The 57,495-nt window shown below is 58.8% G+C and carries 51 protein-coding genes and 1 pseudogene (2 of these 52 running past the window's edge); 29 read left to right on the top strand and 23 right to left on the bottom strand.

Annotated features, from left to right (window positions below; all coding sequences use genetic code 11):
• Window positions 1-291, top strand: the 3' end of a protein-coding gene (locus CVE23_RS04325; protein ID WP_100848974.1) for a LysR family transcriptional regulator. 633 nt of this gene lie to the left of the window's left edge; the window shows 291 of its 924 coding nt (coding positions 634-924); its start codon lies beyond the left edge, outside the window; it ends in the stop codon at window positions 289-291.
• Between the two features lie 101 nt (window positions 292-392).
• The gene (gene mltB, locus CVE23_RS04320; protein WP_049853649.1) at window positions 393-1,496 is read left to right on the top strand and encodes a lytic murein transglycosylase B; all 1,104 of its coding nucleotides are present in this window, start codon (window positions 393-395) and stop codon (window positions 1,494-1,496) included.
• A 372-nt stretch (window positions 1,497-1,868) separates the two neighbouring features.
• Here mltB and iolB read toward each other — a convergent pair whose 3' ends face one another.
• From iolB to iolG, 8 genes are all read right to left on the bottom strand, one after another.
• Complete coding sequence (gene iolB, locus CVE23_RS04310; protein WP_038917928.1) at window positions 1,869-2,696, bottom strand: 5-deoxy-glucuronate isomerase; 828 nt, start codon at window positions 2,694-2,696, stop codon at window positions 1,869-1,871.
• Between the two features lie 24 nt (window positions 2,697-2,720).
• Window positions 2,721-3,611: a myo-inosose-2 dehydratase gene (iolE, locus tag CVE23_RS04305; RefSeq protein ID WP_100848973.1), complete on the bottom strand. Its 891-nt coding sequence runs from the start codon at window positions 3,609-3,611 to the stop codon at window positions 2,721-2,723.
• Window positions 3,612-3,639: 28 nt separating this feature from the next.
• Window positions 3,640-5,562, bottom strand: coding sequence for a bifunctional 5-dehydro-2-deoxygluconokinase/5-dehydro-2-deoxyphosphogluconate aldolase (locus CVE23_RS04300; protein WP_100848972.1), 1,923 nt, complete (start codon window positions 5,560-5,562; stop codon window positions 3,640-3,642).
• 54 nt (window positions 5,563-5,616) lie between these two features.
• Complete coding sequence (locus tag CVE23_RS04295) at window positions 5,617-6,765, bottom strand: Gfo/Idh/MocA family protein (protein WP_100848971.1); 1,149 nt, start codon at window positions 6,763-6,765, stop codon at window positions 5,617-5,619.
• 17 nt (window positions 6,766-6,782) lie between these two features.
• Window positions 6,783-7,817 carry an ABC transporter permease gene (locus CVE23_RS04290; RefSeq protein ID WP_038668909.1) on the bottom strand — a complete coding sequence of 345 codons (1,035 nt, stop codon included), beginning with the start codon at window positions 7,815-7,817 and terminating at the stop codon, window positions 6,783-6,785.
• 16 nt (window positions 7,818-7,833) lie between these two features.
• Window positions 7,834-9,381, bottom strand: a complete 1,548-nt coding sequence (locus CVE23_RS04285; protein WP_049853600.1) for a sugar ABC transporter ATP-binding protein — start codon at window positions 9,379-9,381, stop codon at window positions 7,834-7,836.
• A gap of 56 nt (window positions 9,382-9,437) precedes the next feature.
• On the bottom strand, window positions 9,438-10,376 hold the full coding sequence (locus CVE23_RS04280) for a substrate-binding domain-containing protein (RefSeq protein ID WP_038662082.1): 939 nt from the start codon (window positions 10,374-10,376) through the stop codon (window positions 9,438-9,440).
• 288 nt (window positions 10,377-10,664) lie between these two features.
• Complete coding sequence (gene iolG, locus CVE23_RS04270; protein ID WP_100848970.1) at window positions 10,665-11,651, bottom strand: inositol 2-dehydrogenase; 987 nt, start codon at window positions 11,649-11,651, stop codon at window positions 10,665-10,667.
• A 738-nt stretch (window positions 11,652-12,389) separates the two neighbouring features.
• On the opposite strand from iolG, the gene CVE23_RS04265 reads away from it, so the two are divergent.
• The 7 genes and pseudogenes from CVE23_RS04265 to CVE23_RS23225 all read left to right on the top strand — a co-directional run bounded on the left by CVE23_RS04265 (window position 12,390) and on the right by CVE23_RS23225 (window position 16,935).
• Window positions 12,390-13,139, top strand: a complete 750-nt coding sequence (locus CVE23_RS04265) for an AAA family ATPase (protein ID WP_100848969.1) — start codon at window positions 12,390-12,392, stop codon at window positions 13,137-13,139.
• 190 nt (window positions 13,140-13,329) lie between these two features.
• Window positions 13,330-13,689: a hypothetical protein gene (locus CVE23_RS22650; protein WP_145958406.1), complete on the top strand. Its 360-nt coding sequence runs from the start codon at window positions 13,330-13,332 to the stop codon at window positions 13,687-13,689.
• Between the two features lie 35 nt (window positions 13,690-13,724).
• Window positions 13,725-13,976: a hypothetical protein gene (locus tag CVE23_RS04260; RefSeq protein ID WP_049854527.1), complete on the top strand. Its 252-nt coding sequence runs from the start codon at window positions 13,725-13,727 to the stop codon at window positions 13,974-13,976.
• Entirely contained in the window at window positions 13,976-14,269 is a 294-nt protein-coding gene (locus tag CVE23_RS04255; protein ID WP_071605154.1) for a 2Fe-2S iron-sulfur cluster-binding protein, read from the top strand. The genes CVE23_RS04260 and CVE23_RS04255 overlap by 1 nt, the downstream gene beginning before the upstream one ends.
• Window positions 14,270-14,277: 8 nt before the next feature.
• A complete protein-coding gene (locus CVE23_RS04250) occupies window positions 14,278-14,943 on the top strand; it encodes a hypothetical protein (RefSeq protein WP_127350772.1) in 666 nt (221 codons plus the stop codon).
• 687 nt (window positions 14,944-15,630) lie between these two features.
• Window positions 15,631-16,413 (top strand): annotated as a pseudogene (locus CVE23_RS23230) (PAS domain-containing protein); the annotation flags it as partial.
• Between the two features lie 78 nt (window positions 16,414-16,491).
• Window positions 16,492-16,935, top strand: a complete 444-nt coding sequence (locus CVE23_RS23225; RefSeq protein ID WP_225622676.1) for a methyl-accepting chemotaxis protein — start codon at window positions 16,492-16,494, stop codon at window positions 16,933-16,935.
• 209 nt (window positions 16,936-17,144) lie between these two features.
• Here CVE23_RS23225 and CVE23_RS04240 read toward each other — a convergent pair whose 3' ends face one another.
• Window positions 17,145-17,666, bottom strand: coding sequence for an NUDIX hydrolase (locus CVE23_RS04240; RefSeq protein WP_100850405.1), 522 nt, complete (start codon window positions 17,664-17,666; stop codon window positions 17,145-17,147).
• 130 nt (window positions 17,667-17,796) lie between these two features.
• Here CVE23_RS04240 and sbmC point away from each other — a divergent pair, with 130 nt between their 5' ends.
• Window positions 17,797-18,258: a DNA gyrase inhibitor SbmC gene (sbmC, locus tag CVE23_RS04235; RefSeq protein WP_100848968.1), complete on the top strand. Its 462-nt coding sequence runs from the start codon at window positions 17,797-17,799 to the stop codon at window positions 18,256-18,258.
• A gap of 194 nt (window positions 18,259-18,452) precedes the next feature.
• Here sbmC and iolD read toward each other — a convergent pair whose 3' ends face one another.
• Both iolD and CVE23_RS04225 read right to left on the bottom strand, forming a co-directional pair.
• Window positions 18,453-20,384 carry a 3D-(3,5/4)-trihydroxycyclohexane-1,2-dione acylhydrolase (decyclizing) gene (gene iolD / locus CVE23_RS04230; RefSeq protein ID WP_038917918.1) on the bottom strand — a complete coding sequence of 644 codons (1,932 nt, stop codon included), beginning with the start codon at window positions 20,382-20,384 and terminating at the stop codon, window positions 18,453-18,455.
• 26 nt (window positions 20,385-20,410) lie between these two features.
• Window positions 20,411-21,922 (bottom strand): CoA-acylating methylmalonate-semialdehyde dehydrogenase, encoded by a 1,512-nt coding sequence (locus CVE23_RS04225; protein ID WP_100848967.1) that lies wholly within the window; start codon window positions 21,920-21,922, stop codon window positions 20,411-20,413.
• Between the two features lie 312 nt (window positions 21,923-22,234).
• On the opposite strand from CVE23_RS04225, the gene CVE23_RS04220 reads away from it, so the two are divergent.
• Window positions 22,235-23,092, top strand: coding sequence for a MurR/RpiR family transcriptional regulator (locus tag CVE23_RS04220; protein ID WP_038917916.1), 858 nt, complete (start codon window positions 22,235-22,237; stop codon window positions 23,090-23,092).
• A gap of 223 nt (window positions 23,093-23,315) precedes the next feature.
• Window positions 23,316-24,122 carry a 2,5-didehydrogluconate reductase DkgB gene (gene dkgB, locus CVE23_RS04215; RefSeq protein WP_100848966.1) on the top strand — a complete coding sequence of 269 codons (807 nt, stop codon included), beginning with the start codon at window positions 23,316-23,318 and terminating at the stop codon, window positions 24,120-24,122.
• Window positions 24,123-24,188: 66 nt separating this feature from the next.
• On the opposite strand, the gene yafC is transcribed toward dkgB, so the two are convergent.
• Entirely contained in the window at window positions 24,189-25,076 is an 888-nt protein-coding gene (gene yafC, locus CVE23_RS04210) for a DNA-binding transcriptional regulator YafC (RefSeq protein ID WP_038662113.1), read from the bottom strand.
• 106 nt (window positions 25,077-25,182) lie between these two features.
• Here yafC and CVE23_RS04205 point away from each other — a divergent pair, with 106 nt between their 5' ends.
• Entirely contained in the window at window positions 25,183-26,358 is a 1,176-nt protein-coding gene (locus CVE23_RS04205; protein WP_100848965.1) for an MFS transporter, read from the top strand.
• A gap of 64 nt (window positions 26,359-26,422) precedes the next feature.
• Here the strand turns inward: CVE23_RS04205 and CVE23_RS04200 are convergent, their stop codons facing one another.
• From CVE23_RS04200 to CVE23_RS04185, 4 genes are all read right to left on the bottom strand, one after another.
• Window positions 26,423-27,847: an APC family permease gene (locus tag CVE23_RS04200; RefSeq protein WP_167389539.1), complete on the bottom strand. Its 1,425-nt coding sequence runs from the start codon at window positions 27,845-27,847 to the stop codon at window positions 26,423-26,425.
• 111 nt (window positions 27,848-27,958) lie between these two features.
• Window positions 27,959-29,113 carry an iron-containing alcohol dehydrogenase gene (locus CVE23_RS04195; protein ID WP_038917911.1) on the bottom strand — a complete coding sequence of 385 codons (1,155 nt, stop codon included), beginning with the start codon at window positions 29,111-29,113 and terminating at the stop codon, window positions 27,959-27,961.
• Window positions 29,114-29,124: 11 nt separating this feature from the next.
• On the bottom strand, window positions 29,125-30,495 hold the full coding sequence (locus CVE23_RS04190; RefSeq protein WP_038662126.1) for an aspartate aminotransferase family protein: 1,371 nt from the start codon (window positions 30,493-30,495) through the stop codon (window positions 29,125-29,127).
• Between the two features lie 167 nt (window positions 30,496-30,662).
• On the bottom strand, window positions 30,663-31,487 hold the full coding sequence (locus CVE23_RS04185) for a helix-turn-helix domain-containing protein (RefSeq protein WP_100848963.1): 825 nt from the start codon (window positions 31,485-31,487) through the stop codon (window positions 30,663-30,665).
• 182 nt (window positions 31,488-31,669) lie between these two features.
• On the opposite strand from CVE23_RS04185, the gene ddlA reads away from it, so the two are divergent.
• Entirely contained in the window at window positions 31,670-32,770 is a 1,101-nt protein-coding gene (gene ddlA, locus CVE23_RS04180) for a D-alanine--D-alanine ligase (protein ID WP_038917909.1), read from the top strand.
• A 45-nt stretch (window positions 32,771-32,815) separates the two neighbouring features.
• Here the strand turns inward: ddlA and CVE23_RS04175 are convergent, their stop codons facing one another.
• Together CVE23_RS04175 and CVE23_RS04170 are read right to left on the bottom strand one after the other, a co-directional pair.
• A complete protein-coding gene (locus tag CVE23_RS04175; protein ID WP_100848962.1) occupies window positions 32,816-33,100 on the bottom strand; it encodes a YciI family protein in 285 nt (94 codons plus the stop codon).
• 14 nt (window positions 33,101-33,114) lie between these two features.
• A complete protein-coding gene (locus CVE23_RS04170; RefSeq protein ID WP_038917908.1) occupies window positions 33,115-33,510 on the bottom strand; it encodes a VOC family protein in 396 nt (131 codons plus the stop codon).
• Here CVE23_RS04170 and CVE23_RS04165 point away from each other — a divergent pair.
• A complete protein-coding gene (locus CVE23_RS04165; protein ID WP_373287795.1) occupies window positions 33,509-33,766 on the top strand; it encodes a GNAT family N-acetyltransferase in 258 nt (85 codons plus the stop codon). The genes CVE23_RS04170 and CVE23_RS04165 overlap by 2 nt on opposite strands.
• A gap of 74 nt (window positions 33,767-33,840) precedes the next feature.
• On the top strand, window positions 33,841-34,080 hold the full coding sequence (locus tag CVE23_RS04160) for a DinI family protein (protein ID WP_013316433.1): 240 nt from the start codon (window positions 33,841-33,843) through the stop codon (window positions 34,078-34,080).
• On the opposite strand, the gene CVE23_RS04155 is transcribed toward CVE23_RS04160, so the two are convergent.
• Window positions 34,046-34,246 carry a hypothetical protein gene (locus tag CVE23_RS04155; RefSeq protein WP_100848961.1) on the bottom strand — a complete coding sequence of 67 codons (201 nt, stop codon included), beginning with the start codon at window positions 34,244-34,246 and terminating at the stop codon, window positions 34,046-34,048. The two genes, CVE23_RS04160 and CVE23_RS04155, sit on opposite strands and share 35 nt — an antisense overlap.
• 232 nt (window positions 34,247-34,478) lie before the next feature.
• Between CVE23_RS04155 and CVE23_RS04150 the strand changes: the two genes are divergently transcribed.
• Both CVE23_RS04150 and CVE23_RS04145 read left to right on the top strand, forming a co-directional pair.
• Window positions 34,479-35,915, top strand: a complete 1,437-nt coding sequence (locus CVE23_RS04150) for a glycoside-pentoside-hexuronide (GPH):cation symporter (protein WP_100848960.1) — start codon at window positions 34,479-34,481, stop codon at window positions 35,913-35,915.
• Window positions 35,916-35,950: 35 nt separating this feature from the next.
• Window positions 35,951-37,501, top strand: coding sequence for a glycoside hydrolase family 43 protein (locus CVE23_RS04145; protein WP_100848959.1), 1,551 nt, complete (start codon window positions 35,951-35,953; stop codon window positions 37,499-37,501).
• 192 nt (window positions 37,502-37,693) lie between these two features.
• Here the strand turns inward: CVE23_RS04145 and CVE23_RS04140 are convergent, their stop codons facing one another.
• A complete protein-coding gene (locus CVE23_RS04140; protein ID WP_038917905.1) occupies window positions 37,694-38,419 on the bottom strand; it encodes a YnfC family lipoprotein in 726 nt (241 codons plus the stop codon).
• A 96-nt stretch (window positions 38,420-38,515) separates the two neighbouring features.
• On the opposite strand from CVE23_RS04140, the gene CVE23_RS04135 reads away from it, so the two are divergent.
• On the top strand, window positions 38,516-39,139 hold the full coding sequence (locus CVE23_RS04135; RefSeq protein WP_038917903.1) for a LysE family translocator: 624 nt from the start codon (window positions 38,516-38,518) through the stop codon (window positions 39,137-39,139).
• A 9-nt stretch (window positions 39,140-39,148) separates the two neighbouring features.
• Here the strand turns inward: CVE23_RS04135 and CVE23_RS04130 are convergent, their stop codons facing one another.
• Both CVE23_RS04130 and CVE23_RS04125 read right to left on the bottom strand, forming a co-directional pair.
• Window positions 39,149-39,694: a GNAT family N-acetyltransferase gene (locus CVE23_RS04130; RefSeq protein ID WP_038917902.1), complete on the bottom strand. Its 546-nt coding sequence runs from the start codon at window positions 39,692-39,694 to the stop codon at window positions 39,149-39,151.
• A 138-nt stretch (window positions 39,695-39,832) separates the two neighbouring features.
• Window positions 39,833-40,255 carry a hypothetical protein gene (locus CVE23_RS04125; RefSeq protein WP_038917900.1) on the bottom strand — a complete coding sequence of 141 codons (423 nt, stop codon included), beginning with the start codon at window positions 40,253-40,255 and terminating at the stop codon, window positions 39,833-39,835.
• Window positions 40,256-40,806: 551 nt separating this feature from the next.
• Here CVE23_RS04125 and nifJ point away from each other — a divergent pair.
• The 6 genes from nifJ (at window position 40,807) to CVE23_RS04095 (ending at window position 50,739) form a co-directional block, all read left to right on the top strand.
• A complete protein-coding gene (gene nifJ, locus CVE23_RS04120; protein ID WP_100848958.1) occupies window positions 40,807-44,340 on the top strand; it encodes a pyruvate:ferredoxin (flavodoxin) oxidoreductase in 3,534 nt (1,177 codons plus the stop codon).
• Between the two features lie 249 nt (window positions 44,341-44,589).
• A complete protein-coding gene (locus tag CVE23_RS04115; RefSeq protein ID WP_100848957.1) occupies window positions 44,590-45,678 on the top strand; it encodes a L,D-transpeptidase family protein in 1,089 nt (362 codons plus the stop codon).
• Between the two features lie 298 nt (window positions 45,679-45,976).
• Complete coding sequence (locus CVE23_RS04110) at window positions 45,977-46,432, top strand: MarR family winged helix-turn-helix transcriptional regulator (RefSeq protein WP_049854538.1); 456 nt, start codon at window positions 45,977-45,979, stop codon at window positions 46,430-46,432.
• Complete coding sequence (locus tag CVE23_RS04105; protein WP_038917897.1) at window positions 46,429-47,550, top strand: HlyD family secretion protein; 1,122 nt, start codon at window positions 46,429-46,431, stop codon at window positions 47,548-47,550. Before CVE23_RS04110 ends, CVE23_RS04105 begins: the two co-directional genes overlap by 4 nt.
• Entirely contained in the window at window positions 47,537-49,141 is a 1,605-nt protein-coding gene (locus tag CVE23_RS04100; protein WP_100848956.1) for a DHA2 family efflux MFS transporter permease subunit, read from the top strand. The genes CVE23_RS04105 and CVE23_RS04100 overlap by 14 nt, the downstream gene beginning before the upstream one ends.
• Before the next feature lie 101 nt (window positions 49,142-49,242).
• On the top strand, window positions 49,243-50,739 hold the full coding sequence (locus tag CVE23_RS04095) for a mannitol dehydrogenase family protein (RefSeq protein WP_174213727.1): 1,497 nt from the start codon (window positions 49,243-49,245) through the stop codon (window positions 50,737-50,739).
• A gap of 155 nt (window positions 50,740-50,894) precedes the next feature.
• Here the strand turns inward: CVE23_RS04095 and CVE23_RS04090 are convergent, their stop codons facing one another.
• Window positions 50,895-51,104, bottom strand: coding sequence for a helix-turn-helix domain-containing protein (locus CVE23_RS04090; protein WP_038917895.1), 210 nt, complete (start codon window positions 51,102-51,104; stop codon window positions 50,895-50,897).
• A 453-nt stretch (window positions 51,105-51,557) separates the two neighbouring features.
• Here CVE23_RS04090 and CVE23_RS04085 point away from each other — a divergent pair, with 453 nt between their 5' ends.
• From CVE23_RS04085 to CVE23_RS04070, 4 genes are all read left to right on the top strand, one after another.
• Window positions 51,558-53,084, top strand: coding sequence for an MFS transporter (locus tag CVE23_RS04085; protein WP_038917894.1), 1,527 nt, complete (start codon window positions 51,558-51,560; stop codon window positions 53,082-53,084).
• A 258-nt stretch (window positions 53,085-53,342) separates the two neighbouring features.
• The gene (locus CVE23_RS04080; RefSeq protein ID WP_225622639.1) at window positions 53,343-55,211 is read left to right on the top strand and encodes a DUF1800 domain-containing protein; all 1,869 of its coding nucleotides are present in this window, start codon (window positions 53,343-53,345) and stop codon (window positions 55,209-55,211) included.
• A gap of 14 nt (window positions 55,212-55,225) precedes the next feature.
• The gene (locus CVE23_RS04075; RefSeq protein WP_100848954.1) at window positions 55,226-56,449 is read left to right on the top strand and encodes a DUF1501 domain-containing protein; all 1,224 of its coding nucleotides are present in this window, start codon (window positions 55,226-55,228) and stop codon (window positions 56,447-56,449) included.
• A 6-nt stretch (window positions 56,450-56,455) separates the two neighbouring features.
• Window positions 56,456-57,495, top strand: partial view of a glycosyltransferase family protein gene (locus CVE23_RS04070; RefSeq protein ID WP_100848953.1) — the 5' portion only. It continues 859 nt past the right edge of the window; the window shows 1,040 of its 1,899 coding nt (coding positions 1-1,040); the start codon lies at window positions 56,456-56,458; the stop codon falls past the right edge of the window.

Genomic DNA, 57,495 nt, shown 5'->3' with positions numbered 1-57,495 from the left:
TGCTGCAGCCGTCAGGGGTTGCTGATCGATCCGGCGTTTGAAACTACCTCCATCAGCGCCCTGCTGGCATTCGCCCGTTACTGCGACGGCGTAGTCATTTCCACCGAGCTGGTGGTGCGGCAATACCTGAAGGATCACGATATGGTGGCGGTGCCGATCACCGGCCAGGATCTAAACGGACTCAACATCGAACTGAACACGCTGGCAGGCCGCACGCTGCCGAAAGCGGTTTCCGCGTTTACCGACCACCTGATTCAGATCATGGAGCAGGAACAGCAGCCGGAAGCATAACCGCCGATGCCGTCAACGGACCCACAATTCGGTTTTTTCCCTATGGACGTTGCGCTACCATGACCGCCACGTTGTTTTTGACTGAATTATATGGATATCTGATGCGTCGCCTGGTTGCTGTTTTTCCGCTGTTGCTGGCGCTGTCCGCCTGCAGCAATAAATCCGCCGAGCCCACCGGGGCTGAAATTATCGGTACGCCCGCCGCCACTGCTCCCTCCGGCGGTTTTCTGCTATCCCCCGCCCACGCCGGCGGTCTGCTGACCAGCGGCGATTTCGCCAACAGCCCGGATGTGGACCGTTTCGTGGACAAAATGGTGCAGCAGTATGGCTTCGAACGGCAGCAACTGCACGACGTGCTGGCGCAGGCGCAGCGGCTGGACTGGGTGATCCGGCTAATGGACAAACAGGCGCCGTCGCCGTCAACGGCAACCCCCTCCAACATTCCCAACGGCGCCTGGCTGCGCTACCGCAAGCAGTTCATTACCCCGGATAACGTGCAGAACGGCGTGGCGTTCTGGAACCAGTATCAGGACGCGCTGGATCGCGCTCAACAGGTTTACGGCGTACCGCCGGAGATCATCGTCGGTATTATCGGGGTGGAAACCCGCTGGGGCCGGGTGATGGGTAAAACCCGCATTCTGGATGCGCTGGCGACGCTGGCCTTCGCCTACCCGCGCCGCGCCGAGTATTTCAAAAGCGAACTGGAGTATTTCCTGCTGATGGCGCGGGAAGACGGTTTTGACCCGCTGTCGCTGCGCGGCTCGTTTGCCGGCGCGATGGGCTACGGCCAGTTCATGCCGTCGGCATTCAAGAAATACGCGGTGGATTTCAACGGCGACGGTATTCCCAACCTGTGGGACCCGGTCGATGCCATCGGCAGCGTCGCCAACTACTTCAAATCGAACGGCTGGCAGCCTAACGGCCAGGTAGCGGTGACCGCCAGCGGTCAGACCTTCGCGCTGGAAACCGGCTTCAAGACTCGCTACTCCCTGTCGACGCTGGCGGCAGCGGGGCTGCGCCCGAGTGCCGCGCTGGGCGGCTATCAGGAAGCCAGCCTGCTGCGCCTCGACATGGGCAGCTACTACCAGTTCTGGTACGGCCTGCCGAACTTCTACGCCATCACCCGCTACAACCACAGCGTGCACTACGCGATGGCGGTGTGGCAGTTAGGGGAAGAAGTCAGAAAAGCGCGGCAGGGGTACTAAATCTGGACTGGCTGTTGAACAACAGCCGGGTTGTTTTATTACTGGAAAATTTATGTCAGGGCAGTGGAAAGTTTCGTGCGTGATAACGTCGGTTGTCCCTTTGCAACGTCACCGCACGCACGACAAGGAGAGGTTCAAAAGCCACCTCTCCTTGACCTCTGGCTAGGGGCTAAACTGTGCCGCTGCGCGGTTCCTTCGGCGTTCGCCTTCGCTGTTCGGACCGCTCGTGACGCGTTCCAAACGCGGCACGAGCTTGCGCGGCGTCCCTGCCGCGCATCCGGCGAAGTCGTCCACCTCAGCACAGTTTTTAACGCCGGAAAAACCTCTCACCTTGAACTCAAGAAGTTTGCACAATAAGCTTCATCCACCGCTCTATCCGCTGTGCTTTGCCGCGTATTCCGCACTATTCACCCACTGGTGGTCCTGCTCCCAGCTAAAACGCCACTGGCGCACCGGCCCGGCCATCACGTTGAGGTAGTAGCTGTCGTAGCCCGCCAGCGTCGCCACCGGATGATAACCGCGCGGCACCATCACCACGTCCCGGTCATACACCGCCATGCATTCGTCCAGCGAGCGATCCTCGGTGTAGACCCGTTGCAGGCAGAACCCCTGCGGCGGGTTGAGCCGGTGATAGTAGGTTTCTTCCAGATACGTTTCCTGCGGCGGGTTGTCCACATCGTGCTTGTGGCTGGGGTAAGAACTGGTGCAGCCCTCGTCGGTGTAGACCTCGACCACCAGCAGGCTATCCGCCACCTTGTCCTCCGGCAGGATGTTGTGCACGAAACGGCGGTTGCGCCCGCTGCCGCGCGCTTGCGCGCCGATATCCTGCGGGGCGATCAACCGGGTGGGATGATTGCTCCACCCCGGCGCGGCGCATACCGCCAGTTCCAGCGGCGTATCGGCGGTGACGGTCACCGTTTCTCCCGGCGCGACGTACACCGCCCAGGGTTTCTTGCGCTCGAACGGGTTCATGCGATCGCCGATATGCTCAAACCGCGCCTGCGGCGTCGCCACCGTCGCCCGACCGCCCACCAACACCAGACAGCGCTCCTCGACCACCGCCGGTAGCGCCAGCGTTGCGCCGGTCGACAACTGGTAAACCTCAAACCCGACATGACGCCAGCCCGCGCGAGCCGGGGTAATCTGCTGGATACGACCTTGCTTATCCGGCGCATGATAACGGGACAGTAATTCAGACATCGCCCACCTCCCTGCCTGCAACAGTCAGATCAGACCCGCGTCGCGGGCAAACCGCTGCAGATTGTTGAACCCCAGCGTGGCGTAAGTCAGCGGATGCGCCACCGCCGGGTCCTGTTCGGCTTCCACGACCAGCCAGCCCTGATAATCATGCGCTTTCAGCAGCCGGAACAGCGACGGATAATCGACGCAGCCGTCGCCCGGCACGGTGAACACGCCGCTCAACACCGCATCCAGAAAACTGGTTTTGCGGTTTTTCACCTCTTTCAACACCTCGGGGCGAATGTCTTTACAGTGCACATGGTTGATGCGTTGCATCCAGCGCTGCGCCACCGCCAGCGGGTCGGCGCCGGCAAAGGTCAGGTGACCGGTATCCAGCAGCAGGCCCACTTCCGGCCCGGTGTGGGTCATCAGTTGATCCACGTCGTCGGCGGTTTCAATCACGGTGCCCATATGGTGGTGATAGGCGATTTGCACGCCCTGCTGCTGGGTATAGCGGGCGAATTCGCTGAGCTTGTCGCCGTATTCCTGCCAGCGCGTCGCCGGAAAACGCGGGCGCAGATGCACCGGCGTACGCTGATCGCCATGCACCGCGCCGGTCACTTCGGCGAATACCAGTACGGTGGCGCCCAGCTCGCGCAGCAGGTTAAGGTGATCCTGCACCGCGGCAATCTCGTCTTTTACCGAACGGGTCAGCAACTGACCGGAATACCAGCCGGAAACCAGACTCAGCCCATGTTTTTTCAGAATCGGCCCCAGCACGCCGGACTGGCGCGGGAACTTGTTGCCCAGTTCGAACCCGGCGAAACCGGCCTGACGCCCTTCGCTCAGGCAGGTTTCCAGCGGAGTTTCCGCCCCCAGCGACGGCAGGTCATCATTGGTCCAGGTCAGCGGATTGATACCCAGTTGAACAGTCATTCTCGATTCCCTCTCATAATAAATGGATTTAGCCGCGTTGACGCCACAGGGCGATCAGCTGCAGGTAGTTATCTTTGACGTCGGCGATCAGTTGCCGATCGTCGATATCGCCGCGCAGCCACTGTTGCGCCGGCTGCGCAAACAGCGTGCGCCCCACCGCGAACCCTTTCACCACCGGTTGACCGGCGGCGGCGTTGAACCCCTGACGTAATATTTCGATCGGCGCGTCCAGCCCGAGGATCACCACGCCGCGGCAGTGGGGATCGCGCTCTGCCAGCAATCGCTCCAGCCGTTGCCAGCCGTCGGCGGACAGCGGCGGCAGTTTCCACCAGTCCGGCCGGACGCCGATGTTGTAGAAACGCTGGATCGCCCGCAGGTAAAGGTCATCGCTGCGCGGCATGTCGGCAGGCAGAATCACCTCCAGCAGCAGTTCGTGGCCGGACTGACAGCAGGCGCGATACACCTCGCTCACCTGCCGTTCCTGCGTCAGCCGCAACGGGCTGTCGTCTTCCGGGTGGAAAAACACCAGGCACTTCACCACATGCTCCAGCGGCCAGCTCACCAGTTGCGAGCCGATGTTGCCGTGCTCCAGCACCAGCGGGCGCGAACCCGGCAGTTCGATCGGGCGACCGATCCACCAGCCTTGCCCGGTAATGGTATTGAGCGCGTCCTGCCCGAAGGTGCCGTCGCATAATAATCCGGCTTTGCCGGGCGATAGTCCGGCGCTCTGTAGTCCGGCCTGCTGCGCCGCCTGCTGGCTGGCCTGCAAAATCAACTGTTTAAGCGCCGGGATCCGGCGGCGATCGGCGCCGCAGGCCAGCGCCATCTCCTCCAGTTGGCTGCGGTGATCAAAGGCGATCACGCACAGTTCTTCCCAGCGCTGACGCCGGGTGGTGACGCGATGTAAATGGTTCAGTTCCGGGTCCAGATCCGGCCGCGGCACCGCATGGGCGCGCGCCAGATAGTTATCCAGCTCGATGCGGCTCGGCATCGCCGGGGCGCAGCCGTGGCGAGACACCACCAGCGCGCCGCAGGCATTGGCGTAAGCGCAGGCTTTCTCCCAGCCCTCGCCGCTCAGGTAGCCACGCAGCAGGCCGGACATGAAAGCGTCGCCCGCCCCCAGCACGTTGAGCACTTCGACGCGCACGCCTTTGACGGTAATGCCCTCATCCAGCGACGCCGGAATGTCGCCGGTGAACACCGAACAGCCGAGCGGACCGCGCTTGCACACCAGCTCCGCCGCGGTATGCGCCCGCACCTGACGCAGCGCCTGTAGGGTGTCGGTACTGCCGCCGGCGATATGAAACTCCTCTTCGGTGCCGACGATCAGATCGAACAGGTTCAGCACCTGTTGCAGTTGCGCCGTTACCGCCGTTGATTCGATGAAACGGGTTTCGCCGTCGCCTAACGAAGTCAGCCCCCACAGCACCGGCCGGTAGTCGATATCCAGCACCGTTTTCACGCCGTGACGACGGGCGTAACGCAGCGCAGTCAGCACCGCCTCGCGGGTGTTCGGGTGCGACAGATGGGTGCCGGTGATCGCCAGACAGCGCGACGAGGCGATGTAATCCTCGCTGACGTCTTCCGGCGTGATCGCCATATCGGCGCAGTTATCGCGGTAGAAGATCAGCGGGAAGGTTTCCCGATCCTTGATGCCGAGCAGCACCAGCGCGGTCAGGCGCGTCGGATCGGTTATCAGATGACTGGTGTCGCAGCCGACCTGCTGCAACTCTTCGCGCAGAAAGCGCCCCATGTGCTCGTCACCCACCCGCGCCAGCATTGAGGAACGCAGGCCCTGCCGGGCGGTACCGTAGGCCACGTTACCGGAAGAGCCGCCCAGGTATTTGGCGAAACAGCCCATGTCTTCCAGACGCGCGCCGATCTGCTGACCGTACAGGTCCACCGCCACGCGCCCCATGCAAATCACATCAAACTGCTTTTCCGTACTCATAACGCCCATTCCTGTCAGTCAAAAAAGGAAATCGACAACACGTCGGCACGACCGTTATCCCGCTTCATGCACTGTCACCTCATGTACCGCCACCCAGCGCGCGGCCTGATGCGACAGCACGATGGCGTCCAGCACCCGGGAGACGCGCCAACCTTCGTCAAAATCGGGCCACAGCGGACTCCCGGCGGCGATGCCGTCGATCAGGTCGCGCACCTCGACGGTTTTCTGATCGTTAAAACCGATGCCGTGCCCGGCGCTGGCGCAGAATGCGGCGTACTCCGGGTGCTGCGGCCCGATCAGCAAGGTCTGAAACCCCTGTCGGTTGACCGGGTCGTCATGCCGGTACAGTTTTAGTTCCGCCATACGTTCCTGGGTAAAACTGATGGCGCCGCGGGTGCCGGTGATGACATAACTCAGCCCCATCTTGCGTCCGCACGCCACTCTTGACGCCTCGATCACCCCGCGCGCGCCGCTGGCGAAACGCACCATCGCGTGCGCCTGATCCTCGTTTTCCACCGCCACCCGGTCGTCGCTGCCCGCGCTCACCGGCCGCTGCGGCACCACCGTCTGCAGATCGCCGCACACCTCGGTGATGTCGCCCACCAGGTAGTGCGCCATATTGACGATGTGCGCGCCCACGTCGCCCAGCGCGCCCAGCCCGGCGGTGTGCCGGAAGCAATGCCAGTCCGCCGGTTTCAGCGGGTCGGCCAGATAGTCTTCGTTATGGGTGCCGTAGAAATGGGTGATGTCGCCAATCTCGCCGCGCGCGATGATCTCTTTCGCCAGTTGCGCCGCCGGGTTCTTCATGTAGTTGAACCCCACCAGCGTTTTTACTCCGGCCTGACGGGCGGCGTCCGCCATCGCACGCGCGTCGGCGGCGTTGAGCGCCAGCGGCTTTTCCGAATAGACGTGTTTGCCGTGGCGAATCGCCGCCATCGCCATTTCCTGATGCAGAAAATTAGGCGCGCAGATATCCACCACGTCGATAGCCGGGTCGGCCACCAGTTGATGCCAGTCGCTGGTAAAACGGGCGAAGCCCAGTTCCCGCGCCCGCTGCTTTGCCAGCTCCGGCGAGACTTCCGCCAGCATCTCGCACACCAGTTGCCCCTTGAGCGGGTACACCACCGGCGCCTGCGCATAGGCGATGGCGTGGGCGCGGCCGATGTAGCCGGTGCCGATCAAACCGATTCGAACCTGTTTCATGCCTGTCGCTCCCTGTGTCAGATGGCGCCGCGTCGGCTCTTGGCGTAGGTATCGAAGGCTACCGCCAGCACGATGATGAGCCCGGTGATGATCTGCTGGTAGTAGGCCGAAACGTTCATCAGCACCAGCCCGTTAATCAGGATCCCCATAATGACGGAGCCGATGATGGTGCCGCTGATGCGCCCGTAACCGCCCATCAGCGAGGTGCCGCCAATCACCACCGAGGCGATCACCCGCAGTTCGAACGAGATGCCCGCCACCGCTTCGGCGCTACCCAGCCGGGCGCTGAGGATGAACCCCGCCAGACCGGCCAGCGCGCCGATCACCACGTAGACGCTGACCAGTACCCGCTGTACGTTGACCCCGGCCAACCGCGCCGCCTCGGTGTTGCCGCCGATGGCGTAGACGAAACGCCCCCAGCGGGTTTTATGCAGCGCCAGCCAGCCTACCAGCGCCACCAGCGCGAAGATCCAGATCGGGATGGAGATGCCGAGCAAATCACCCCGCCCCCACCAGCGGTAACCGGGGTCAAACCCGGCGATGGGCGCGCCGTCGTTGACAACCAGCGTCAGGCCACGCCAGATGGTCATGCCGCCCAGCGTGACGATGAACGGCGACAACCGCAGACGGGTAACGCCCAGTCCGTGCAGGAAACCGATAACGGTGCCCATCGCCAGACAGATGCCAAGCCCTACCAGCCAGCTCATGCCGCCCCAGGCCTGAGCATCGACGGTGGTGAAGTTATCGCCTTTGATCACGTAGGCGGCGGTCATGGCGCACACCGCCAGAATCGACCCGACCGACAGGTCGATGCCCGCGGTCAGGATCACGAAGGTCATCCCCACCGCCATGATGCCGTAGATGGACACCTCGGTGAGGATGTTGGTGATGTTGCGTTCGGTCAGGAAGTTGCTGTTCTGCGACTGGAAAAAGATCAGCAGCAGGATCATGAAAATGAACACCCCGAAACGCTCGAAGAAGGCGATCGGGTCGATGCGTCCCCGGCCGTTAGCCGGCGCCGGCAGTTTGGTACGGGATAAGGGTTGCTGCATGCTCATGGTATCTCCGTTATGCGGCCTGTGGTGCGTCATGGCAGATGGCCATCAGGGTCATCAGCCGCTCTTCCGTGGCGTCATCGCCGTGCAGTTCGCCGGTGATCCGGCCTTCGCTAAGGGTGATGATGCGATCGGAAATCGCCATCACCTCCGGCAGATCGGAGGAAATCACGATCACCGCCACGCCCCGTTTCGCCATATCGAACAGCACCTGATGCACTTCGGACTTGGTGCCGACGTCGATACCGCGCGTCGGCTCATCGACGATCAGCACCCGGGGGTTGAGCGCCATACAGCGCGCCAGAATCACTTTCTGCTGGTTGCCGCCGGAGAGCTTGCGCACCTCCTGCTCGCTGTCCACCATCTTGATGCGCAACGCCTGCCGGTAGGATTCGATCAGGTCGTCCTCGCGGCGGGTGTCGACGAAGTAGCGCCAGCGCAGCAGCGACGACAGGCTGGAAAGCGACAGGTTGTTGCGGATCGACAAGCCCAGCACCGCGCCCTCTTTCTTGCGATCTTCCGGCACCAGCGCAATGCCCTGATCGAGCGCGTGCAGCGGATCGACCGGGTGATAGGCCTGGCCGTCAAGCCAGAATTCGCCGGAGGTAAACGGGTCGGCGCCGAACAGGCAGCGCGCCACCTCGGTACGGCCGGCGCCTACCAGCCCGGCGATGCCGAGGATCTCGCCCGCGTGCACCTGAAAACCGATGTTGTCGAGCGCGATGCCGTGCGGATCGAGCGGCGGTTTTTCCCGGCACAGCCCTTTCACTGCCAGCCGCACCGGTTTGTCCTGATGATGGGTTTCCGACGGCGGGCGACGGCTGAACACCACGTCGCGCCCGACCATCATGCGGATGATGCCCGCCACGTCGATGTCGGCCACGTTGCCGGAGCCGGTGTAACGGCCGTCCTGCAATACGGTGAAGCGGTCGCACAGTTGGAACACTTCGTGCAGCCGGTGCGTCACATAAATCACGCTGACGCCGCGCGCTTTCAGCTCACGCACCACCCGGTGCAGGCTCTCCACCTCGCTATCGCTCAGCGCGGCGGACGGTTCATCCATCACGATCAACCGGGCGTTGAGGGTCAATGCGCGGGCGATTTCCACCATCTGCTGCTGCGCCACGCTCAGCCGCGCCACCTGCGTGGTCGGTGATATGTTCAGTTGCAGGTACTCCAGCACCGTGCGGGCTTCCTGATTGACCGCCTGCGCATCGACAAACAGCCGGCTGCGTTGCTGTTCGCGGCCGAGAAACATGTTTTCCGCCACCGTCATGTTGGGCAGCAGGTTGAATTCCTGATAGATGGTGACGATGCCGCGGTTCTGCCGTTCTACCGGCGAGTCCTGCGGCGACAGCAGTTCGCCGTTGAAGCGGATATCGCCGCTGGTCTGGGGTTGCGCACCGGCCAGCGCCTTGAGCAAGGTGGACTTGCCGGCGCCGTTCTCGCCCAGCAGGGCGTGGATCTCTCCCGGTAGTACCGTCAGTTGCACCTTATTGAGCGCCCAGACGCCGGAGAAATTCTTGGCCAGATCGGTAATGTTCAGTAAGGGTTCAGTCATGGGATGGCCCTCGTTGCGCACCGGCCGCCGGGCCGGTGCGTGAGTGGTATGTCCGCTTATTTGCCCGCTTCGCCGATACGTTCCGCGTCGTTCAGGTTGTCTTTGGTGATCATGGTCGGCGGGTAATCCGCGCCGGTGATCGGCGACTTGGTGCGAATATTGTTGGTGAGCTGGGTCATCGCCTGCGTCACCGCGTAGCCGGGACGTTGATCGGCGGTCACCGACAGCCAGCCGTCACGCACGCGGGCCAGCGCTTCCGGCACCGCGTCAAACCCCGTCACCATCACGTCGCCCGGTTTCAGCCCCTGACTTTGCAGTGCTTCGATCGCCCCCAGCGCCATGTCGTCGTTGGCCGACAGAATCACCTGCGGACGCTTGGGCAGCGACGGCAACACGCTTTCCACGATGCGCATCCCTTCGGAACGCATCCAGTTGCCGGTCTGATCCGCCACCAGGCGATACTTACTGCCGCCCGCTTTCAGGCTGTCGCGGATGCCCTGGGTGCGTTCAATATTGGACGATGACCCCGGTTGTCCGGTCAGCAGCACGATGTCGGCGCCGTTCGGAAAGCGCGCTTTGACGAAATCGGCAATCGCCTGACCGCCCTTGTAGTTGTTGGCGCCGAAGTGCGGCACTTTCTTGTCGGTCTTCACCGAGCGGTCCAGCGTCACTACCGGCAGTTTGGCGTCCTGAATCTCCGTTACCGCGCCCGACACCGCGTTGACGTCATTAGGCGACACCACAAAACCTTGCGCGCCGCGGGTGATGGCGTTTTCCAGATCCGCCACCTGTTTCGGGGAACTGCCCTGGCTGTCCAGCACCTGCAGGTTAACGCCCAGTTCTTTGGCGGCCTTGACCGCGGTACGCTGCATGTGAACTTCAAATGGCATCGCCAGATTGGGGGTACTGAACACAATCTGCTCGTTCTGGGCCTGCGCCAGACCGGACGACATCGTGAAGGCCATCGCCGCGGCCATGATGGTTATCTTTTTCATGGTGTTGTCTCTGCATCAGTTGGGTGTAAGTTATCCCCGTCATACTTCAAGTTGCCGATGCGTTGGCTTTATTACTCGGCCCATCCCTGGGCCTCGCCCTTCGGGCCGCAGCGAGCTGCGTTCAAATCTGCTCCCGGCAGATTTGTCGCTCACCCCAGTAACTTACCGATGTAAGCTCCTGGGGATTCACTGCGTCGCCGCCTTCCTGCAACTCGAATTATTTAGGGTATAAACGTCAGGTCATGTTGTTATGTCAGGGGCCGCCGCCGTGCCGGCCCTCTGGTTATGTCAGAGCGAAATAGCGCGCCCCGTCGCCAGCGATTCCAGCGCTTTGTCGGCCAGATACAGCGCCCGCTCGCCGTCGACGCCGCTGCACTCGGGCGGGGTACGCCCGTGCAGCACCTCGACGAAATGACGCCATTCCGCCGCGTAGGCATCGCGGTAACGCTGCAGGAAAAAGTGTTCCGGTTTGGCGGCGAGGCACCCCGCGTCGCCCCAGTGTTCCACCTGATTTTCACGGATGTTGCCCGCGCTCAGCACGCCGAGCTCGCCGTGCAGCTCCAGGCGCTGGTCGTAGCCGTAGCCGGAGCGGCGGCTGTTGACGATGGTCGCCATCGCGCCGGAGGCGAATTTGAACACCACCAAAGCGGTGTCGATGTCGCCGGCCGCGCCGATGGCCGGGTCCACCAGATTGCTGCCCTGCGCGAACACCGACACCGGCTCTTCGCCCATGATGAAACGCACCATGTCGAAATCGTGGATGGTCATGTCGCGGAACATGCCGCCGGACACACGCACATACTCCGCCGGCGGCGGCGATGGGTCGCGGGAGATAATCATCAGCGATTCGGGCTTGCCGATGCGTCCTTCGCCCGCCAGCGTTTTCATCCGGCGAAACTGCGGGTCGTAGCGACGGTTAAAACCGACAAACAGCGGCACCTGCTGCTGCTCCACCACCTTCAGGCAGTCGCGCACCCGGGCGATATCCAGATGCACCGGCTTTTCACAGAAGATGGCTTTGCCGTGGCGGGCGGCCAGTTCAATCAGGTCGGCGTGGGTATCGGTGGCGGAGGCGATCAGCACCGCGTGTACCGCCGGGTCGGCCATCGCCTCGTCGACGGTTTGCAGACGGGCCTGATATTTATCAGACAGCGCCCGGGCGTTGGCGGGGTTGGGGTCCACCACCGAATAGAGGCAGGTTTCCCGATGTTCGGCGATGTTGACGGCATGAACCTGGCCAATGCGGCCGGCGCCCAGTAAAGCAATGTTAAACATGGCTACTCCCTCGATACCGCGGGGTATCACTGGTTGGTTGTAGGGGTTCAGGGTCTGTTGTGCTTTTAGAGTAAAGACAATAAAACGTTTATTTCAATTTCAGTAAAACTGGAAATTATGTTTTTGCGCGCCAGCTAACATTTTGGTGACATATGAGCAAAATAGTGTTAGCACAATCACGAAACCGCGGCCGGGTCGTCAGCGCGTTGCAGGACGAAAAAAAACGTAATCAAGGCATGGAATTAGTAAACAAAGATGACGTCGTGTCTTGCGGCTGACGCGCAGATAAAGCGGCCGGAGCACCTGCGGGCATCACAGCCCGGCCGTCCCCGGCAGCGAATAAAAATGAAATAAATATTTCAATAGCTGCCTCTGTTGCAGCGCAGCAAGAACCTCAGCACCATATTTTTTCATAGGAATAACGGTTCTCCTGAAAATAACGGTTTCCCTAAAAACAACGTTGATCTTGATAATGATAACCATTACTATCTGTGTGGTTGTTGGTTTTAGCGACCATGCATCGCCTCATAAAAAAACAAACGAATGATATTGCCTGCGGTTTAACAAAACGGTTCACCAGCATTGCATACCGCCCGGGAATAAAGGCATTGGAATAATTGACCCACTGTGGTAGTGAATAGCTGTAGTAGCAAATAGCTATGGTGGTAAATAGCTATGGTGGTAAATAGCTATGGTGGTAAACAGTTGTGGGCAGTCCATGGCAGGAAATGACGCAGAATGATTTCGACTCAATACATCAGCCGTATCTCTCTTAATCGCGATAAGGTGCCATCATTTGACCTTTATCCGTTTTCTATTCCAGCGATTCATTCGTTTGACTTTATTGACCCCCATCCCAAGGTTACTTTTTTTATTGGCGAGAACGGCACCGGAAAGTCAACGCTGCTGGAAGCCATTGCCGTATCAATGGGGTTTAACCCTGAAGGCGGCACCCGCAACTTCAATTTCAGCACACGGGCGTCGCATTCAGAATTATCGAATTACCTGAGAATCGCCAAAGGCGTACCACGTCCCCGTAATGGATTTTTTTTTCGTGCCGAGAGCTTTTTTAACCTGGCCTCCGAAATCGAACACCTTGACGCCGAACCGTCTTTCGGCCCGCCGGTGATTAATTCGTATGGCGGCCACTCCTTGCATGAGCAGTCGCACGGCGAATCTTTTCTCTCATTAATGATGAACCGTTTTGGCGGCAAAGGGCTGTATCTGCTCGACGAACCGGAAGCCGCGCTGTCGCCGGCCAGGCAGTTGGCGATGCTCGCCAGAATGCATGACCTGATTCTGGATGATTCCCAATTTATTATCGCCACCCATTCGCCGATTCTGCTGGGTTACCCGGACGCATTAATCTATCAGTTTGATGGCGATAGCCTCTCCCAGGTGAATTATAAAGACACGGATCATTATCAAATCACGCGTTCGTTCCTGAACAATCCTGAAAAAATGCTGCAGGAGTTAATGAAGAAGTAATAGAAAAGCCATTAAAACCACGTAGTGCATTCAGTTGCCTATACACCATTAATGATCATTGCATCCATAAATTCATGGAGGAATATCAACGACCGAATTTTAAAAAAACCATATGAAATCACACAGAATCATTCTGATTTAACAAATCAATAAAATTGTACTTCTGAGGGCATCTTTAAAGGAATAATAGATGATCAATCTATCTATAAAAAGAATATTATTTACTTCAACGCTATTAACCATGACCTTATTTTATCAAAACATAAGTATCGCCGATGGAGATGTAAATGCAAAATTGACATACAAAAATGAGCGTGAGACAATAAAAAAATTAGCAAATTATTCCAGAGTCAGCGCGTCATGCGCTATTAAAAAAAATAAAACAATGCCAGACTCAGCCAGCAGCACGCTGAATTCAAGCATGGGAGATAAGAAAGACCGATGCATACAAGAATGTTTATATACATTACCAACTGGCTCGTTTGATGGCGGCTCCTTTCACAGCTGTATGGCTGAGTGTATGGGAATGATCCCCATGTGTGATATTTAATTTCTATTTAAAAATAAAATTATGGAGTCATAACCATGTTCATTTCAGACAAAGACGTCGCCAGGAAAGTCATTAATAAATCATCGGCACTCATCACTTTAATTGAAAAAGAACTGACCGATCTGGGAAGTCAGCTGCCAGAAGAAGAATATAACAACTGCAAACGTATCGCAGGCGAGCTCCTTTATACCCTGTGTATGAACGTTTTAAATGAAATCTCCATTGATCACCCTGACTTAAAGCCAAAAGGATTTACCGTTTACGTTCAAAAGGAGGAGAACAAATAATGCCGATTTATCATATAAGCATCATGAGCTGTGGAACAACGAAGACAATAAAATGCAGCGATGACCAATATATACTGGATGCCGCGGAGCAAGAAGGAATACAACTGCCCTACAGTTGCCGGGCCGGTGCATGCTCGTCATGCGCATGCAGACGTTTAACTGGACAATATGATGACTCTGATCAGTCTTTTCTCGATGAAAGTCAACGGGGACAATATATACTCCCATGCGTCACCTATCCACAATCTGATATGTTTATCATGTCTCATGCCGAGGAGGATTTGACCTCATGAACAGGAGAATGTTCATCATATCCGGGTTAGCGTTAGGGCTTTATGGCGTCACACATCGAACGTATAGTGCCCTAACGAAAAAGCCCATCATAATAAATACCGCACTCATTAACGACGAGCAGCAAATTATCGGCAGGCTGGATAAATTTCTCTTTAAAAAGGGGCAATGCAGTTTTTCAGACTCGAAAGGCCGTATCCCTGTAAAATTCATTTTGCGTTTTTTTGAAAAAGACACCATGAAGCCGCTGACTGGCGCTAAAGTAGGGCTGTGTCTTTCTGATGCGTTCAAAGCACAAGGGAAAACGCCTTCAGTAAATAATACGTGTAATGCAACATGGGCAGAGGTGACGGAGAGCAATCATTTGGAATTTGCCACCCACATCCCCAAAATTACGCTTAAAAAAGACCGACTCATGAACCCCATCGATTTTATCATCAGAAAAGAGGATAAATTCTCGATATCCAGATTTAACTTCTCGAATGATTTTCTGCAAACACGGAGAGATCTACATACGGAGGTTAAAAATGGCGTATATACCCATACATTAACCGATCGGGCGCTGGAAGTTTATGGTCAGGACGTTGATAGTGCGGTAGCGGAGTTAGTGCCTGAAATGATGAACGGCTATTTTCACGTCGCGATGGATTTTATTGTCGAAGATCTTAATTCATAGCGGTATGAATGGCGGTGAAAAAATAGGGGGATGCTATTGCCTCCCCCTCCGACCAATACCACCAATGCCACCAATGCCACCAATGCCACCAATGCCAGTGCAGCGATGAGTGATGCGGCAGGAAAACCGACATCACCGAATAAGGTTCTCGTAGCCCAACAACCGGGCGCTTCTGTCGAGAGAACGGCAGGCAGAGCCTTACAGAGGCGTCATGTCCTCATCATCAAGGCATCGGCATGAAATAAAAATTTTACTGATTACCGTGCATCATGAAGACCGCGCCGGGAAAAACCGATGCAGTAATCCCCCGCTGAATGCCGTCATTTCGATGCTAACGCCAGAACGGGCATGCGCCTAACATACTGACGGACTGGGTCACCGGGCGCTGACAAAGCCGGGGCGGTCGATAAATCGCAGGAACCGCATTCGGCGCGATATGGCGCGGCCCAGTCGGACAACGCCTGAAACGAGCCCGTTAACGCGGCCCACTCGGCTAAAACGGTATGACCCATCAAAAATGAATAAAACAGCATTAGGGGCTGCCATAAATCCAAATCTGCACTATTACTTTCTTATCAGCTCCACATCATTTACCCGTCATGCTTCAGGTTGCAGGCATGCTGCCCTTCCTGCAACCCGAATTACTTAGGGCATAAAAAGGTCACTGGTATGTTTCCGGTATAGGGGATGGCGATGTTTGGATTATCAAAAGTGCTGAGCACAGAAGGAAAAAAGATTACGGCATCGAAGGCAAGCACGTCGGAACAAGATATGAATGCGATTAAGCAAAGCATCGCTTATATCGAATTTCTGCCTGATGGCACCATTCTTTATGCCAACCCGATTTTCCTCGACCTGCTTGGTTATACGCTGGATGAAATACAGGGCGAGCATCATCTTATATTTTGCGACCCGCACTACGTATCCACGGAGAATTACCGTATATTCTGGCGCCGACTGGCCAGCGGCGAATCCTTTTCCGGCGTATTCGATCGCTATAACAAGCAACACGATAAGTTCTTCCTGAGAGCCACCTATTTCCCGGTAAAAAACCGTAATGGCGAGGTAGTGAAGGTCATCAAACTGGCGTCCGACATTACCCAGAACCATCAGGCGCTGGTGGATAAAGACGCCATTCTCTCCGCCCTGCACCGTTCACTGGCGGTGATTGAATTCACCCCGGAAGGAAATATTATCTGGGCCAACGATAACTTCCTGAAAACCATGGGCTATAGCCTGGAAGAAATACAAGGCCAACACCATCGGATGTTCTGCTACGACATGTTTTACCGGGAAAACCCGCGCTTCTGGGATAAGCTCAATAACGGCGAGTCGTTCGTCGGCCGTTTTGAGCGCAAAACCTCGCAGGATGAACGGGTCTGGCTGGAAGCGAGTTATAACCCGATTCTCGATGCTCACGGCAACGTGTACAAAGTCATAAAATTTGCTTCCGATATCACCACCCGAGTCGAAAACGCCAAACGCATCGCGGATATCGCGGTCACCACGTCGGAACAAACCTCGCAAATCACCTACAATGCCAGCGAGGTGCTTACGGAAACGGTCAACAATTCCGAACGGATTACCGCGCAGGTCAAGTCGGCATCGGAAATCGGCGCCAGCCTGAATGAGCATGCCAAGAACATCAGTGCGATTATCAGTACCATCGACGCTATCGCTTCCCAGACCAACATTCTGGCGTTGAACGCGGCGATTGAAGCCGCGCGGGCCGGCGAGTCCGGGCGCGGTTTCTCCGTGGTGGCGGAAGAGGTACGAAAACTGGCGATCTCCACCTCGACGGCGACGCAAAAGATCACCCATATGGTTGAGGACAACGCCCGATTAATCGAACAGATGTACCAGCAACTGGATCAAATTAATCAATTCTTAGGGGACGAGAGAGAGAAAATACACGACCTGTCGCGCGGCTTTAGTGAAATTAACAGCGGCGTGTCCGCGTTTGTCGATGTGATACATAAATTAAACGTGTAATTCAGCTACGATTCCGGCGGCTTATTTTTATGACCAGATAATAAATAATCTCCAGATCATTATTTTGGCGATCATATAAATATGACCCGGCGTAAAATACGCCGCCGGTTTTTAACGTTATCGTTTGTTAATGTTATCGTTTGTTAATGCTATCGTTTATTAATGCTATCGTTTGGAGCGCATATATATTGAAGGGACTGCTTGAAGCGTTATTCATCCCAGACTTCGAGCGGTTCATCAATTATGCGACCGGCTATAAGGGCATCGGCATGACGTGGAAGGGTGATGGGATAGAACGTTTCTTGCGACACCCTTAATTCGCCCAACGGCCACCACTGATAGCGAAGGTGGTCCTCACGTTCGAACGGTTCTCTATAACGCTCATCAATGGTTTGAGGCGCTATCTCGATCCTGGCACAACAAATCGCCTCATGCTGCAGGCGGCGCTCTCCGCGGTAGGTATAGAGGACGTCCCGCTTCCATAGCGGTGAGCTTACGGACGAGGCTGAGAGGGTGATTCCCGTTTCCTCGTAGAGTTCGCGTATCACTGCCTGTGTGATCGATTCGCCCGCTAAAACGCCGCCGCCGGGCAGTTCCCAGGATTCTAAAAACGCCGGATTGCTGGCGTCTCGGGTGCTCAGGAGAAGAACGCGGTTTGAACCGTCAATAAGCAGTACACGCGCAGCGAATCGCTCTTTACGTCCACTGAGGTTCTTTATCGACTTCGGCATGGCTATCAATCTCGTTAATTTGTCCCACAATGGGATCTTACACGGTATAGCTCGATGAAACATGCCGCTATCATGCCCTCAGCCGGTAACACCGATAAATACACAGTCATCATCTTCGTAAGGATCAGATATGGATTACAACGTTCAGCATGTGAATAAACGCCATGCGGCCGGGTTCCATCTGGTGGGCCCCTGGGAACAAACGGTGCCGCAAGGATTTGAACAACTGATGAAATGGGTGGACGAGCACGCGGTACAGCCGCTGGAATGGATTGCGGTTTATTACGGCAATCCGCAAGAAACCCCGCCGGAAAAACTGGCGGCGGATACCGTGGTAAGCGTGACCGCTGAGTTTCGTCTGCCCGCCAACAGCAGCGGGGCGATCGCGACGGAGATCGCCGCGGGTCGGTACGCGATTGCCCGCGCGCGCGTATCCGACGATGATTTCGGCCTATCGTGGCAGGCGTTTTTTGCCGCGTTACTCGGCGATGGTAACACCGTCGACACAACGCGATCCTGTTTCGAGGTCTACCTCAATGACGGTTATAGCGACGGCTACTGGGATATCGACATGCATATTCCGGTTCAGTGACGCATAGCACGTGGCATGCCTCAGCCGTATTGATAGCGGCATTGATACGGATATAGCAGCATTGATATGTAGTAGCGGCGATAGCAGTAACGATGAGAGTAGTAACGATGATGCGCATCTGCGCCCACGACGAAATCATCGTGAGCGCAGATGCCGCTAAACATGCCGCCTGAAAGGTGTATTCGTCATCAGCCCTAATACTGCCGTGCTTTTGCGCGTTGTAATTGCACCTCGCGCGCCGCGGTTTCAATCGCCGGGTTGTCCGCCACCTGCGCGGTGCCGGTATTCCACCAGGCGTCGTAGCCGTGGGTCATGGTTTTCGGCAGCACTTTGATATCCAGCAAGCACGGGCCGGGGTGCGCCTGCGCCTCGCGCAGCGCCTGCAATAACGACGCCTCGTCCCGTACCGTCCATGCCCGACAGCCGTAGCTTTCGGCGTTGCGGGCGAAATCCACCGTCACCAGCGAACCGGTCAATTTGCCGCTGTCCCGATCGCGCCGCCGGTTCTCGGTGCAGAAACTGCCCATCCCCTGACTCATCTGCAAGTTGTTGATGCAGCCGAACCCGGCGTTGTCGAACAGCAGCACGGTAATTTTGATGCCTTCCTGCACCGCGGTTTGCAGCTCGCTGTGCAGCATCAGGTAAGAACCGTCGCCCACCATCGCGTACACCGGCTGTCGCGGCGCCGCCAGCCGCGCGCCCACCGCCGCCGCGATCTCGTAGCCCATGCAGGAGTAACCGTACTCCAGATGATAGCTGTCCGGCGTTTTCACCTGCCACAGCCGTTGCAGGTCGCCGGGCAGCGACCCGGCCGCGCCCACCACGATGGCGTCGTCTTCCAGCGCGTCGTTCAACAGCCCCAGCACGCGGGTTTGCGTCAGGCGAGTGCCAAGCGTCTCGCGGTACTCGGCCAGTTGCGCATCCAGATGTCCGGCGATTTCCAGCTCCTGCCCGTCTTCGTCGCGCCGCTCAAACAGCCGCTGACGCTCCCGTTGCCAGTCGAGACGGGCCTGCGCGACCTCATCGCCCCAGCCGCTGCGATAGCCCTGAGCCTCCAGCGCCTGCGCCAGTTGCGTCAACCCTTCGCGGGCGTCGGCGATCAGCGCGACGGCATCCAGTTTGAACGCGTCGAACTCCGCCACGTTGAGCAGCAAAAACTCGACCTGCGGATGGGTAAACAGCGATTTGGAGGCGGTGGTGAAGTCGGTCAGCCGGGTACCGACGCCAATCACCAGATCCGCCTGCGCCGCCAGCCGGTTCGCGGCCTGCCCGCCGGTCACGCCGATGCCGCCGGCGTTAAGCGGGTGCTCCGACACCAGCGCGCCCTTGCCCGCCTGGGTTTCGCCAAACGGCAGATTAAAGCGCTCGGCAAACTGGCGGAAAGCATCGTGCGCGCCGGCATAACGCACCCCGCCGCCGCAAATCAGCAACGGGCGGCGTTTGCGCGCCAGTAATGCCGCCGCCTGCGCCAGCCGGGCGCTATCCGGCGGACGGCGTTCCAGATGATGTACCCGCCGCTGGAAGAACGCCGCCGGGTAATCCCAGGCTTCCGCCTGCACGTCCTGCGGCAGGCACAGCGTCACCGTGCCGGTATCCGCCGGGTCGGTCAGCACCCGCATGGCGTTGACAAGCGCGCTCATTAGCTGTTCCGGGCGGCTGATGCGATCCCAGTAGCGCGACACCGGCCGCAGGCAATCGTTGGTGCTGATGGTGGCGTCATGATACTGCTCGATTTGCTGCAACACCGGGTCGGGCTGACGGCTGGCAAACAGATCCCCCGGCAGCAGCAGCAGCGGAATGCGATTGGCGGTGGCGGTGGCCGCCGCCGTCACCAGATTGGCGGACCCCGGCCCCACCGAGGTGGTCACCGCGTACACGCGCCGCCGCCGGTGCTGTTTGGCAAAACCCACGGCGATGTGCGCCATGCCCTGCTCGTTGCACCCCTGATGCACCTGCAGGTGCCCGGCATCCTGCTCCAGCGCCTGCCCGATGCCGAGCACGTTGCCGTGCCCGAAGATGGTCATCACCCCGGCGAACAACGGCGTTTCCTCGCCGTCCACCTGGAGATACTGCTGATTGAGAAACCGGACCAGCGCCTGCGCCATGGTCATTTTCAACGTGTCCATCGTTTGCTCCCGCAAGTCAGGTGGAATTACTCCAGCGTTGGCATCACAAAACTACTGGCGTGCTGCTCCAGCCGCACGCTGGCCGGCCAGCGGCTGGTGACGGTTTTCATGCGGGTGTAGAAACGCACGCCGTCGTTGCCGTGCACGTTGAGCGCGCCAAAAATGGAGCGCTTCCAGCCGCCGAAGCTGTGGAACGCCATCGGCACCGGGATCGGCACGTTAATCCCCACCATGCCCGCCTGCACCTCTTCGCTGAACTGGCGGGCGGTTTCGCCGTCGCGGGTGAATATCGCCGTGCCGTTGCCGTATTCGTGCTGGTTGATCAGGGTCAGCGCGGTCTGGTAATCCGGTACGCGCACCACCGACAGCACCGGGCCGAAAATTTCTTCCCGGTAGATCTGCATCTGCGGCGTGACGTTGTCAAACAGCGTCGGACCGACGAAATAGCCCTGCTCATGCCCCGGCACGCGAAGTCCGCGGCCGTCGACCCGCAGCGTGGCGCCCTGATCGATACCGCTTTGAATATAGCCGGTAATCTTGTCGCGGTGCGCGCCCGAAATCACCGGCCCCATGTCGTTTTCCTTGCCGTCGACCAGGCCGGGGCCGACGCGCATGGCGGCGACCTGCTGCTCCAGCTTGCAGCACAGCGTCTCGGCGGTGTCATCACCCACCGCCACCACCACCGACAGCGCCATGCAGCGCTCGCCCGCCGCGCCGAACGCCGCGCCGAGGATGGCGCTGGCGGCCATGTCCATATCGGCGTCCGGCATCAGGATGCAGTGGTTCTTGGCGCCGCCCAACGCCTGACAGCGCTTGCCATGAGCCGACGCGGTGCGATAGATATACTCCGCCACCGGGGTGGAGCCGACAAAGCTCACCGCCTGTACGCGCGGGTCGGTCAGCAGCACGTCCACCGCTTCTTTATCACCCTGCACCACGTTGAACACGCCGTCCGGCAGCCCGGCCTCTTTCAGCAGCTTCGCCAGCAGCAGCGACAGCGACGGGTCCTTCTCCGACGGTTTAAGCACGAAGGTGTTGCCGGTCGCCAGCGCGATCGGGAACATCCACATCGGCACCATCGCCGGGAAATTGAACGGCGTGATCCCCACGCACACCCCCAGCGGCTGCATCAGCGAATGGCTGTCCACGCCGGTGCCGACGTTGGCGGAGTGCTCGCCTTTTTGCAGATGGGGAATACCACAGGCGAACTCCACCACCTCCAGCCCGCGGGTCAGTTCGCCCACCGCATCGGAATAGACTTTGCCGTGCTCTTCGGAAATCAGCCGCGCCAGCGTGTGCAGGTTCTCTTCCAGCAGGGCTTTGAAACGAAACAGGATGCGGGCGCGACGCAGCGGCGAGTGTTTCGCCCAGTCGGGAAACGCCGCCGCCGCCGCGCTGATGGCCTGCTTCACCTCGTCGGCGCTGCTCAGCGCCACCTGACGAATCTGTTCGCCGCTGGCCGGGTTGAACACCGGCGCGACGCGCGCGCTGTGGCTGGGCGCGATTTCGCCGTGAATGAAATTGGATACGGTTTCCATGGTTACACCTCTGCAGGGGTTTAGGGTGACAGATGGCTGATATCGCCTTACTGTATATGAAATAAAAATTCCATTTTAATAAGAAATAAAACAAATGTTGATTATTGTGATCCAGGATAGATTTTCCGGTAAACGGCAGGTAACCAGCGTTTAAACGGCTTTTTACGCGGTTTCATCAGCCGGTAACGCACAGAAAAACTGAATTATTCATTCTATTTTTCACCGAAAAAATGACAAATCGGTTTGAAATGCCGGTTCAACTCACTAGAATCGGATCAACAGCATCCCGCCGGGATGACGGAGAACAACACTATGGCTATGGCGACCAGCCTGAGAGAATTACAGGAGCAGATCCGCGCGCGGTACGACTCCCTGAGCAAGCGTTTGCAGCAGGTGGCGCGCTACGTGCTGGACAACACCAACAGCGTGGCGTTCGACACCGTGGCGGTGATCGCCGAGCAGGCGGACGTACCGCCCTCCACGCTGATCCGCTTCGCCAACGCCTTCGATTTCAGCGGTTTCAATGAAATGAAACAGCTGTTCCGCATGAATCTGGTGGAGGAAACCGCCAGTTACACCGATCGGGCGCGGCTGTTTCGGGAGATGGAAGACACGGTGCCGGAACGTCCGCAGGACATCCTGCACGAATTCGCCCGTTCCAACGCGCAGGCGATGCAGCAACTGGCGGCGCGTACCCAGCCGGAAGACCTGGAAAAAGCGGTCGACCTGCTGGCGCAGGCCGACACGATCTACATCGTCGGGCTGCGGCGCTCGTTCAGCGTCGCCACCTACCTGTCCTACGCGCTAAGTCATCTGGAAAGCCGCCCGGTGCTGGTCAACGGACTCGGCGGCATGTTCCGCGAGCAGTTGTGCCGCCTGAACGCCAAAGACATCGTGGTGTCGATCAGCTTCTCGCCGTACGCGCAGGAAACGGTGATGGTAAGCGAAATGGCCGCCAGCGCGGGCGCGCGCCAGATCGTGATCACCGACAGTCAGGTAAGCCCGCTGGCGACGCTCAGCGATGTGTGCTTTGTGGTGAAAGAAGCGCAGGTGGACGCGTTCCGCTCCCAGTCGGCCACGCTGTGTCTGGTACAGTCGCTGATGGTGTCGCTGGCCTATCGTCAGGGCAACAGCCTGCGCCAGCGCGAAGAAGGCCAGAAAAGCGCCTGACTGCTGCATCCATTATCGATTTAAGTTAAGGGAAGCCCCGGTGTTGTGCCGGGGCTTTTTTCCGTCTCTGCTTTTCTGCCGCTACGTTCCTATACCTGTACCGCCGGTCTTCCGCCGTATTATTGCCGCAGCAGCAAAAAACCTCTGCGTTTGTTCACCTTTTTCACAGAGTCGCGCCTCGTGATAATTCTCCGCCTTATTCCTGTGACAAACGAGGTCAATCATGGCAGTTCCTGCATTCGGGTTAGGTACGTTCCGCCTTAAAGACGAGGTGGTGATCGCATCGGTCAAAGATGCGCTGGCGCTGGGCTATCGCGCTATCGATACCGCGCAGATTTATGACAACGAAGCGGCGGTGGGTCAGGCGGTGGCGGAAAGCGGCGTGCCGCGCGGCGAGTTATATCTCACCACCAAAATCTGGACCGAAAACCTGAGCCGGGAAAAACTGATCCCCAGCCTGAAACAGAGCCTGCATAAGCTGCGCACCGATGATGTGGATCTGACGTTGATCCACTGGCCGTCGCCCGGCAACGCCGTCAGCGTGGCGGAATCCATGCAGGCGCTGGTGGAGGCGAAACAGCAGGGGCTGACGCGCGAAATCGGCGTGTCCAACTTCACCATCGCGCTGATGCAGCAGGCGATTGACGCCGTCGGCGCCGGGCAAATCGCCACCAACCAGATAGAGCTGTCGCCGTACCTGCAAAATCGCCGCGTGGCGGACTGGGCGCGGGCGCACGGCATCCACATCACCTCGTATATGACGCTGGCCTACGGCAATGCGCTGAAGGATGCGGTCATTGGCGCGATCGCCGCGAAGCATCAGGCCACGCCCGCACAGGTGGTTCTGGCCTGGGCGCTGGCGCTGGGTTACGCCGTGATCCCGTCATCGACAAAACGCGAGAACCTGCAAAGCAACCTGCTGGCGCCAACGCTGACGCTGGATGCCGACGATATGGCGGCCATCGCCGCGCTGGAACGCCATGGCCGACTGGTTAGCCCGGACGGGCTGGCGCCGGAGTGGGATCGGTAATCCGGTTCTGGCGAATAGCCGTCAGGCCCGTGCCGCCTTGCCGCACGCCGGACGGTTTTTGCTTTTTCACCGCGTCACCTGCTCGCTCAGAAAATCGATAAACGCCCGGATGCGGGTGCTGACGGCGCGGTCGCTGTAATAGACCGCGCTGAACGGCATCGCCACCGGCAGGCGCCGATCGGCAAGCAGTTCCACCAGCTCGCCGCGGGCGATTTCCCCGTCAATCATGTAATCCGACAGGCAGGCGATGCCGTTGCCCGTCAGGCTCAGTTGCTTGAGGGTTTCGCCGCTGTTGGATGATAACCCCACCTCAATCTCATACAGTTGACCGTCTGCGCGCGCCACCGGCCAGGTGTTGAGCGATACCGGCTCGGTAAACCCCAGACAGAGATGCTGCGCCAGCGCATCCACATGCTGCGGCGCGCCGTGTTTCGCCACATAGTCCGGCGAGGCGACGATCTTGCGATAGCTGGTAAACAACGGGCGGGCGCGCAGGCTGGAGTCGGTCAGCGTTCCGGCGCGGATCGCCACATCGACCTTGCGCTCAATCAGGTTGATAAACGTCTCCGACGACACCAGCGACAGCGTCACCTCCGGGTAACGCTCGCGAAACGGTTTGACCAGCGGCATCAGCAGATGCAGCACTACCGGCGTGGCGGCGTCGATACGCAACAGACCGCGCGGCGTGCGCCGGGTTTCCATCAGTTCGGTTTCCGCCGCCGCCATCTCCTGCAATATCTGCTGTACCCGGCGAAAATAGCGCTCGCCCTCTTCCGTCAGGCTCAGTTGCCGCGTGGTGCGGTTCAACAGGCTGACCCCCAGTTTCATTTCGAGTTTTTTCACCGCCCGGCTCACCGCCGAGTTCGCCAGCCCGAGCTGTTCCGCCGCCCGGCTGAAGCTGCCGCTTTCCACCACCGAGACAAAAATCGCCAGTTCTTCCGAGGTCGCCTTCATTTTTGCTTCTCCAGCAAAATTCCATTGAGATTTTAGCTATTTTTGTTATTTAAGCAGTTCTCCATACTGATCGCCATTATTCGAACCCCGTTCTATGGAGATAATTATGCCGCTGGCGTTACTGGCTCTGACCATCAGTGCCTTTGCAATTGGCACCACCGAATTTGTGATTGTCGGCCTGGTGCCGACCATCGCCGACCAACTGGCGATCTCGCTGCCCTCGGCAGGACTGCTGGTTTCCATTTACGCGCTGGGCGTCGCCGTGGGCGCGCCGGTGCTGACCGCGCTGACCGGCGCGCTACCGCGCAAACCGCTGCTGGTCGGGCTGATGGCGCTATTCACCGCCGGCAACCTGTTGGCCTGGCTGGCCCCCAACTACGCCACGCTGGTGGCGGCGCGATTGCTGACCGGGCTGGCGCACGGCGTGTTTTTCTCGATTGGCTCCACCATCGCCACCAGTCTGGTGCCGAAAGAAAAAGCCGCCTCGGCGATCGCCATCATGTTCGGCGGACTGACCGTGGCGCTGGTGACCGGCGTACCGCTGGGTACCTTCATCGGCCAGCACGCCGGCTGGCGCGAAACCTTTCTGGCCGTCTCGGCGCTGGGAGTGATTTCACTGTTAAGCAGCCTGATGCTGGTGCCGAACACCATCCCCGGTAGGGCCATCGCCAACCTGAAAGCGCAGTTGCAGGTGCTGACTCACCCCAGGCTGCTGATGATCTACGCGATTACCGCGCTGGGTTACGGCGGCGTGTTCACCGCCTTCACCTTTCTGGCGCCGATGATGCAGGATCTGGCAGGGTTTAGCCCGGCCGCCGTAAGCTGGATTTTGCTGGGTTACGGCGTGTCGGTGGCGATTGGCAATCTCTGGGGCGGCAAACTGGCGGATCGCCACGGCGCGGTGCCGGCGCTGACATTTATCTTCGCCGCGCTGGCGCTGTTGCTGCTGGTGTTCCAGTTCACGGCATCTATTCAATACGCGGCGCTGGCGACGGTGCTGGCGATGGGGGTGTTCGCATTCGGCAACGTGCCAGGCCTGCAGGTCTATGTGGTGCAGAAGGCCGAACAGTATGCGCCCCACGCCGTGGACGTCGCCTCCGGTTTAAACATTGCGGCGTTTAACGTCGGCATCGCGCTGGGGTCGGTGATTGGCGGGCAGACGGTCGCCCGCGGCGGACTGGCGCAAACCCCGTGGATTGGCGCGGTGATTGTCGCCGCGGCGCTACTGCTGATCACGCTCAGCGGCCGGCTGGACAGGCAGCCTCGTCCGCTGCTGGATTGAAAAAACAGCGCATGCCGGGGACTCTTCTCCCCGGCAGGACACTTCTCCCCGGCATGTTCCGCCGTTATCCCTGCGAATCCATGTTCTCCAGCGTGAAGGCGCGCCCCGTTTGCCGGGGCCAGCAGGCGAACAGATACCCCGCCAGCGCCATCCCCACCACCGCCCACGGGATGAAGAACACCAGTTGTGACGAAGACCCGCTCAACACGTCCATGTTGTCGCTCACCATCAGCAACGCCACGCCCATCAAGACTGCCGAGCACAGCGGCGCCCAAAGGCGACTCCAGGCGGACGCCGAATAATGGGGCGCCGCGCGATGGAAGAACATCACTACCGCCACCGATACCCCGCCCTGCAGCAGCAGGATCGCCATCGTCGCCACCGCCGATCCCCAGGCGAAGATATGCATCATCGGGTCCGCGCCGCTCGCCGCCAGCACCAGCAGCAGCGTCAGCATCATCAAGGTTTGCACCAGGCTGGCGACGTAGGGCGTGCCTTTGTCGCCGCGCACCCGCGCCATCTTCGACCACAGGACGCCGTCGCGGCTGATGCTGAACAGGTAACGGGAAATGTTGTTGTGGAACGCCTGCGCGGCGGCGAACAGGCTGGTGATCAGCAACAGCGACATCACCTGCTCCGACCAGGGCCCCAGCAGGCGGCTGGCGACGTCGAACACGAACCGCCCCGGATTGTTGAGCGCCTGCTCGCGCACCTGATCCAGCCCATACGCCTGCACCATCGCCCAACTGGTCAGCGCGAAGAACAACGTGATTAACGTTACCGCCAGCAGGGTGGCGCGGGGAATGGTTTTGGTCGGCTCCCGACACTCTTCGCCGTAAATGGCGGTCGATTCGAAACCAATAAAGGCGGCGATGGTGAACACCAGCGCGATCCCCAGATTGCCCTGCTGGATCACCGAGGGCGTAAAGGAGGCGAACGTCAGCGGTTGCGGTCCGTGCGACCACAGGATCGCGACGTCGGTCAGCAGCACGATGCCCACTTCCAGCAGCATCAGAATGCCCAGCACCTTGCCGCCGATCTCCACGCTTTCGATTCCCAGATAGCAGATCACCAATAGCATCGCGCCGCTGTACGCCCACCAGGGAAAATTGACGCCGAGATGATCCTGCACGTACATCTGGCTGAAGAAACCGAACAGCGCCACCACCGCGATCTGGATGGCGAAATAGGCCAGCAGCGCCACCGTCAGCGCGCTCACGCCGGTGCGCTGCCCCAGCCCCAGCGCGATGTAACTGTAAAACGCGCCCGCGTTGGTCACATAACGGCTCATGGCGATATAGCCAAAGGAGAACACCAGCAAAATCGCCCCGGCCAGCACATACATGGCGGGAATGCCCGCGCCGTTGCCCGCCGACATCGCCACCGGCAACCCGCCGATCACCCCGGTCAACGGCGAAGCGGCCGCGACCACGAAAAACACCAAAGACCACAGCCCCAGGCTGTTCTTTTTCAGTTGATTCTCTTTCATTTCGGCCCTCGCGATCTCGCAGCGGGTTGATAAGCTGAAGGACGTCACCGCCGCGCCGGCGGCAGTGCGTCCGTATGGTTGTGTCTACATGGTTGTGTCTACATGGCTGTGTTACAGGCAGGCCCGGTACAGGGCTTCCACCTCATCCCGCGTGGCGATGCGCGGGTTCTGCTGCAGGCTGAAGCCCATCGTCTGCACGCAGTTGTCCGCCATCCACGGAATGTCTTTCTCATCAACGCCCAGATCCCGCAGCGTGAAGTTCAGCGCCAGCGTCCCCAGCAACTGCCGGACCAGCACGATGCTGCGCTGGGCCTGTTCTTCTTCGCTCAGCGTCGCGACATCGTCGCTCATCGCCCGCGCCACCGCGGCAAACCCGGCTACGTTGTCGCGCCAGGAAAACGCCATCAGCGCCGGATAAAGCGCCGCCAGCCCCTGACCGTGGGTGATGTTGTACAACCCGCTCAGCGGGTGTTCCATCGCGTGCGGCAAGCCGCAGGCCGACAGGCCAATCGCCATGCCGCCGAGGGTATTGGCCCAGCACACCTGATCCCAGGCGTCCAGATCGCCGGCGTCGCGCCAGACGCGCGGCAGATAGCGCGCCAGCAGGCCGATGGCTTCCCGGCTCATGATCGCGGTCATCGGCTGAACATAGCGCCCGACCAGCGCTTCGATGTTGTGGCTCATGGCGTCAAAGCCGGTAGACGCCACCATCGCCGGGGTCTGGGTCACCATCAGCGTCGGGTCGATGATGGCGGTGTGGGCGAACAGCGCCGGGCTGACGAACACCAGTTTGTCGTGGGTGGCCGGGTTGGTGACTACCGCCACGCAGTTGCCTTCGCTGCCGGTGCCCGCCGTGGTGGTCATCAGCACCAGCGGCAGCGCGTCGCCCGCCGGGGCGGGAACGGATAAATACTCGACCACCGAACCGGTATGCTTCGCCATGAAGGCGATGGCTTTGGCGGCATCCATCACACTGCCGCCGCCGACCCCCAGCACCACGTCGCACTGGTGCATACGCGCCAGCCGCGCGCCGTCATCCACCGTAGTGCTGAGCGGGTTGGACTCGATGCGTTCAAACAGAAAACAGGTCACGCCGCTGGCCGCCAGCGCGTCCGTCACCCGGTCCAGCAGGCCGGTTTTGCGGCAACTGGCGGTGCCGGTCACCAGCAGCACCTTGCGGCCCAGCTGCGCCACCACCTGCCCGACCCGCTGCGACTCGCCGCGGCCAAAGCACAGGTTGACCGGTTGTCGATAAGAGAATTTCATGGCGTCACCTCTCATGCCGGCGTCGCCGACAGGGCGGCGGCCTTCACCTGCTCCACCACCTGCGCTACCGAGGCTTCGAACGCATCCAGCGCGTAATCCAGCTCCTCGTCGGTGATGGTCAGCGGCGGCAGGAAGCGGAACACCGCCAGATTATTGATGGTGAAATTCACCTGAATGCGCCATTTCTCCACCATCAGGCCGGCAATGGGCGCGGAGTAGTAGTCGCCGAGCGACGCGCGCAGCGCTTCCGGCATCGGGCAAAATTCCATGCCGATCATCAGCCCTTTGCCGCGCACCTCGCGGATCACGCCGGGGTAGCGCCCCTGTACCTCGCGCAACCGCTGCATCATGCGCTCGCCTTTACGCGTCGCCATGCCGCACAGATCGTTTTCAACGATGAACTGCAACGCGCCCAACGCCGCCGCCGCGCTGAGGGTATTTTCCTGATAGGTGGCGGTGTGGTGATAACAGGTTTCGATGGTACCGTAGGCCGCTTCGTACAGCGCTTCGGTACACAGGTAACCGCCGAACGGCACCAGCCCGCCGGACAATCCTTTGGCGAACACGATGCAATCCGGCACCACGTCTTCGTGCTCGCAGCACCAGAACGTGCCGGTACGCGCCGCGCCGCACTGGATTTCATCCAGCACCAGCAACGTGTCGTAACGGTCGCACAGCTCGCGCGCGGCCTTCAGATACCCCGCCGGCGGCACCAGAATGCCGCCTTCGCCCTGAATCGGCTCGACCACGAACGCCTTGTACTTACCGGTGGAGAGCGCCGCCGCCAGTTCGTCGACCGAGCCGTAGGCCACATGGTCGATGTTGCCGAGCGTCGGCTGCTGGCCGAAGCGCCATTTGTCCTTGCCGCCCAGCGATACCGCGCCGGAGGTCTTGCCGTGAAACGCGCCCAGCGTCGCCAGCAGGTGGGTTTTCTCCGGCTTGTGGCGGGTGCCGAGCTTCACCAGTTTGATCATGCCTTCGATGGCTTCGGCGCCGCCGGTGGCGGTGCCCATTTTGGTGAGTTTGCCCTGCGGCGAGAGCAGCGCCATGTTATGCGCCAGCGCCGCCGTGACGCTGTGGTAGGAGATGGCGCCCATCATGAACAGGCGATTGTCGAAACACTTCTGCAGGCAGGACCAGACGAACTCGTTGTTGTTGCCGACCGTCACCACCCCAACCGCGCCGATCATATCCAGATGCTTGTCGCCGTTGTCGTCGATAAAGGTGCTGCCTTCCGCCCGTACGAAATACTTGGCATGCCCATCCAGCGACCGCATGCGGTTCAGGTGGGTCAATTGCAGTTCCCGCGTTGTTTTGCCATCCAGCGCAATCGCTTCGTCAATGGTATAGAACCCCGGCACAACCTGTTTTGCATCCGCCATAACACCCTCGCTCAACTCTGATTGATGAAGAAAGAAAAACGTTCTGTGAGCTGTTTATAGCGGGAGGACGGGGTAGGAAAATAGAATAAATCGGCACAGGCCACGGTGCAGAACCGGCGTTGTTTTGGTGCATTTTCGCACTAAAAAAAGGCACCCGCGCAAAGACGTCAACACTGCCGGATGCGGTGCTGATAACGAATGGCCTGAATCCCCGCCAGATAGGCTTTCGGCGAGCAGGAAGCGAAGTCTTTGAACTCGCGCAGGAAATGCGACTGATCGGCATAGCCGAGCCGCTGGGCCAGCATCGCCATGTTCTGCGCCTCGCCCTGATTGAGCAGCGACAACGCGCGCTGAAAGCGGATGGTGCGGCAAAACGCCTTGGTGGACATGCCGCAGTGGTCGTGAAACAGCCGGTGGATATAACGGGCGGAATAGAGGGTTTTCCGCTCCAGCTGTTCAACCCGGATCACGCCGTCATGCGCCATGATCAGATCGATCATCTGCAACAGCAACGGCGGAGAAACCCTACCCATCTGGCGGGAAAAATAGGCCAGAAACAGCGATACCTGCTCACCGAAATCCCGGCTGTCGGCTAGCCGCTCCACCAGCCGCCCGGCGCCGGGCGCCGCGTCCTGAAACGCTATCTCCTGCCCGGCCAGTTCGCCGGCGGACAGATCCAGCAACGCCGGCATCACGCCCGGCATAAAACGTACGCCGAAATAACGTTCGCCCGGGCTGAGTCGGGTCGCCTGCGCCGCCTCGGTGCTACCGCATACCCGCCCGAACGGCGCGTCGCGATTGATGTTGAACAGAATATCCACGCTGCCGTCCGGTACCGCCAGCGTCACCGGCTGTTCTCTGGCCACGGAAAAACAGTAAAAATGCGCAATCGGCGAGTCGATAAGCGCCTTTTTCAGGTAATCTTCAGCGGCATTGATCACAAACCAGGGCTGCAGCGGCCTGACTGCGAGCGACGTTGAACCGGTACGCATACCCTTCTCCTGTTGCGCATGTCTTCCGGATGAGCAATTTCTGCGCCAGAACCGGAAAGGCGCCGCCGCCGGCCGGAAAAAAGTCCCGCGTTGCGGCATGAAGTGATACTCTTGCAACCACAGGTCAAATGACGTCTTATCAAGCGGTAAACAGTACAACGATCCATAATGGAAAGAGTGATATGAGTAAAATTCGGGTTGGCGTGGTTTTTGGTGGTAAATCCTCTGAGCACGAAGTGTCACTGCAGTCCGCAAAAAACATTGTAGACGCCATTGATAAAACGCGGTTCGATGTGGTGTTGCTGGGCATCGACAAGCAAGGGGAATGGCACGTCAACGACGCCTCCAACTATCTGCTCAACGCCGATAACCCGGCGCTGATCGCCCTGAACCGCACCAGTCAGAACGTGGCGCTGATCCCGGGCCAAACCCACCATCAGTTGATCGACACCGCCAGCGCCAGCGCGCTGTCGCAGATTGACGTCATTTTCCCGATCGTTCACGGCACGCTGGGCGAAGACGGTTCGCTGCAAGGGCTGCTGCGCATGGCGAACATTCCGTTTGTCGGCAGCAGCGTGCTGGGATCCGCCGTCAGCATGGACAAAGACGTCACCAAACGGTTGTTGCGCGACGCCGGCCTGCTGGTGGCGCCGTTCGTCACCCTGACCCGCGCCAACCGCGCCCGCCATCCTTATGACGACGTTACCGAACAACTGGGGCTGCCGCTGTTCGTCAAACCGGCTAATCAGGGGTCGTCCGTCGGCGTGAGCAAGGTGCGCAATCAGGCGGAATTCGAGCGGGCGGTGGATCTGGCGTTCCGCTACGACCATAAAGTGCTGGTGGAATCGGCGATTGTCGGCCGTGAAATCGAATGCGCGGTGCTGGGCAACGACTATCCGAAAGCCAGCCTCTGCGGCGAAATCGTGCTGCACGACGAGTTCTACTCCTACGACACCAAATACATCAACGAAGATGGCGCGGCGGTAGCGATTCCGGCGGCGATGGACGACGAGGTGCACCAGCATATCCGCGATATCGCCCTGCGGGCTTTCCAGACTCTGGATTGTCAGGGTATGGCGCGGGTAGACGTGTTCCTGACGCCGGACCAGCAGGTCATCGTCAACGAGGTCAACACCCTGCCCGGTTTCACCAACATCAGCATGTATCCGAAACTGTGGGAAGCCAGCGGCCTCAACTACACCGACCTGATCACCCAGTTGATTGAACTGGCGCTGGAGCGCCACGCGCAGGATAGTAATCTGCAAAGCTCGGTGCGCGAGTGATGGATGCGCTCCGGTGCGCGCGCGGCGCATACCGGAGCGTATTACTCAAATGCGGCTGAGGGCCGCGAAGGTATCAACGGTCATGGACGGTTGGAAATCGATCACCTCGTAGTTGGCCACCGCCTGAAACGGATCCTGCTTTAGAAAATCCTCCAGCTCTTCCCGTTCGATGCTCTTGGCCAAAATCACCCCCCCGGTACGCGGATTTTTACGCCCGGACGCCACAAACACGCCTTGTTCATATCCCCGTTTCAGCCAGGTCACATGTCGTTCCAGCAAGTTTTCCACTTCATCCAGCGGCGCGTTGTATGTCAGATTGATGATATACATGGTTATTCTCTTCGTTATAAGTCGGCATTCGGCCAGCGTCCTTGCTGCAACACCACCCGATAACCGTCGGGATCACGGAAAGTTTTGCCCTGCCGCTCCCAGTAAGGATTAAATGACGCCACCACGCTGAACCCGGCCTGCACCATGCGATCGCAGGACGTCTGCCACCCTTCATGGTCGGAAACGTACAGCACCAGTAAATCGTCTTCCGTCGGCGCTGGCATGACCGGATGAGTATGACAAACGGTAAACTCAAGGTGCCAGGCCAGCCCCCGCCGACCCAGCATAACACCACTGAAGCCGCCGTGTTGCGCAAAGGAGCCTAATTTCTGCAACCCCAGCCCGTCACAGTACATCCGCTCGCTGCGCTGTAGGTCCGTTACCGGCCGCGCCACGCGTAATGTGGTCATGCGTTACTCCTTCTTATGGCTGAAAAGTCTTATGGTTGAAGAGTTTTATGGTTTAAGAGTCTTATGGTTGTTGATGCGCCAGTTGGAAAAGCATGCGCGTCTGGCGGGTTGTCGGGTGATCCGGCTGGAAACCGGCATACATCAGCCGCAGGCGATCCGGCTCTATCTGCGTCATGGCTATCGCCAGCGCAGGCCGTTTTTTCCCTATGACGACGATCCGCTTAGCGTTTATATGGAAAAAACGATCGCTGGCTGATCCTAAAAAACCGATTGCAGGACTTTGAATCAATGCTGTATATTTAGCCAGTATTTTTCATGGAGATGCAGCTAATGTACGTAGAGTTGGTTTACGATAAAAGAAACGTGAGCGGGTTACCCAACGCGGCGGAGCAGATTAAAAACGAACTCGCCAAACGCATTCATCGGGTATTTCCGGACGCGGAAATCAAAATAAAACCGATGCAAGCCAACGCCATTAATTCCAACGCCAGCAAACAGGATAAATCCACCATTAACCGGATTATCGAAGAGATGTTTAACGAAGCCGACGAATGGCTGACGCCGGAATAATGGCGGTCAGGCCGGTTTCCTGTTTCGCTCGCGGCACCGCTTCGCCGCCGCAAACGCCATCATGACCCGCTAACCGGATCGTTGCCGGGCGCGCCTGACCGGCATAACCGTTCCCGGCGGTTCGCAGGCTGCCAGCGGTCAGCGGACCAGCCAACGGCCACCACATTGTTATACCACCCCGCCACCTGACTGACAGGTTAATAGGCTGTATTTAAAAGCAAAAAAACCTATCACTGCCGTATATCGTCTGCTCTTCTTCCACAAATTCGTGAGCGGTATAACAGATACCAGTAAACATAATCGGCATAAGAAATTCCGCAATAGTCACCCGTTCAACTAACCACAACAATACGCGGGAACAAAGCAAACGCTGCTTTTATCCATCATCGGAGTTTCCAATGACTAACAATAACAAGTTAAGCACGGCGGAAAAAATCGGTTTCGGCATGGGAGACGCGGCCTGCGGCATCGTCTATTCCTCTGTGACCATGTTCCTGACCTATTTTTATACCGATATTTACGGCATTTCCGCGGCGGCGGTGGGCGTGATGTTTCTGGTAACCCGCGTACTGGACGCCGTCGTCGACCCAATGATCGGCCTGCTGGCTGACCGAACCCGCACCCGCTGGGGACATTTTCGCCCCTGGTTGATCTGGTTCGCGGTCCCGTACGCCGTCATTGCTGTACTGACCTACACCACGCCGGACCTGGCCGGCACCGGGAAACTGGTTTACGCCTACATCACCTACACCCTGTTGATGATGTTCTACACCTTTATCAACATTCCCTACTGTTCGCTGGGCGGGGTCATCACCACCGACGAAAAAGACCGGCTTTCCGCCCAGTCTTACCGCTTCACCATCTCTTCCGCCGCCGGGCTGCTGGTGTCGGTGGGAACCCTGTGGCTGGTGGACTGGATCGGCCGCGGCGATAAGCAGCTCGGCTATCAGGGCACCATGGCGGTGATGGGCGTATTGGCCGTCATCATGCTGATTTTCTGCTTTTTCACTACGCAGGAGCGAATCAATCCACAGGTGGATCAAGGGCAGAACGTCTGGGACGATGTGAAAAATCTGCTGAGCAACGACCAGTGGCGCATCGTCGCCGTCATTACCTTTTTCTCCAGTATGGCCGGCGTGATGCGCGGCGCCGCCACGCTGTACTACGCCACCTACCTGATGGTTGACCCGGCACATACTGGTGCCGTCGGCACCGCGATGAAAAGCGCGTTTATCACCACCAGCGTGGTCGGCACCATTATCGGCGCCATGCTGGCCGGTTATTTCGCCAAACGCTACCGCAGCCTCAGCCTGTTCAAAAACATCAACCTGCTGCTGGTCGCTACCGGTGTGGTGCTGTTTTTTGTGCCGCCCACCTGGCTTGCCGTAGTGTTTCCACTGTATTTCCTGGTCGGTTTCTTCCACCAGATGTATCAGCCGTTTAAGTGGAACATGATGGCGAACGCCGCCGACTACGGCGAATGGAAAACCGGCCGCCGCATCACCGGCCTGTCTTTCTCCGGCAATCTGTTCGCTCTCAAACTGGGAATGGCGGTCGCCGGGGCGCTGGTCGGGTTCGCTCTGGGCTGGTTCGGCTATGTGGCGGGTTCGCCCACCCAGACGTCGCTTGCCACCACCGGCATCATTGGCCTGCTGAGTATCGGCCCGTCGCTGTCCTACCTGATTCTGTACTGGCTAACGCGTTTCTATAAACTGGATGACAAGACTATGGAACAGATCCAGACCGACCTCGCACGCCGTCATGCCGCGCCGCAGCCGGCGCCAGAGCAGGACGACGGCGTCAATCCGCACCTGACCCCGCGCGGCGTGGCCTGACAGTTAAGGAGAAGAACAACGTGGAACCTTCACCGATGACATCCCCCTGGAACCCGGATCGGGGCGACGGCCGCTACCGTAACCCCATTCTGTTCGCCGACTATTCCGACCCCGATATCGTGCGGGTGGGCGACGACATTTATCTGGTGTCGTCCAGTTTTAATCACATGCCGGCGCTGCCGATCCTGCATTCGCGGGATCTGGTGAACTGGACGCTGATCAACCACGTGTTTGCGCGTTTCGACCTGCCGGGCTACGAACGGTTTCAACCGGGAAAAGGCGTCTGGGCGCCCAGCATCCGTTACCATGCCGGGAAATTCTGGGTGTTTTTCAGCACGCCGGACGAAGGGATCTTCATGTGTCAGACCGACGATCCACGCGGCGACTGGAGCGCGCCGCATTGCGTGAAGGCAGCCAAAGGCTGGATCGATCCCTGTCCATTCTGGGACGACGACGGCAGCGCCTGGCTGGTTCACGCCTTTGCCTTCAGCCGCAGCGGGCGCAAGCACCAGCTTCAACTGTGCCGGATGAGCAGCGACGGCCGTCAACTGCTGGATGAAGGCCGGATTATCGTCGACGGCACCGCCAGTCAGCCGACGCTGGAAGGCCCGAAACTCTACAAGCGCAATGGCTGGTACTACATTTTTGCCCCGGCCGGCGGCGTGCCCACCGGCTGGCAGACGGTGCTGCGCGCCGCATCGCTACAGGGGCCGTGGCAGGCGCGCGTGGCGCTGCATCAGGGGTCTTCCGCCGTTAACGGCCCTCATCAGGGCGGCTGGGTCGAGCTGGAAAACGGCGAGAGCTGGTTCGTGCATTTTCAGGATCGCCACGCTTACGGACGTGTGGTGCACCTGCAACCGATGCAATGGCAGGATGACTGGCCGCTGATCGGCGCGCCATCGGGCGACGGCGGCCCGGGCGAGCCGGTGGCGGAAGCGGCCATGCCCGCCGTCAGAGCAAACAACATCCGCGCCCAGCCGGCGACGTCTGACGATTTCACGGCCGACCGGCTCGGTTTGCAGTGGCAATGGCAGGCCAACCCCGATGCAGGCTGGTACGAACTGCGCCGACCTGGACTACGGCTGTGGTGCCAGCCGATGCCACAGCGTCATGGCGTGCCGTCCTGGTATGACGTTCCTAACCTGCTGATGCAGAAATTTCCGGCGGAGACCTTTACGGTCACCACCCGGCTACGGGCAACGCTGGAAAACGTGGGCGATCGCTGTGGGTTGATCGTCTACAGCGAGCGCTTCGCTTTTCTGGGGCTGGAAAAAACGGCGGACGGCGTAGCGCTGACAAACGGCTATGGCTGGATGACCGACGCACAGGAACTGCGCCAGTACGCCGGAGCGACATTGCCTTTTGAGGAAGCGCACACGCTTGAACTGCGGGTGACGGTGCTGCCGAACGCACGCTGCCAGTTCGCGTGGCGCACGCCTGACGGCGGTTTTACCCCGGTCGGGGAGCCTTTCGCCGCCGGGCCGGGGAAATGGGTGGGCGCCAAAATCGGGCTGTATGCGCTGTCGTTACCGGAACAGCACGGTCAGGGCCGCGCCGACGTCGATTTTTTCCACGTTACCCCCTGAACGCCAGTCGCGGCCCGCATCCGGGCCGCACCGGCAAACCGCCGGCTGTATTCAACCCACGGCAATGGTTGCATCCACGCGCAATGAGCGCATTCACCGGCAATGACCGCGGCGGCGGTCACGCAGAATCGCGGTCGTCGCATTAAACGATCGCCGCTAAATAGCGGCTCCACGCATAAGAAAAGGCGCAGCCTAGTAATACTCGATTTTGGTGGTATGCGTCAGAGTGGTGACCGTTTGCGCAGCGCCTTTGCCGTTCGAGACCAGCACCTGACACAAACGCGGATTGAAATGCTGGTCATACTGACAACTGGTGCGGGTCACGCTGACCTGTTCGTTGTTTTCCGTCACGATAACGGTGGCATCAAGCCGTTTTTGCGCCGGCGCATCGTTGCGCATCTCGACCTTAGTCACGTTGCCGTTTTCCGGCGAGACAAACGTCATGCTGACCGGGAAGCCGTCATCGTCGTAGCGATAGCTCGCCAGCGGCGTCGGCTTATCGCGGTAAACCACCTCAGCGATGGCGTGTTGGTCGTTCGAACGGTAGCTCAGGCGGCCATCGGTGGTTTTCGCCAGTTGGCAGTGATCCGTCAGTTGAAACAGCGCCTGACGATCGCTCTGCTCCACCAGCGTCTGCCCATCGCGCACTAGATCCAGGTCGAGATTCATCGACGGCTGATAGGTACGCAGCGCAGCGAGGCACCCTTCGGCATCAAATTCGCCCTCGACATAGGCCGTCACCTTGCCGGCCTCATCGGTCTGGGTTTGCGTAAAGCGTTTGACCTTTCCCCGCAGCGCATCAAAGCCAAAGATATTGGAAAGCCCGGCCAGTACCGGGTTCACCGGCTCTGCGGCCGGTTTCAGGTCACACCCGGCCAGTAATACCGAGCCCGCCAGCAGCGTGGCGCGTAGTTTCATAGTCCTTATCCTGGATACCTGTTGAATCGCGTCAGTTTACGCCAATTCCAAAAGAGAGGATAAAGATAACTATCCATCACAACCAAGGAGCAGGGAATGGGCAGTGACATACTGGCTATCGCCGCCATCGGCGGAGTACTGGCGCTCGGCGCCATGAGTCCGGGGCAAAGTTTCATTCTGGTCGCGCGGACCGCGCTGGCTTCATCCCGGCGCAATAGTCTCGCCGTCTCGCTGGGGATGGGCGTCGGCGCAGCCATCTTCGCGCTGGTGGCGTTGCTGGGCCTGCAATCGCTGCTGCTGGCGGTGCCCTGGTTATATCAGACGCTGAAAATCGCCGGCGGGATTTACCTGCTGTATCTGGCGTTTACCCTGTTTCGCGCCAGACCAGACCACGCCGCGCCAGCGCTGCACAGCGGCCACGAGCCGCCTCAGACGCACGCCTTTCGGCTGGGGCTGTTGACGCAACTCAGCAACCCGAATACGGCGCTGGTGTTCGGCGGGGTGTTCGCCGCGCTGCTCAGCCAGCACATTGCGGGCTGGATGTACGTGGCGTTGCCGTTGCTGGCGTTCGTGATCGATTTTCTGTGGTATGCGCTGGTGGCGTTGTTGCTGTCTTCCAGCGGGCCGCGCGGCGCCTATTTGCGGTTCAGAACGTTATTTGACCGCCTCAGCGGTACGGTGATGGCGGCGCTGGGCATCCGGTTGCTGCTGCAAAAATAGACCGGCGCCTCATGCCGTCGCCATCGCCGGCGACGGCATCATATAAACGGCAACGGTCTCCTGCCGCTGGCGGGAAGCCAGAAACACATGGCGCATTCCCAGCGAATGAAAACCGCATTTGAGCAATACCCGGCCGGACGCCACGTTCTGCGGCAAATGACAACCGTAGATTTTCTCAACATGCAGTTGGCTAAAGGCAAACTGGCATAGCGCCAGGCTGGCTTCGGTGCCGAATCCCCGTTGCCGGAAATCGGCGCCCAGCCAGTAACCGATCTCCGGCTGGTCGGTTTCCAGCGACACCAGCGAAATCGAGCCAATCAACTGCTGACTCTGCGATAAACAGATGGCGTAGGCCACCCCTTTACGCCGCTCCCAGTTGCTCTGCAAATCGGCAATCCAGTTGACCACCGTTTCACGCGGGCAGGGATAGGGAATCAGCATGGTCATAGCGGAAATATCGGGCGCGCTGTTCAGCAAGGTGCAGACATCAGTGACGTCCTGCGCCTGCAGCGGCCGCAATTGCAGATGTTCAGTGGTCAGGGTAGGTTGCCGCATCAGATTCTCCTCATCAGTCATGTCCACGGGCGCTCTGTTAGGTGGCATCATGGCGGAGAATGGTTCCGGACCGGCGACGCTTGCGCCGGCCCCACATGCAAAGGATGATAGCCTGTCGTCCTCGTTGGTCGACAACCCTCAGGAATACAGGCTGTTCGCTGCCTGCTCGCTTTCCTCACGGGAGAATCCCCCGTAAGTCATGGCGGAGATAAACGCGGCACGGTCGGTCGTGGGGTAAACCTTTTCATGCAGCACCAGCCGGCCAACTTCTTCCGCAGTTAACTGTGGAAACTGCTCATGAATACCACCTACGACATCCCAACTGGCGTACCCCAACATGCGGATGATCCCCGCGATCTCCTGCGGTGAGGTTTCATCCTGGTAAGTCGAGTGAATCACATCGGCTATCAGTTTCGAGGTCAGCACATTGACTTTGGACACATCGCTATAACGGCTGCCCAGAGATTGAACAATATGATTGATGGCTTCTTCCGGTCCATAGCCTCTTTCACGGATTCTGGCTAATACCGATACCATTTTGTCTCTCAGATCGATAAACATAGTGCTGTTCCTTCGTCAAAGTCGATAATCAACCCGAAGAGCGCGAAGGCTATCCCTGAAGTATGAACAGATTTCCTTAATGGTCGCGTCTGGGATTTTTCTGCCGGCCTGACGCTGACGCCCGCATCAGGAGGTGTCCGGCGCTTTATTTCAGCATAGGCGCAGATGCCTATCCTTCCACTGGCATTTCCCGCTTTGCGGGCGAATGCCGGATTTTTAATCGGACAGCGCCACGCCCTTGTCAGACTGTACGATAATAGGTGATATAGTCTGATTTTATTAACGATACATTAACACCGCTGTTTATCGCCAGCGTCATCTTCCCTCGCAGGGATGTGAACGGCCGGGCAAAGGATCCGCCGCAACGTATCCGGTTGGGAACTGCACAGCATGTCCCTAAACTGCTATTATTGCCGGCCTGTGGCGCGCCGCCTGCTCGCCATATACATATTGAAACAACTCAGCGGGCTATAATCGGTCAAAAAAACTCGCCGGGCAGCGATAATAGCCGCCACACAGGGACATCGTTCAGCAACAAAGAAGGTTAAGTCATGATCACCACCGACGGTAATAACGCGGTCGCTTCGGTCGCCTGGCGAACCAATGAAGTTATCGCTATCTACCCCATTACCCCCAGCTCCACCATGGCCGAACAAGCGGCCGCCTGGTCGAGCGACGAACGCAAGAATATCTGGGGAGATACCCCTCGGGTGGTTGAAATGCAATCCGAAGCGGGCGCCATCGCCACCGTGCACGGCGCATTGCAGACCGGCGCGCTGTCCACGACCTTTACTTCCTCGCAGGGCCTGCTGCTGATGATCCCGACGCTGTACAAGTTGGCCGGTCAGTTGACGCCGTTTGTACTGCACGTCGCCGCCCGTACCGTGGCGACCCACGCGTTATCCATTTTCTGCGACCATTCGGACGTGATGGCGGTGCGTCAGACCGGCTGCGCCATGCTGTGCGCCAGCAACGTGCAGGAAGCGCAGGACTTCGCGCTGATTTCCCAGATGGCGAGCCTCAACAGCCGCCTGCCGTTTATTCATTTCTTTGACGGCTTTCGCACCTCGCACGAAATCAACAAGATCGAGCCGCTGAGCGACGCGCAATTGCGCACCCTGCTGCCGCAGGCGGCGATTGATGCACACCGTGAGCGGGCGCTTACTCCTGAGCGTCCGGTGATTCGCGGCACCGCCTCCAACCCGGATACCTTCTTCCAGGCGCGCGAAGCCACCAACCCGTGGTACAACGCGGCATTCGGTCATGTGGAACAGGCGATGAACGACTTCGCCCGCGAAACCGGCCGTCAGTACCGGCCGTTCGAGTATTACGGCCATCCCGACGCCACCCGCGTTATCGTGATGATGGGCTCCGGCGTCGGCACCTGCGAAGAGGTGATCGACACCCTGCTGACGCGCGGCGAGAAAGTCGGCGTGGTGAAGGTTCGGCTGTACCGGCCGTTCTGTGCGCAGCATCTGCTGGCGGCGATTCCGCAAAGCGCGCAGTCCATCGCGGTACTGGACCGCACCAAAGAACCCGGCGCCCAGGCTGAACCGCTGTATCTGGACGTAATGACCGCGCTGGCGGAGGCGTTCTCGCGAGGTGAGCGCCCACTTATGCCGAAGGTGATCGGCGGCCGTTACGGTCTGTCTTCGAAAGAATTCACCCCGCAGTGCGTCGAGGCGACGTATAAAGAGTTAGCGCTTACTAACCCCAGACCGCGTTTTACCGTCGGTATTTATGACGATATCACCCACCTGTCGTTGCCGCTGTCCGAGCAGCCGATGCCGACGCAGGCGTCGCTGGAAGCGCTGTTCTACGGGCTGGGCAGCGACGGCACCGTGTCCGCCGCCAAAAACTCGATCAAAATCGTCGGTAATTCGACCCCGCTGTTCGTGCAGGGCTATTTCGTTTACGACTCCAAAAAAGCCGGTAGCCTGACGGTTTCCCACATGCGCGTCGGCCCGCACCCGATTCATTCCGCCTACCTGATTGAACAGGCGGATTTCGTGGCCTGCCACCAGTGGCAGTTCATCGACAAATACAGCATGGTGGAGCGCCTGAAACCGGGCGGCATCTTCCTGATCAACACGCCTTACAGCGCCGACGACCTGTGGCACCGGCTGCCGCAGGAAGTACAGGCCGGTCTGAACCAGCGTCAGGCGCGGGTGTTCTGCATCAATGCGGCGAAAATCGCCCGCGAATGTCAGTTGGGCGCGCGCATCAACACCGTGATGCAGATGGCGTTCTTCCACCTGACGCAAATCCTGCCGGGCGGCGACGCGCTCGACAAACTGCGCGCCGCCATCGCCAGCAGCTACGGCAGCAAAGGCCAGGAACTGGTGGAACGCAACTGGCGCGCGCTGGACGCGACGCTGGCCGCGCTGGAAGCGCTGGCGCTGGAGCCGGTGAATCCGGACAGCCCGTGCCGCCCGCCGGTGGTCTCCGACGCCGCGCCCGATTTCGTCAAAACCGTCACCGCCGCGATGCTGGCCGGTCTGGGCGACAGCCTGCCGGTGTCCGCCCTGCCACCGGACGGCACCTGGCCGGTCGGCACCACCCAGTGGGAAAAGCGCAACATCGCCGAAGAGATTCCGTTGTGGAAACCGGATCTGTGTACCCAGTGCAACCACTGCGTGGCCGCCTGCCCGCACTCCGCTATCCGCGCCAAGGTAGTGCCCGCCGACGCGATGGCCGACGCCCCAGCGTCGCTGCAGTCGCTGGACGTGAAAGCCCGCGACATGCGCGGTCAGAAGTATGTGCTGCAGGTCGCGCCGGAAGATTGCACCGGCTGTAATCTGTGCGTGGAAGTGTGCCCGGCCAAAGATCGCCAGAATCCGGAAATCAAGGCCATCAACATGGAATCGCGTCTGGACCATGTGGCGACCGAGAAAACCCATTACGATTTCTTCCTCAAACTGCCGGAAATCGACCGCAGCAAACTGGAGCGCATCGATATCCGTACCTCGCAGTTGATTACGCCGCTGTTCGAGTACTCCGGCGCCTGTTCCGGCTGCGGCGAAACCCCGTACATAAAGCTGCTGACCCAGCTGTACGGCGATCGTCTGCTGGTGGCCAACGCCACCGGCTGTTCCTCGATTTACGGCGGCAACCTGCCGACAACGCCCTGGACCACCGATGCCAACGGCCGCGGGCCGGCATGGGCCAACTCGCTGTTTGAAGACAACGCCGAGTTCGGGCTGGGCTTCCGCCTGAGCGTCGACCAGCATCGCCAGCGCGCCCTGCGCCTGCTGGATCAGCTCAAGCCGCAATTGCCTGCCGATGTGGTGGCCGACCTGCTGGAAGAATCCGTTGCTGCCGATACGCGCCGCGAACAGATTGCCCGCCTGCGTCAGTCACTCAGCGCCATCGACAGCGCCGACGCTCGTCAACTGATAGAGGAAGCCGATCATCTGGTGGATAAATCCATCTGGCTGATTGGCGGCGACGGCTGGGCCTACGATATCGGCTACGGTGGTCTTGACCACGTGATGAGCCTGTCGGAAAACGTTAACGTGCTGGTGCTCGACACCCAGTGCTATTCCAACACCGGCGGCCAGCAATCCAAAGCCACCCCGCTCGGCGCCGTCACCAAGTTTGGCGAGAATGGCAAACGCAAGGCGCGTAAAGACCTCGGCATCAACGTGATGATGTACGGCCACGTCTACGTGGCGCAGATATCGCTGGGCGCCCAGCTTAACCAGACGGTGAAGGCGATTCAGGAAGCGGAAGCCTGGCCGGGTCCGTCGCTGATCATCGCCTACAGCCCTTGCGAAGAGCATGGCTACGATCTGGCGTTCAGCCACGACCAGATGCGCCAGTTGACCGCTACCGGCTTCTGGCCGCTGTACCGCTTCGACCCGCGCCGCACGGCGGAAGGCAAACCGGCGCTGGTGACGGATTCCCGTCCGCCGTCAGCCAGCCTGAGCGAAACTCTGCTCAACGAGCAACGATTCCGCCGGCTCAATAGCCAGCAGCCGGAGGCCGCCGCCCTGTTGTATGAAGAAGCCGAGGCGGATCTGCGCCGCCGCTATGACTTCCTCAGCCTGCTGGCGGGCAAGGCAGAGAAAAACGCCCAGGAATAATGCCGTTTAGTCGGATCACACAGGGAGCGGGAAACCGCTCCCTGATTCTTTCTGGCACACGTCGGCCACACGGTTCGTTCCCTTTATTGGTCGCCTTATTTCCCCGCACCGAAGCTTATAATGTAATGGATTGTACATCTGGTTTTCCTGCCGCCCTTCTGCACATATAATGCGCATCCGGACTTTTTGTACCGGATAACAACAATTCCTTTGCCGCAATGGCTTTTAACACTCAACAAAGATATGAAAATGAGTATTCGCGCGATCCTGACATTAGTTGTGGCGGCGGCTGCTTTCAGCCAGACAGCACTCGCCGTGGTTTATCCATTGCCAGCCCCGAATAGCCGGCTGGTGGGTGAAAATATCCAAGTTACCATTCCCAGCGATAGCACCGACGCGCTGGAACACTTTGCCGCTCAGTACCAGATGGGCCTGAGCAACCTGCTGGAAGCCAACCCGGGTATTGACGTTTATCTGCCAAAACCGGGCAGCACCATGACCGTGCCGCAGCAACTGATTCTCCCTGACGCTCCGCGCGAAGGCATCGTGATCAACAGTGCCGAAATGCGTCTGTATTACTACCCGAAAGGTTCCAAAACCGTGGTGGTACTGCCGATCGGCATCGGCCAGCTCGGTAAAGACACCCCGATCAACTGGGTGACCTCGGTTCAGCGTAAGAAAGAACGCCCGACCTGGACGCCGACCGCCGCCATGCATGCAGAATACGCCGCCCGCGGTGAATTCCTGCCTCAGGTTTACCCGGCCGGTCCGGACAACCCGATGGGCCTGTACGCGCTCTACATCGGCAATCTGTACGCCATCCACGGCACCAACGCTAACTTCGGCATCGGCCTGCGCGTAAGCCACGGTTGCGTGCGTCTGCGTGACAAAGACATCAAATACCTGTTCGACCATGTTCCGGTCGGCACCCGCGTTCAGTTCATCAACGAGCCGGTGAAAGCCACCGTCGAGCCGGATGGTTCACGTTATGTCGAAGTTCACAACCCGCTGTCCCGTACCGAGGAAGAGTTCAACTCCGACACGCCGGTTCCGCTGAAGCTGACCCCGGCAGTAACCAAAGTGCTGGCGGACGCCAGCGTCAGTGAAAGCACGGTGAATCAGGCGCTGCAAACCCGCATCGGTATGCCGACGAAAGTGAACGGTCCGGCGGAAAACATCGCGCCGATCGCACCGGCTGAACCAGCGGCTCCGCAGGCGCCGGCCATTCAGCAGACCAGCACGCCGGATAATGCACAACCGGCGGCGCCTCAGGCCCAGCAGACGGCAACCGACGCCGTGCCGGCAACCGCTGCTGCGACTGACGCCAGCAAATCCTGATCGATCCCCGGATTTTAATCCTGTTCACAGGGCAGCTTAGGCTGCCCTGTTTGTTTTTGGTGAGTTCTTTCCTGCACTCACCCGTTTCATCCCGCCTGACTATCATCGATAACCCTCATCGATAAATCCTCATTGATAACCTTTCATTGATAAAACCCTCTCCCCACGCCGCGGTAAGGCGTAATTTGCATTAGCAGTCTGTTGCACCGCTGTTTATGATTCACTTCACAAAATCAATTGACTTATCATTAGTTGACTTGTTAACTAATAACATTTCATCTATCCCACGGACTTCATCATGTCACAGACCGAATCTTCCGCCCGTCGACGCTTCGCCCTGCAGTTGGGTCAGACCTCCCGCTTGTGGCGCCGGGTTATCGACCGGGAATTGCAACCGTATGGATTGACCCAGGCGACCTGGCTGCCGTTGCTGTTCATCGCCCGCGAAGAAACCCCCATCCACCAGAAAGCGCTGGCCGAATCGCTGGGGCTGGACGCTTCCGCTGTGGTCCGGGTACTGGATAGTCTGCAAAAGCAGGGATTTATCGAAAGACGTGAAGGCAACGATCGCCGTTTTCGCGAGATCCATCTCACCGCGCTCGGGCTGGAGCTGGTGGAGAAGGTGGAGTCTATCGCCGGTCAGGTGCGTAATCAGGCGCTGGCTGGGGTGTCGGAACAGGATATTGAACAGGTCAGCCGGATCATCAATCAGGTTATCAGCAACCTCTCCCGAACCGAAAACGGTCACTCATGAATACTCACGCATCCAAACTGGCGGGGTTCCGGCGTCTGAGTCAACGCCAGCGTACCTTTTTTCTGGCCGGTGCCGCCTTACTGTTGCTGGCGGTGCTCGTACTGGCGTACTGGTTTCATCAGCGTTTCACGCATATCGGCGAAACCGACGCCCGCGTAATGGGCGAAGTGATTTCGCTGGCCAGCCGGGAAAGCGGCTGGGTGACCGCCCGTCCCGTTATTGACGGCGATGCTATCCGCAAGGATCAATTGCTGGCGCAGATCGACGATCGCGACGCCCGTTTGCGGCTGGCGGAGCAGGAGGGCAATCTGGCCGCCGCCGATGCTCAAATCAGCTACAGCCAGACACAGCGTCAGGTCACCGATCTCACCACTCAGGCCTCGCTGGATGAAGCGCGGGCGAAACTGGCGTCGAGCGAATCCGCGGTTAACAACGCCGGTTACCAGCTCAGCCTGGCGCAGAACAACTTCCAGCGCGACGATCAACTGCTGAAAAGTAACCTCACCGCCCGCAAAACCTGGGATGAGTCCCACACCACGCTGTTGCAGCGTCAGGGCGAACTGCGGGAAGCCGAAGCCCAGCGCAGCGCTCAACAGGCGGCGCTGAACAACGCCGTGGCGCAACGCAACACGCTGCAGGTGCTGGACCGGCAGATCGAGATGCAGCGCCAGCAGCGAATCGCGTTGCAGGCGCAGGTGGATCAGCTCAAACAGGAGATCGCCGACCGGGCGTTGCGTTCCCCGGTGGATGGCGTGGTGGATCGCACCATTGTGAATGTGGGCAGTTACGTACAGGCCGGACAGTGGATCATGCTGGTGCACGATCCACGCAATCTGTGGGTCGAAGCCAACATCAAGGAGACGGCCATCGGCCGGGTTCGGGTCGGCCAAAAAGTGGAGATTCAGGTGGACGCCTACCCGGACAAACATTTCAGCGGCCATGTGATCCGGGTCGGCGATGCAGCCACCAACCAATTTGCGCTGTTGCCGAGCCCGAATCCGTCCGGCAACTTCACTAAAATCACCCAGCGCGTACCGGTGCGTATCGCGCTGGACGATCCGGATAACGGCCTGAAACCGGGCCTGATGGCGGAAGTCAGCATCAATGTCGCCGATTGAAGCCCAGGCCGCCCGTTTCGGTCACCGCTATCGCTGGCTGGCGACGGTCACCATCATGCTGGGCACCATCGCCACCACGGCCACGGCGACCATCGTCAATGTCGCGATGCATGACATCATGGGCGCGTTCGGCATGGGCCAGGATCAAGCACAGTGGCTTTCCACCGCCTTTCTGGCCTCAATGACCGCCACCATGCTGATCACCGCCTGGACGCTGGAGCGCTTTGGCTACCGCGCCACCTACGTCGGCTCACTGGTGGTGTTCGTCGCCGGCAGCCTGCTCGGCACCTTCAGTCAGAGCAGCGCCGAAGTGATCCTCGCCCGCATTCTTCAGGGCGGCGCCAGCGGCGTGATCCAGCCACTGGCGATGATCATCATTTCGCAGGTGTTTCCGGTATCGGAACGCGGCAAAGCGATGGGTATTTATGGCGTCGGGGTAGTGCTGGCGCCAGCGCTGGGGCCGGCCGCCGGTGGGCTGATGGTCGATCAACTCGACTGGCGCGCGGTCTTCATGGTGGTGGTACCGTTCTGTCTGGCCGGGATCGCCGCCGCACTGGTGATCCTGCCGGCTAAAAGCGCACAGACCGACAGCACGCCCCGGCGTTTCGACACCCTGGGGTTTATTCTGCTGGTGACGGCGCTGACCTCGCTGCTGGCCGGGCTGTCCAACGGGCAGCGCGAAGGCTGGGGGTCGTTCTTCATTCTCTGCCTGCTGACCACCGCCGTGATCGCCACGCTGGCGTTCATCGTCCGCGAATTCACCACGCCGCACCCTCTGCTCAGCCTGCGAGTGTTCGCCAACCCGGCGTTTACCTCCGGCTGTATCGTGGCGTTCGCGCTGGGCGCGGGTATCTACGGCTCGACTTACATCATCCCGCTGTTTGTGCAGAGCATTCAGGGATACACCCCGACCCGTTCCGGCCTGCTGCTGATGCCGGCGGGACTGGCGCTCGGCATGGTGTTCCCGCTGGCGGGATCGCTCAGCGACAAGCTCAAACCCCACCTGCTGGTGGTGGCGGGTTTGCTGCTGTTCGGGCTGTCCTGCTGGCTGTCCAGCGCGGCGGACACCGATACCCCGTTCTGGACCATGGCCTGGTGGATTGTCATCGGCCGCGTCGGGCTTGGGGTGATGTTGCCCGCCATGAACGCCGGCGCGCTGCGGGCGCTGCCGCACGCTCAGCTGGCGCAGGGCGCGGGCAGTCTCAATTTCATCCGTCAGTTGGGCGGCGCGATGGGGGTCAACCTGCTGTCGGTATTTATCGAACGGCGCGCCACCTTTCACGGCCAGATGCTGGCGCAGTCGCTGACGCTGGACAATATCCGCAGCACCGACGCCATCCGCCAGCTCAGTCTGCTGTTCGGCCACGGCGGCAATCCGCTCGGCGATCCGCTCAGCACCAGCATCAACCCCGGCATCATGACCTACCTGCAATCGGTGCTGGCGCCAAAAGCGCAGATGTTCGCCTATCAGGACGGCTTTTTCATGGTGGCGATGTTCTTTTTTCTGGCAATGTTGCCCGCCTGGTTTATTCGACCGCGTCCGGTGCTAAACCCAACCTCGCAACCCGGGGCGGCCAAGGCGCCGGCATGACTCTGTGAACCGGCTTCAGAACACGCCATATGACAGTTGCCGCCCAACCGAAAGACCGTTAAGGTTGGGCGGTTAATTTTTCTCTTTTCAGGACGCCATCTATGTCCAGTAACAGTTTGTCCGGCAACGAAAAAAATCTGTCCAACACGCTGCTGCCCGCCGCAGTGCAACAACCCCGTTACGACCGTCAGTCGCTGAAGCCTCGTATCGTACACATCGGCTTCGGCGCGTTTCACCGCGCGCATCAGGCGTTGCTGACCGATCGGGTGCTCAACCGTCAGGGCGGCGACTGGGGGATTTGCGAAGTGGTGTTGTTCAGCGACGATACCCTGATTTCCGCCCTGCGCCGTCAGGATCACCGGTTTACCGTGCTGGAGAAAGCCGCCCACGGCAATCAGGCGATCGTGGTTGGCGCGGTCTGCAAGTCGCTGCACGCCCGAGTGGAAGGGATCGCGGCGATTCTGGAACAGCTGGCGGATCCGATCGTCGCGATCGTCTCGCTGACCATCACCGAGAAAGGCTACTGCCGCGCAGGCAACAAAGGAGAACTCGATCGGGACAACCCACTGGTGCAGCAGGATCTGGCCCACCCGCGCCAACCTTCGTCGGTGCCGGGATTGCTGGCCGAAGCGCTGCGTCTGCGCCGTGAGCGAGGCATTACGCCCTTCTCCGTGCTTTCCTGCGACAACGTACCGGAAAACGGCAAAGTGACGCGTCAGGTGGTGGTGGATGCCGCACGCCTGCAGGATCCCGCGCTGGCGGACTGGATCGCGCAGCATGTCACCTTCCCCAATACGATGGTGGATCGGATCGTACCGGCCGCCACGCCGGAAACACTGAGCCAGGTAGCCGACGCCGTCGGCGTGGCGGATCCGTGCGGCATCGCCTGCGAGCCGTTTATTCAGTGGGTGGTGGAAGACAGCTTTGTCGCCGGCCGCCCCGACTGGGAACTGGCGGGCGCCCAACTGGTGGACGATGTGCTGCCGTTTGAAGAGATGAAACTGCGCATGCTCAACGGCAGCCACTCTTTCCTGGCCTACCTCGGTTATCTGGCGGGTTACGAGCATATCAACAACGCTATGGACGACCCTTGCTACCGGCAGGCGGTGCGCCACCTGATGCTGCAGGAGCAGGCGCCGACCCTGCATGTGTCCGGCGTAGACCTGACCGCCTATGCCGACCAGTTGCTTGAGCGTTTTGCCAACCCGGCGCTGAAACACCGCACCTGGCAGATTGCGATGGACGGCAGCCAGAAACTGCCCCAGCGCATGCTGGCGTCGTTACGCTGGCATCTGGCGCGCGGCAGTGACCATCGCGCGCTGACGCTGGGCGTAGCAGGTTGGATGCGTTACGTCGGCGGGGTTGATGATGCCGGCCAGGCGATCGATATCCGCGATCCGCTGGCCGCCACGTTGCAGCAGATCGTCAGCACCACCCGTGACGACGCAGAGCGGGTCCGCGGTCTGTTGTCCATCAGCGCGCTGTTTGGCGATGACCTGCCCGGCAACGCGACGTGGGTAGCGGCACTGACCGACGCTTATCTGTCGCTGCGCGACAACGGCGCCAAAGCAACCGTTGCGGCGTTATTCAACGACTGATCTGTATTCAACGACTGATCGGTGTGGCGCCATATCACACGGCGCTGACGCCATCCCCACATGCCGCGCTCAGGAAAGTACTCGGAGCGCGGCTGTTCAGATGCCGTCTGTACGCCGTGATATCCCGATGCCGCCCCTCTCAGGCGCACCGGCCATCACTCTTCCGGCGAATACTCCAGCACATCGCCAGGCTGGCAGGACAGCACCTCGCATATTCTCTGCAATGTATCGAACCGGATGCTTTTCACCTTGCCGGATTTCAGCAGCGAAAGATTCTGCTCGGTAATGCCGATCAACCCCGCCAGCTCGCGCGACTTCATCTTTTTTTGTGCCAGCAGCACGTCCAGTCTGATAATGATTGGCATAGCCCGTCTTACCAACAATTCACTCATGACCCGATAAAATACACTGTCTGGTGCCGTGAGATAAATCACACTTTGCGTCACGAGTAATATCCAGGATCACAAGCTGATCACAGTTCATCGCTATTTTTTACAATTATTCTTGATTTTTGCGGGCCGGCATTGCGAAATAACGATGATAGTTTCACCACCTTCCCCGACGCTATCGTTCCTGCCGCCGATAATTTTTATCGTCTTACGATAAAAAAATGATGCCAACCGACAAACATCGCGTTTTTCAGGTCAATACTCGTGATCAAATTAAAAAAACTTATTTCATGATCTCCCTGACAGATTCCTATTAAAAGCAGCCAGGAGTGGGATGGCTAGTTTACTTTTGTCTCGAACGGGCAAATGATAAGAACATAAGTTCATTTCAAATGAAATAATGTTTTAATATTGTTAGGCGAATTGATCATGAGTAAACCCATAACTTTGAAACACACGCTCTGTTACGGCAGCGCGAACTTGCTAGGCAGTGGCGCCTTAGCCATTAGTGGCGCCTGGCTAATGTACTTCTATACCACCTTTTGTGGATTGTCTCTGGTTGAGGCCGCTGCCATTTTCTCCGTGGCCAGCGTCATCGACGCCATCAGTAACCCGATCATGGGTTACATCAGCGACAACTTCTACAATACCCGCATCGGCCGCATGTTCGGTCGCCGTCGCTTCTTCATCCTGCTCGGTATTCCTTTGGTACTGGTCTACCCGATGCTGTGGATGGAAGGGCTCGGCTTCTGGTACTACCTGTCGACCTATGTGCTGTTCGAGCTGATTTACACCTCCATCATGGTGCCGTACGAAACGCTCGCCACCGAGATGACCACCGACTTCAAAGTCCGCTCCAAACTGACCGGCTCCAAAGCCATCTTCGGTAAGGTCGCCAACTTCCTGGCCGCCTTTATTCCGGGGCAGTTCATCGGTATCTACGGTAAAGACTCCGCCACGCCGTTCTTCTACACCGGTCTGGCTTATGGCTTCATCATGTGTGCGGCGATGATCGCCCTCTACTTCACTTCCTGGGAACGTTCTCCGAGCGAAGTGGCGCGTGAACACACCCAGAACCTGTGGCAGTCGCTGAAAAAACTCAGCATCGACATGGCGTCTACTTTCCGTCTGCGTATTTTCCGTAAACACCTCGGGATGTACCTGTTCGGTTTCGGTGCTGAATGGCTGTTCGCTTCCGCCTTTACCTATTTCATCGTATTCGGTCTGAAGCAGAGCACCGCGGTAGTGTCCCAGCTCAACAGCTTCAGCTCGATTATGCAGTTTATCTCCACCTTCCTCTTCATCGGCATCTGCGTGAAAATGGGCTTCGGTCGCCCGTATCGCCTGGCGCTGACGGTGGTAATTGTCAGCGTGATCGCCTACGCAGCGCTCTATTTCACTGGCTGGTCTCAAACTGCGACCATCATCGTCCTGTTCGGTATCACCGCTATCTTCGGTCTGAGCACCGGCGGTATCTACTACATTCCCTGGACGGTCTACACCTTCCTGGCGGACGTGGATGAAGTGCTGACCGGTCGTCGCCGTGAAGGGATTTACGCCGGCGCCATGACCTTCGCCGGTAAGATGGTGCGTTCCGTCATCGTCTTCGCCATGGGCTGGATTCTGAGCCAGTTCGGATTCGTATCCGGCAAAGCGGCACAGCCGGAAAGCGCCGTGCTGGCGATTGTGGGCGTGTTCTCTCTGGGCGTGGTTGCTCTGGCGGTCGTCGCGATCTACTACAGCACCCAGATGCGTCTGGACCGTAAGAATCACATGATTCTGCTGCAGGAAATTGCTCGTATCAAAGCTGGCGGTGCGATTGCCGATGTTCCAGCGGAAGCCCGCGCGGTTGCCGAAGAACTGACCGGCTGGAAATACGAACAGTGCTGGGGCAATAACCCGCTCGGTATGCAACAAGACGTTCCGGAACCAGTGGTTGCGACGTCTCATCGCTAAGATTACCCTCGGTCTATCATCATTCAATGCCGCCCTCCGGGCGGCATTTTTCTTTTCTTAATTCTTATCGGCTCTCTCTTTCTTTCCCGACACCAACAGGGGGGAACGGTTCCACCTGGCATGTCGGCTAAAACACCATAAAGTAGTCCATACAGCAGGATGCTGTAGTTTCGGACCACTAAGGAAACAGCCACGATGCCAGCATACTTTTCCGTCCTTTGCGCACGCCTATCACGTCGCTTTTTCATCCGTTCATCTATGGCTGGAATCTTGCTGCTGGTTTGTACCAGCGCCAGCGCACTGACCGTCGATGAAGCCAGGCATTTACTGGGACGAACCAGTTTTGGCGCCAGTCAGCAAGATATCAACGCGTTACTGCCGTTATCCAAAGAGCAGGCGGTCTCACGGTTATTATCATCACTTGAGCAACCCAACTACCTCCAACCCCCGTCTTACCTTTCACAACCGCGCCCGAATTACTGGGACAAGGACTGGGAAAAACAGGACGTGGTGGCTTATCGCATCAATGAAATTAGCCAGTTGCAGAGTTGGTGGATACAGGAAATGATTGAAACCCCCTCGCCATTTGCCGAACGTCTGGCCTTGTTCTGGCACAACCATTTTGTTTCACGTTTCCAGAACACTCGCGTTTCCGCGCCTTTTTATGATCAACTGATGTTGTTTCGCCAATGGGGCGGAAAAAGCTTTCGTGAACTGCTGAAAGGAATACTGCGCGATCCGATGATGTTAAGCGGGCTGGACAACGTTAAAAACACCCGTATCTCTCCCAATGAAAATCTGGCTCGCGAACTGATGGAACTGTTCACACTGGGCATCGGCCGCTATAGCGAACAGGACGTTAAGCAGGTGGCCCGCCTGCTGGCCGGGCATACCGTAGACCAAAATCAGGGTTGGTATTACAAGGTCAACGAGCAGGACAGGGACACGGGCGTAAAAACCGTACTCGGTCAAACCATTGCCGCAAGCGCCTCGGACGAACTGGATCAACTGGTGGAGGTTTTACTGCGGCAACCCAGCACCGCGGAACGGATTGCCGCCAAATTTTTCTACGAATTCGTATCCTTGCAGCCCAATGCTAGCGAAATTGCCCAACTGGCCACCACGCTACGTGAAAGTAACTATGACCTGAATGCACTGCTGAAAACCCTGTTGCTCAGCGAGGCATTCTGGGCGCCAGAGAACCGCGGCAGTCTGATCAAATCACCACTGGATCTGGTTGTCGGATTTGCGCGCACTTTCCGCCTGCGCCTGCCGGATTATCGTGTACTGGCCGACTACAGCGAAGTGCTGGGGCAGGAACCGTTCCTGGCACCGGATGTTTCTGGCTGGAAAGGGGGCTATCACTGGCTTAACAATAGCCAAATCATCAACAGAAAACGCATTATTGAACGATTGTGGGTCGCCGTTGATCAATCACGCAAGCTCGCCGCGACGCCGACCGACGGCCTGCATATCCGCTTCAACTCAGAATACCGCCGCACGCCCGCGCAATTCAGCGTGCGCGTCAACGGCCGGCCGGTAGCCGATATCACGGCGCAGGCCGGTTTGCACACCCAGGGTATCGAGAAGGCGTCCAATGAGTCTGCGGCGATGAAACCGATGTGGGAAAACGCGCATATCCCGGTTTCCGCACTGCCGGCAAACCCGAAAACCATCACCATCGCCTTTACGCTGACGGATGTGGATACCCATTTATTTATCAACTGGATAGCGCTGAACGGGCAGCGTTATAACCCGGCTAAGGCGCGCTGGGTCAATACCACATACGGGCGTTGTCCACTGGGGGTGCCGCCGGCCTCCTTTTATTGCGACGCCCAGTTGGAATTCACGCTGAACCCGGCAAGCAGTCCGGAACAGGCGTCACTGGACGACCTGCGCACACCGTTGAATTCCAGTATCGAATACGGCACAGCGCGCCTGCAACTGATGCCGCAACACGCATCGGCTAACACGCCGCCCCCACTGACTCAAATGCCGCCACTCATGCCAACGTTCACCGACGATATGGCACCGATGATGCAGGAAACGTCCGCCAGCCAGGTGTTAAGTCTGCAACAGCAAATCTACCGGCTCCTCACGCTAGACCCGGCATATAACCTGAAATAACTCATGGAGTTGTTATGGATAAATCTATCCTGCGTACCCGCAGAAACCTGCTGAAACTGTTTGGTTCGCTGCCGCTGGTGTCATTATTGCCAACATCGTCGCTGGCGGAAAATCTTCAGGCGCTGGGTCGGCAAACCGGTCGGCGTCGGCTGATTATTCTGGAATTATTTGGCGGCAACGATGCGCTGAATACGCTCATTCCTTACCGCGACCCACTCTATCGTCGCTATCGCCCCAATCTGGCGATTTCCCCCCAGGATTGGATCCGCTTAAATGATGAGCTGGCGTTTAACCCGTCATTCAAACCGCTGGCCGAACTTTATCAGCGCGGCGAGCTGGCCGTGATACCGGACGCAGGCTATCCCAATCCATCGCTGTCGCATTTCGATTCCACCGCTATCTGGAACACCGGCTATGTTGACACAGCACAGCGTTCCGGATGGGCTGGACGCACTATCGCGGCAAACCGTAGCTGGGCCGTGCCCCATGACGCCAACGGCATCGTTTTTTCTGGTTCGCCCGCGTTTCTACAGGAAGAGGGGATACGCATTCTGGAACTTCAGGATACCAGCGCCCTGATGTCCTCCGATGACGTGGCGCTACGGCCTGCCGTTCAAGCGCCTAATTCAGCGACTCACTACATCCGTTCATTGCTTGAAAACCATCGCGATATCAGCCAACGAATCCGGCAAAAACTCAACCGCCCCAACCCGTTCGAACGGCTGTTCAGGAGCAGCGAGTACGGCTACCTGGAGCCGATTTACATTCAGGGCGCACAACTCCTGTGGCTGATTGCCTGCGATGTAGACACGCCGGTATTTAAGCTAGGCATGTCTGGGTTTGATTTACATGGTTTGATGAATGAACTGCACCGTCCGCTATTACATCAGGTGGCCACGCTGCTGATGGGATTACGGCGGGGATTAATGGACATCGGCACCTGGCAGGACACGCTGATTCTGGTGCAGTCCGAGTTTGGCCGGCGCCCGGAGGAAAATGCCTCCGGCGGCACCGATCACGGCACCAGTGGTGTCGCCCTACTGCTGGGCGGCGCGTTAAGCGGCGGGATTTATGGCTCGCCCAGTGACCTTGGTAAGCTGGATGAGGCGGGAAATCCATACTTTACCACTGACTTTCGCCGTATTTACTCCAGCATTGTGACCGATTTTTGGCGGCTGCCTCACAATCCATTACGGAATGAAGGCTTTGAACCACTGGCCTTACGCCTTTCGGCCTAAACGCTCATGTTGACAAGGATGACTCTCATGAACAGGATTTCCCCCGCGCTTGCCGTCGGAAACCGGGCAATGCCACAGACGGATACGTTTGCTGTAGCGATTGAAGCGCTGCCGGAGGGCAGACTGATTTATCCCCGGCACTTACCTGCCACCAGTAAAATAATGGCCTGTGTAACGCTATACAATGAGCCGCCCGCAGCGCTGCTGAATACGCTGACAGCGTTGTGCGCCAGCCAGTTTTCCACCACGCTCGAAGACGCGCCGTCGCCCTCGCTGGTGATATGCATGGTTACCGATGGCGAAGCGGCACTGCATCCGCAAACTCGGGCACAGTTGTCTTCGCTGGGTTTTGACCTGTCTTCTCCATCACCGCCTTCCGATGCCGATAACAACATGGGTAATCAGTTGGCGCTTCAGTGCCTTATCTTATCCGCCAGTGAAATATTGCCGCCGTCGCCACGCATCTCCCCCACGCAGAACGCATTATCATCGGTGACGCTGGTACTGGCTCTTAAGCACCATAATCGCGGCAAACTGGACTCACACAGCTGGTTTTTCCGCCATATTTGCCGGCTGATCACGCCGAGCTATGCTCTGCAAATTGATACCGGCTCTGTTCCCGATGCTCATTGCCTGTCTCGCCTGCATGACTATCTGGAAGAACACCACCACTGTGGGGCGGTGACAGCCCGTATCCTCACCCCGCCGCCGACCGACCGGCGACTGATACTGAACTGGCAATATGGCGACTTTTGGTGGGAAAAAATCACTGACTGGCCCGTCAACCAACGGCTGGGGTATATGGAGGTCGTGCCGGGTCAATGCAGCCTGATTCGCTATGCAACGTTCAGCATGCCGTCTTCAACCACGTCATCGCCACTTCAGCGTTATTTACGCGGCCTGCACCCCCAGGGCTTGCTGGAGCATAACCAATTTCTGGCTGAAGATCGGGTGTTGGGGTTTGAGATAGTCAGGGAGAGTATTCCGCCTTCTACGACCGAATACCGTTCTGACGCCATGCTGGAAACCGATCCCTGCCACACCTT

Source organism: Dickeya fangzhongdai (genome assembly GCF_002812485.1).
Classification (GTDB): domain Bacteria; phylum Pseudomonadota; class Gammaproteobacteria; order Enterobacterales; family Enterobacteriaceae; genus Dickeya; species Dickeya fangzhongdai.
This window is presented reverse-complemented; position numbering and strand designations above follow the sequence as displayed.

Excerpts from the sequence above, each read along its gene's own strand:
- mltB (WP_049853649.1), top strand. The coding sequence starts at position 393 with ATGCGTCGCCTGGTTGCTGTTTTTCCGCTGTTGCTGGCGCTGTCCGCC.
- iolB (WP_038917928.1), bottom strand. The coding sequence starts at position 2,696 with ATGTCTGAATTACTGTCCCGTTATCATGCGCCGGATAAGCAAGGTCGT.
- iolE (WP_100848973.1), bottom strand. The coding sequence starts at position 3,611 with ATGACTGTTCAACTGGGTATCAATCCGCTGACCTGGACCAATGATGAC.
- CVE23_RS04300 (WP_100848972.1), bottom strand. The coding sequence starts at position 5,562 with ATGAGTACGGAAAAGCAGTTTGATGTGATTTGCATGGGGCGCGTGGCG.
- CVE23_RS04295 (WP_100848971.1), bottom strand. The coding sequence starts at position 6,765 with ATGAAACAGGTTCGAATCGGTTTGATCGGCACCGGCTACATCGGCCGC.
- CVE23_RS04290 (WP_038668909.1), bottom strand. The coding sequence starts at position 7,817 with ATGCAGCAACCCTTATCCCGTACCAAACTGCCGGCGCCGGCTAACGGC.
- CVE23_RS04285 (WP_049853600.1), bottom strand. The coding sequence starts at position 9,381 with ATGACTGAACCCTTACTGAACATTACCGATCTGGCCAAGAATTTCTCC.
- CVE23_RS04280 (WP_038662082.1), bottom strand. The coding sequence starts at position 10,376 with ATGAAAAAGATAACCATCATGGCCGCGGCGATGGCCTTCACGATGTCG.
- iolG (WP_100848970.1), bottom strand. The coding sequence starts at position 11,651 with ATGTTTAACATTGCTTTACTGGGCGCCGGCCGCATTGGCCAGGTTCAT.
- CVE23_RS04265 (WP_100848969.1), top strand. The coding sequence starts at position 12,390 with ATGATTTCGACTCAATACATCAGCCGTATCTCTCTTAATCGCGATAAG.
- CVE23_RS22650 (WP_145958406.1), top strand. The coding sequence starts at position 13,330 with ATGATCAATCTATCTATAAAAAGAATATTATTTACTTCAACGCTATTA.
- CVE23_RS04260 (WP_049854527.1), top strand. The coding sequence starts at position 13,725 with ATGTTCATTTCAGACAAAGACGTCGCCAGGAAAGTCATTAATAAATCA.
- CVE23_RS04255 (WP_071605154.1), top strand. The coding sequence starts at position 13,976 with ATGCCGATTTATCATATAAGCATCATGAGCTGTGGAACAACGAAGACA.
- CVE23_RS04250 (WP_127350772.1), top strand. The coding sequence starts at position 14,278 with ATGTTCATCATATCCGGGTTAGCGTTAGGGCTTTATGGCGTCACACAT.
- CVE23_RS04240 (WP_100850405.1), bottom strand. The coding sequence starts at position 17,666 with ATGCCGAAGTCGATAAAGAACCTCAGTGGACGTAAAGAGCGATTCGCT.
- sbmC (WP_100848968.1), top strand. The coding sequence starts at position 17,797 with ATGGATTACAACGTTCAGCATGTGAATAAACGCCATGCGGCCGGGTTC.
- iolD (WP_038917918.1), bottom strand. The coding sequence starts at position 20,384 with ATGGACACGTTGAAAATGACCATGGCGCAGGCGCTGGTCCGGTTTCTC.
- CVE23_RS04225 (WP_100848967.1), bottom strand. The coding sequence starts at position 21,922 with ATGGAAACCGTATCCAATTTCATTCACGGCGAAATCGCGCCCAGCCAC.
- CVE23_RS04220 (WP_038917916.1), top strand. The coding sequence starts at position 22,235 with ATGGCTATGGCGACCAGCCTGAGAGAATTACAGGAGCAGATCCGCGCG.
- dkgB (WP_100848966.1), top strand. The coding sequence starts at position 23,316 with ATGGCAGTTCCTGCATTCGGGTTAGGTACGTTCCGCCTTAAAGACGAG.
- yafC (WP_038662113.1), bottom strand. The coding sequence starts at position 25,076 with ATGAAGGCGACCTCGGAAGAACTGGCGATTTTTGTCTCGGTGGTGGAA.
- CVE23_RS04205 (WP_100848965.1), top strand. The coding sequence starts at position 25,183 with ATGCCGCTGGCGTTACTGGCTCTGACCATCAGTGCCTTTGCAATTGGC.
- CVE23_RS04200 (WP_167389539.1), bottom strand. The coding sequence starts at position 27,847 with ATGAAAGAGAATCAACTGAAAAAGAACAGCCTGGGGCTGTGGTCTTTG.
- CVE23_RS04195 (WP_038917911.1), bottom strand. The coding sequence starts at position 29,113 with ATGAAATTCTCTTATCGACAACCGGTCAACCTGTGCTTTGGCCGCGGC.
- CVE23_RS04190 (WP_038662126.1), bottom strand. The coding sequence starts at position 30,495 with ATGGCGGATGCAAAACAGGTTGTGCCGGGGTTCTATACCATTGACGAA.
- CVE23_RS04185 (WP_100848963.1), bottom strand. The coding sequence starts at position 31,487 with ATGCGTACCGGTTCAACGTCGCTCGCAGTCAGGCCGCTGCAGCCCTGG.
- ddlA (WP_038917909.1), top strand. The coding sequence starts at position 31,670 with ATGAGTAAAATTCGGGTTGGCGTGGTTTTTGGTGGTAAATCCTCTGAG.
- CVE23_RS04175 (WP_100848962.1), bottom strand. The coding sequence starts at position 33,100 with ATGTATATCATCAATCTGACATACAACGCGCCGCTGGATGAAGTGGAA.
- CVE23_RS04165 (WP_373287795.1), top strand. The coding sequence starts at position 33,509 with ATGCGTTACTCCTTCTTATGGCTGAAAAGTCTTATGGTTGAAGAGTTT.
- CVE23_RS04170 (WP_038917908.1), bottom strand. The coding sequence starts at position 33,510 with ATGACCACATTACGCGTGGCGCGGCCGGTAACGGACCTACAGCGCAGC.
- CVE23_RS04160 (WP_013316433.1), top strand. The coding sequence starts at position 33,841 with ATGTACGTAGAGTTGGTTTACGATAAAAGAAACGTGAGCGGGTTACCC.
- CVE23_RS04155 (WP_100848961.1), bottom strand. The coding sequence starts at position 34,246 with ATGTGGTGGCCGTTGGCTGGTCCGCTGACCGCTGGCAGCCTGCGAACC.
- CVE23_RS04150 (WP_100848960.1), top strand. The coding sequence starts at position 34,479 with ATGACTAACAATAACAAGTTAAGCACGGCGGAAAAAATCGGTTTCGGC.
- CVE23_RS04145 (WP_100848959.1), top strand. The coding sequence starts at position 35,951 with ATGACATCCCCCTGGAACCCGGATCGGGGCGACGGCCGCTACCGTAAC.
- CVE23_RS04140 (WP_038917905.1), bottom strand. The coding sequence starts at position 38,419 with ATGAAACTACGCGCCACGCTGCTGGCGGGCTCGGTATTACTGGCCGGG.
- CVE23_RS04135 (WP_038917903.1), top strand. The coding sequence starts at position 38,516 with ATGGGCAGTGACATACTGGCTATCGCCGCCATCGGCGGAGTACTGGCG.
- CVE23_RS04130 (WP_038917902.1), bottom strand. The coding sequence starts at position 39,694 with ATGCGGCAACCTACCCTGACCACTGAACATCTGCAATTGCGGCCGCTG.
- CVE23_RS04125 (WP_038917900.1), bottom strand. The coding sequence starts at position 40,255 with ATGTTTATCGATCTGAGAGACAAAATGGTATCGGTATTAGCCAGAATC.
- nifJ (WP_100848958.1), top strand. The coding sequence starts at position 40,807 with ATGATCACCACCGACGGTAATAACGCGGTCGCTTCGGTCGCCTGGCGA.
- CVE23_RS04115 (WP_100848957.1), top strand. The coding sequence starts at position 44,590 with ATGAGTATTCGCGCGATCCTGACATTAGTTGTGGCGGCGGCTGCTTTC.
- CVE23_RS04110 (WP_049854538.1), top strand. The coding sequence starts at position 45,977 with ATGTCACAGACCGAATCTTCCGCCCGTCGACGCTTCGCCCTGCAGTTG.
- CVE23_RS04105 (WP_038917897.1), top strand. The coding sequence starts at position 46,429 with ATGAATACTCACGCATCCAAACTGGCGGGGTTCCGGCGTCTGAGTCAA.
- CVE23_RS04100 (WP_100848956.1), top strand. The coding sequence starts at position 47,537 with ATGTCGCCGATTGAAGCCCAGGCCGCCCGTTTCGGTCACCGCTATCGC.
- CVE23_RS04095 (WP_174213727.1), top strand. The coding sequence starts at position 49,243 with ATGTCCAGTAACAGTTTGTCCGGCAACGAAAAAAATCTGTCCAACACG.
- CVE23_RS04090 (WP_038917895.1), bottom strand. The coding sequence starts at position 51,104 with ATGCCAATCATTATCAGACTGGACGTGCTGCTGGCACAAAAAAAGATG.
- CVE23_RS04085 (WP_038917894.1), top strand. The coding sequence starts at position 51,558 with ATGAGTAAACCCATAACTTTGAAACACACGCTCTGTTACGGCAGCGCG.
- CVE23_RS04080 (WP_225622639.1), top strand. The coding sequence starts at position 53,343 with ATGGCTGGAATCTTGCTGCTGGTTTGTACCAGCGCCAGCGCACTGACC.
- CVE23_RS04075 (WP_100848954.1), top strand. The coding sequence starts at position 55,226 with ATGGATAAATCTATCCTGCGTACCCGCAGAAACCTGCTGAAACTGTTT.